53 protein-coding genes and 1 riboswitch (1 of these 54 running past the window's edge) are annotated in these 56,000 nt (G+C 74.9%); of the genes, 22 read left to right on the top strand and 31 right to left on the bottom strand.

Going from position 1 to position 56,000, the window contains the following annotated elements; translation table 11 throughout:
* The 3 genes in view from APR03_RS24895 to APR03_RS13625 are tightly spaced (at most 36 nt apart) and all read left to right on the top strand, a layout consistent with a single transcriptional unit that may run on beyond the window.
* Nucleotides 1-939, top strand: the 3' portion of a protein-coding gene (locus APR03_RS24895; protein ID WP_275977520.1) for a DUF58 domain-containing protein. It extends 444 nt beyond the left edge of the window; 939 of the gene's 1,383 nt are visible here — the last part of the coding sequence; its start codon lies off the left edge, out of view; its stop codon occupies nucleotides 937-939.
* Nucleotides 936-1,556, top strand: a complete 621-nt coding sequence (locus APR03_RS13630) for a hypothetical protein (RefSeq protein ID WP_253836442.1) — start codon at nucleotides 936-938, stop codon at nucleotides 1,554-1,556. The genes APR03_RS24895 and APR03_RS13630 overlap by 4 nt, the downstream gene beginning before the upstream one ends.
* Nucleotides 1,557-1,592: 36 nt before the next feature.
* Nucleotides 1,593-2,105, top strand: coding sequence for a Dps family protein (locus APR03_RS13625; protein ID WP_253836441.1), 513 nt, complete (start codon nucleotides 1,593-1,595; stop codon nucleotides 2,103-2,105).
* Nucleotides 2,106-2,201: 96 nt separating this feature from the next.
* Here the strand turns inward: APR03_RS13625 and thpD are convergent, their stop codons facing one another.
* The 4 genes from thpD to ectA all read right to left on the bottom strand — a co-directional run bounded on the left by thpD (nucleotide 2,202) and on the right by ectA (nucleotide 5,480).
* Nucleotides 2,202-3,092, bottom strand: coding sequence for an ectoine hydroxylase (thpD, locus tag APR03_RS13620; RefSeq protein ID WP_253836439.1), 891 nt, complete (start codon nucleotides 3,090-3,092; stop codon nucleotides 2,202-2,204).
* A complete protein-coding gene (locus APR03_RS13615) occupies nucleotides 3,089-3,511 on the bottom strand; it encodes an ectoine synthase (protein ID WP_253836437.1) in 423 nt (140 codons plus the stop codon). Before APR03_RS13615 ends, thpD begins: the two co-directional genes overlap by 4 nt.
* Nucleotides 3,508-4,875, bottom strand: a complete 1,368-nt coding sequence (gene ectB, locus APR03_RS13610; protein ID WP_253836436.1) for a diaminobutyrate--2-oxoglutarate transaminase — start codon at nucleotides 4,873-4,875, stop codon at nucleotides 3,508-3,510. The genes APR03_RS13615 and ectB overlap by 4 nt, the downstream gene beginning before the upstream one ends.
* Nucleotides 4,876-4,961: 86 nt before the next feature.
* Complete coding sequence (ectA, locus tag APR03_RS13605) at nucleotides 4,962-5,480, bottom strand: diaminobutyrate acetyltransferase (protein ID WP_253836435.1); 519 nt, start codon at nucleotides 5,478-5,480, stop codon at nucleotides 4,962-4,964.
* A 114-nt stretch (nucleotides 5,481-5,594) separates the two neighbouring features.
* Here ectA and APR03_RS13600 point away from each other — a divergent pair, with 114 nt between their 5' ends.
* Nucleotides 5,595-6,227 (top strand): GNAT family N-acetyltransferase, encoded by a 633-nt coding sequence (locus tag APR03_RS13600; protein WP_308216497.1) that lies wholly within the window; start codon nucleotides 5,595-5,597, stop codon nucleotides 6,225-6,227.
* A gap of 51 nt (nucleotides 6,228-6,278) precedes the next feature.
* On the opposite strand, the gene APR03_RS13595 is transcribed toward APR03_RS13600, so the two are convergent.
* Complete coding sequence (locus tag APR03_RS13595; protein ID WP_253836434.1) at nucleotides 6,279-6,878, bottom strand: tyrosine-type recombinase/integrase; 600 nt, start codon at nucleotides 6,876-6,878, stop codon at nucleotides 6,279-6,281.
* 59 nt (nucleotides 6,879-6,937) lie between these two features.
* Here APR03_RS13595 and APR03_RS13590 point away from each other — a divergent pair, with 59 nt between their 5' ends.
* The 6 genes from APR03_RS13590 (at nucleotide 6,938) to APR03_RS13565 (ending at nucleotide 14,405) form a co-directional block, all read left to right on the top strand.
* A complete protein-coding gene (locus tag APR03_RS13590; protein WP_253836433.1) occupies nucleotides 6,938-7,591 on the top strand; it encodes an IMPACT family protein in 654 nt (217 codons plus the stop codon).
* A gap of 89 nt (nucleotides 7,592-7,680) precedes the next feature.
* Nucleotides 7,681-9,084 carry an ABC transporter substrate-binding protein gene (locus APR03_RS13585; protein WP_253836432.1) on the top strand — a complete coding sequence of 468 codons (1,404 nt, stop codon included), beginning with the start codon at nucleotides 7,681-7,683 and terminating at the stop codon, nucleotides 9,082-9,084.
* A complete protein-coding gene (locus APR03_RS13580) occupies nucleotides 9,081-10,001 on the top strand; it encodes a carbohydrate ABC transporter permease (RefSeq protein WP_253836431.1) in 921 nt (306 codons plus the stop codon). Before APR03_RS13585 ends, APR03_RS13580 begins: the two co-directional genes overlap by 4 nt.
* Nucleotides 9,998-10,846: a carbohydrate ABC transporter permease gene (locus APR03_RS13575; RefSeq protein WP_253836429.1), complete on the top strand. Its 849-nt coding sequence runs from the start codon at nucleotides 9,998-10,000 to the stop codon at nucleotides 10,844-10,846. Before APR03_RS13580 ends, APR03_RS13575 begins: the two co-directional genes overlap by 4 nt.
* Nucleotides 10,843-12,207, top strand: coding sequence for a Gfo/Idh/MocA family protein (locus tag APR03_RS13570; RefSeq protein ID WP_253836428.1), 1,365 nt, complete (start codon nucleotides 10,843-10,845; stop codon nucleotides 12,205-12,207). The genes APR03_RS13575 and APR03_RS13570 overlap by 4 nt, the downstream gene beginning before the upstream one ends.
* Nucleotides 12,177-14,405 carry an alpha-N-acetylglucosaminidase gene (locus APR03_RS13565; protein WP_253836426.1) on the top strand — a complete coding sequence of 743 codons (2,229 nt, stop codon included), beginning with the start codon at nucleotides 12,177-12,179 and terminating at the stop codon, nucleotides 14,403-14,405. Before APR03_RS13570 ends, APR03_RS13565 begins: the two co-directional genes overlap by 31 nt.
* A 4-nt stretch (nucleotides 14,406-14,409) precedes the next feature.
* Here the strand turns inward: APR03_RS13565 and APR03_RS13560 are convergent, their stop codons facing one another.
* From APR03_RS13560 to APR03_RS13550, 3 genes are read right to left on the bottom strand one after another with little or no spacing between them, the layout of a single operon-like run.
* Nucleotides 14,410-15,825, bottom strand: coding sequence for a UTP--glucose-1-phosphate uridylyltransferase (locus tag APR03_RS13560; RefSeq protein WP_253836425.1), 1,416 nt, complete (start codon nucleotides 15,823-15,825; stop codon nucleotides 14,410-14,412).
* Nucleotides 15,826-15,834: 9 nt separating this feature from the next.
* Nucleotides 15,835-16,455 (bottom strand): L-threonylcarbamoyladenylate synthase, encoded by a 621-nt coding sequence (locus APR03_RS13555; protein WP_253836424.1) that lies wholly within the window; start codon nucleotides 16,453-16,455, stop codon nucleotides 15,835-15,837.
* Nucleotides 16,456-16,510: 55 nt separating this feature from the next.
* A complete protein-coding gene (locus APR03_RS13550; RefSeq protein WP_253836423.1) occupies nucleotides 16,511-17,497 on the bottom strand; it encodes a threonine ammonia-lyase in 987 nt (328 codons plus the stop codon).
* A 95-nt stretch (nucleotides 17,498-17,592) separates the two neighbouring features.
* Between APR03_RS13550 and APR03_RS13545 the strand changes: the two genes are divergently transcribed.
* Both APR03_RS13545 and APR03_RS13540 read left to right on the top strand, forming a co-directional pair.
* On the top strand, nucleotides 17,593-18,513 hold the full coding sequence (locus APR03_RS13545; protein WP_253836422.1) for a LysR family transcriptional regulator: 921 nt from the start codon (nucleotides 17,593-17,595) through the stop codon (nucleotides 18,511-18,513).
* Nucleotides 18,514-18,522: 9 nt separating this feature from the next.
* Entirely contained in the window at nucleotides 18,523-18,981 is a 459-nt protein-coding gene (locus tag APR03_RS13540; protein ID WP_253836421.1) for a VTT domain-containing protein, read from the top strand.
* Nucleotides 18,982-18,990: 9 nt separating this feature from the next.
* On the opposite strand, the gene APR03_RS13535 is transcribed toward APR03_RS13540, so the two are convergent.
* Entirely contained in the window at nucleotides 18,991-19,551 is a 561-nt protein-coding gene (locus APR03_RS13535) for a DinB family protein (protein ID WP_253836419.1), read from the bottom strand.
* Entirely contained in the window at nucleotides 19,548-20,420 is an 873-nt protein-coding gene (locus tag APR03_RS13530) for a class I SAM-dependent methyltransferase (protein ID WP_253836417.1), read from the bottom strand. Before APR03_RS13530 ends, APR03_RS13535 begins: the two co-directional genes overlap by 4 nt.
* A gap of 182 nt (nucleotides 20,421-20,602) precedes the next feature.
* Between APR03_RS13530 and APR03_RS13525 the strand changes: the two genes are divergently transcribed.
* Nucleotides 20,603-21,427 (top strand): DUF1851 domain-containing protein, encoded by an 825-nt coding sequence (locus tag APR03_RS13525; protein ID WP_253836415.1) that lies wholly within the window; start codon nucleotides 20,603-20,605, stop codon nucleotides 21,425-21,427.
* Nucleotide 21,428: 1 nt separating this feature from the next.
* Here APR03_RS13525 and APR03_RS13520 read toward each other — a convergent pair whose 3' ends face one another.
* Complete coding sequence (locus APR03_RS13520) at nucleotides 21,429-22,340, bottom strand: DMT family transporter (protein WP_253836413.1); 912 nt, start codon at nucleotides 22,338-22,340, stop codon at nucleotides 21,429-21,431.
* A 306-nt stretch (nucleotides 22,341-22,646) separates the two neighbouring features.
* Between APR03_RS13520 and APR03_RS13515 the strand changes: the two genes are divergently transcribed.
* On the top strand, nucleotides 22,647-24,626 hold the full coding sequence (locus APR03_RS13515) for an HNH endonuclease signature motif containing protein (RefSeq protein WP_253836411.1): 1,980 nt from the start codon (nucleotides 22,647-22,649) through the stop codon (nucleotides 24,624-24,626).
* Nucleotides 24,627-24,817: 191 nt separating this feature from the next.
* On the opposite strand, the gene APR03_RS13510 is transcribed toward APR03_RS13515, so the two are convergent.
* Nucleotides 24,818-25,549 (bottom strand): pyridoxamine 5'-phosphate oxidase family protein, encoded by a 732-nt coding sequence (locus APR03_RS13510; protein ID WP_253836409.1) that lies wholly within the window; start codon nucleotides 25,547-25,549, stop codon nucleotides 24,818-24,820.
* A 102-nt stretch (nucleotides 25,550-25,651) separates the two neighbouring features.
* Between APR03_RS13510 and pdxR the strand changes: the two genes are divergently transcribed.
* A complete protein-coding gene (pdxR, locus tag APR03_RS13505; protein WP_253836407.1) occupies nucleotides 25,652-26,992 on the top strand; it encodes a MocR-like pyridoxine biosynthesis transcription factor PdxR in 1,341 nt (446 codons plus the stop codon).
* 7 nt (nucleotides 26,993-26,999) lie between these two features.
* Here pdxR and APR03_RS13500 read toward each other — a convergent pair whose 3' ends face one another.
* The 10 genes from APR03_RS13500 to thiO form a co-directional block, all read right to left on the bottom strand.
* The gene (locus APR03_RS13500; protein WP_253836405.1) at nucleotides 27,000-28,841 is read right to left on the bottom strand and encodes an ABC transporter ATP-binding protein; all 1,842 of its coding nucleotides are present in this window, start codon (nucleotides 28,839-28,841) and stop codon (nucleotides 27,000-27,002) included.
* Nucleotides 28,838-30,724 (bottom strand): ABC transporter ATP-binding protein, encoded by a 1,887-nt coding sequence (locus tag APR03_RS13495; RefSeq protein ID WP_372494872.1) that lies wholly within the window; start codon nucleotides 30,722-30,724, stop codon nucleotides 28,838-28,840. The genes APR03_RS13500 and APR03_RS13495 overlap by 4 nt, the downstream gene beginning before the upstream one ends.
* A 59-nt stretch (nucleotides 30,725-30,783) precedes the next feature.
* The gene (locus APR03_RS13490; RefSeq protein WP_253836401.1) at nucleotides 30,784-33,390 is read right to left on the bottom strand and encodes a GNAT family N-acetyltransferase; all 2,607 of its coding nucleotides are present in this window, start codon (nucleotides 33,388-33,390) and stop codon (nucleotides 30,784-30,786) included.
* 8 nt (nucleotides 33,391-33,398) lie between these two features.
* Nucleotides 33,399-35,816, bottom strand: a complete 2,418-nt coding sequence (locus APR03_RS13485; RefSeq protein ID WP_253836399.1) for a GNAT family N-acetyltransferase — start codon at nucleotides 35,814-35,816, stop codon at nucleotides 33,399-33,401.
* A complete protein-coding gene (locus APR03_RS13480; RefSeq protein WP_253836397.1) occupies nucleotides 35,813-37,168 on the bottom strand; it encodes a lysine N(6)-hydroxylase/L-ornithine N(5)-oxygenase family protein in 1,356 nt (451 codons plus the stop codon). The genes APR03_RS13485 and APR03_RS13480 overlap by 4 nt, the downstream gene beginning before the upstream one ends.
* Nucleotides 37,168-38,730, bottom strand: a complete 1,563-nt coding sequence (locus APR03_RS13475; RefSeq protein WP_253836395.1) for a pyridoxal phosphate-dependent decarboxylase family protein — start codon at nucleotides 38,728-38,730, stop codon at nucleotides 37,168-37,170. The genes APR03_RS13480 and APR03_RS13475 overlap by 1 nt, the downstream gene beginning before the upstream one ends.
* Nucleotides 38,731-38,856: 126 nt before the next feature.
* On the bottom strand, nucleotides 38,857-40,062 hold the full coding sequence (locus tag APR03_RS13470; protein WP_253836392.1) for a ThiF family adenylyltransferase: 1,206 nt from the start codon (nucleotides 40,060-40,062) through the stop codon (nucleotides 38,857-38,859).
* Nucleotides 40,059-40,925, bottom strand: coding sequence for a thiazole synthase (locus tag APR03_RS13465; protein ID WP_372494871.1), 867 nt, complete (start codon nucleotides 40,923-40,925; stop codon nucleotides 40,059-40,061). The genes APR03_RS13470 and APR03_RS13465 overlap by 4 nt, the downstream gene beginning before the upstream one ends.
* Nucleotides 40,922-41,164, bottom strand: a complete 243-nt coding sequence (gene thiS / locus APR03_RS13460) for a sulfur carrier protein ThiS (RefSeq protein ID WP_253836390.1) — start codon at nucleotides 41,162-41,164, stop codon at nucleotides 40,922-40,924. Before thiS ends, APR03_RS13465 begins: the two co-directional genes overlap by 4 nt.
* Nucleotides 41,161-42,372 (bottom strand): glycine oxidase ThiO, encoded by a 1,212-nt coding sequence (gene thiO / locus APR03_RS13455; protein WP_275977527.1) that lies wholly within the window; start codon nucleotides 42,370-42,372, stop codon nucleotides 41,161-41,163. The genes thiS and thiO overlap by 4 nt, the downstream gene beginning before the upstream one ends.
* Nucleotides 42,334-42,437, bottom strand: a riboswitch (TPP riboswitch). It overlaps the preceding gene by 39 nt.
* Before the next feature lie 27 nt (nucleotides 42,438-42,464).
* Between thiO and thiE the strand changes: the two genes are divergently transcribed.
* Nucleotides 42,465-43,130, top strand: coding sequence for a thiamine phosphate synthase (thiE, locus tag APR03_RS13450; protein ID WP_253836386.1), 666 nt, complete (start codon nucleotides 42,465-42,467; stop codon nucleotides 43,128-43,130).
* Nucleotides 43,131-43,140: 10 nt separating this feature from the next.
* Here thiE and APR03_RS13445 read toward each other — a convergent pair whose 3' ends face one another.
* The gene (locus APR03_RS13445) at nucleotides 43,141-44,247 is read right to left on the bottom strand and encodes an FAD-dependent monooxygenase (protein ID WP_253836384.1); all 1,107 of its coding nucleotides are present in this window, start codon (nucleotides 44,245-44,247) and stop codon (nucleotides 43,141-43,143) included.
* A gap of 80 nt (nucleotides 44,248-44,327) precedes the next feature.
* Here APR03_RS13445 and APR03_RS13440 point away from each other — a divergent pair, with 80 nt between their 5' ends.
* On the top strand, nucleotides 44,328-44,924 hold the full coding sequence (locus APR03_RS13440) for a TetR/AcrR family transcriptional regulator (protein ID WP_253836382.1): 597 nt from the start codon (nucleotides 44,328-44,330) through the stop codon (nucleotides 44,922-44,924).
* 12 nt (nucleotides 44,925-44,936) lie between these two features.
* Here APR03_RS13440 and APR03_RS13435 read toward each other — a convergent pair whose 3' ends face one another.
* From APR03_RS13435 to APR03_RS13415, 5 genes are all read right to left on the bottom strand, one after another.
* Nucleotides 44,937-45,902 (bottom strand): PDR/VanB family oxidoreductase, encoded by a 966-nt coding sequence (locus APR03_RS13435; protein WP_253836380.1) that lies wholly within the window; start codon nucleotides 45,900-45,902, stop codon nucleotides 44,937-44,939.
* Nucleotides 45,886-46,707: an MOSC domain-containing protein gene (locus tag APR03_RS13430; protein WP_253836378.1), complete on the bottom strand. Its 822-nt coding sequence runs from the start codon at nucleotides 46,705-46,707 to the stop codon at nucleotides 45,886-45,888. The genes APR03_RS13435 and APR03_RS13430 overlap by 17 nt, the downstream gene beginning before the upstream one ends.
* A complete protein-coding gene (locus APR03_RS13425; protein WP_253836376.1) occupies nucleotides 46,707-47,330 on the bottom strand; it encodes a DedA family protein in 624 nt (207 codons plus the stop codon). The genes APR03_RS13430 and APR03_RS13425 overlap by 1 nt, the downstream gene beginning before the upstream one ends.
* Nucleotides 47,327-47,965 carry an NAD(P)-dependent oxidoreductase gene (locus APR03_RS13420; RefSeq protein ID WP_253836374.1) on the bottom strand — a complete coding sequence of 213 codons (639 nt, stop codon included), beginning with the start codon at nucleotides 47,963-47,965 and terminating at the stop codon, nucleotides 47,327-47,329. The genes APR03_RS13425 and APR03_RS13420 overlap by 4 nt, the downstream gene beginning before the upstream one ends.
* Before the next feature lie 82 nt (nucleotides 47,966-48,047).
* Complete coding sequence (locus APR03_RS13415) at nucleotides 48,048-48,956, bottom strand: LysR family transcriptional regulator (protein ID WP_253836372.1); 909 nt, start codon at nucleotides 48,954-48,956, stop codon at nucleotides 48,048-48,050.
* 110 nt (nucleotides 48,957-49,066) lie between these two features.
* On the opposite strand from APR03_RS13415, the gene APR03_RS13410 reads away from it, so the two are divergent.
* The 4 genes from APR03_RS13410 to APR03_RS13395 are packed head-to-tail and all read left to right on the top strand — an operon-like array spanning nucleotide 49,067 to nucleotide 52,827.
* Entirely contained in the window at nucleotides 49,067-50,164 is a 1,098-nt protein-coding gene (locus tag APR03_RS13410; protein WP_253836370.1) for an FAD-dependent monooxygenase, read from the top strand.
* Entirely contained in the window at nucleotides 50,161-51,951 is a 1,791-nt protein-coding gene (locus tag APR03_RS13405) for a CocE/NonD family hydrolase (RefSeq protein ID WP_253836368.1), read from the top strand. The genes APR03_RS13410 and APR03_RS13405 overlap by 4 nt, the downstream gene beginning before the upstream one ends.
* Complete coding sequence (locus APR03_RS13400; protein WP_253836367.1) at nucleotides 51,948-52,469, top strand: nuclear transport factor 2 family protein; 522 nt, start codon at nucleotides 51,948-51,950, stop codon at nucleotides 52,467-52,469. The genes APR03_RS13405 and APR03_RS13400 overlap by 4 nt, the downstream gene beginning before the upstream one ends.
* A gap of 43 nt (nucleotides 52,470-52,512) precedes the next feature.
* Nucleotides 52,513-52,827, top strand: coding sequence for a hypothetical protein (locus tag APR03_RS13395; RefSeq protein ID WP_253836366.1), 315 nt, complete (start codon nucleotides 52,513-52,515; stop codon nucleotides 52,825-52,827).
* Here the strand turns inward: APR03_RS13395 and APR03_RS13390 are convergent.
* On the bottom strand, nucleotides 52,722-53,753 hold the full coding sequence (locus tag APR03_RS13390; protein WP_253836365.1) for an AraC family transcriptional regulator: 1,032 nt from the start codon (nucleotides 53,751-53,753) through the stop codon (nucleotides 52,722-52,724). The genes APR03_RS13395 and APR03_RS13390 overlap by 106 nt on opposite strands.
* A gap of 106 nt (nucleotides 53,754-53,859) precedes the next feature.
* On the opposite strand from APR03_RS13390, the gene APR03_RS13385 reads away from it, so the two are divergent.
* Complete coding sequence (locus APR03_RS13385; protein WP_253836364.1) at nucleotides 53,860-54,798, top strand: alpha/beta hydrolase; 939 nt, start codon at nucleotides 53,860-53,862, stop codon at nucleotides 54,796-54,798.
* Here the strand turns inward: APR03_RS13385 and APR03_RS13380 are convergent.
* Both APR03_RS13380 and APR03_RS13375 read right to left on the bottom strand, forming a co-directional pair.
* A complete protein-coding gene (locus APR03_RS13380; protein ID WP_253836363.1) occupies nucleotides 54,774-55,436 on the bottom strand; it encodes a PAS and ANTAR domain-containing protein in 663 nt (220 codons plus the stop codon). The two genes, APR03_RS13385 and APR03_RS13380, sit on opposite strands and share 25 nt — an antisense overlap.
* 123 nt (nucleotides 55,437-55,559) lie before the next feature.
* On the bottom strand, nucleotides 55,560-56,000 hold a 441-nt coding region (locus APR03_RS13375), incomplete at its 5' end, for an MBL fold metallo-hydrolase (protein ID WP_504967659.1).

Here is a 56,000-nt window from a genome sequence, read left to right as displayed (position 1 = left end):
ACCGGACCCCAGGACACGTTCACCGTCGACGTCCGCGGCTCCTCCCGGCACACCTGGGAGGAAGAACCCACCACCGTCGGCGGAGCCCGCCGCCTCGTCGTACCCGGCGCCGCCCCGCTCGGCCGCCTCCCCCTGCCCCGCCGCCTGCGCGGACTGACCGGCCCCCACCCCGCCCGCCGCCTCGGCGACGGCTCCGAGCTGCGCGACATCCACCCCTTCACCCCCGGCGACCGCCTGCGCCGCATCGACTGGCGCACCACCGCCCGCCGCTCCCCCGAGCTCGACACCCTCTACGTGCGCCGCACCTACGCCCAGGCCGAGGCCAGCGCCGTCCTCGTCGTCGACTCCCGCGACGACGTCGGCCCCGACATCCGCACCTGGCGCGGCTACGGCACCCTCCGCGTCGACGAACCCACCTCCCTCGACCTGGCCCGCCACGCCGCCGCCTCCGTCGCCCAGGCCGTCGTCGACACCGGCGACCGCGTCGGCCTCGAGGACCTCGCCCGACGCCGCCGCCCCCTGCCACCCGCCTCCGGGCGCCGCCACCTGCGCCGCGTCATCCACGGCCTCGCCCTCGCCCACCCCACCGACCGCGCCACCGGGCACCGCGTCCGCCCACCCCAGGTACCCGCCGACGCCGTCGTCTACCTCTTCACCACCCTCCTCGACGACGAACCCCTCCGCCTCGTCCGCACCTGGCGCGCCGCCGGCCACCCCGTCGTCGTCGTCGACACCCTGCCCGACCTGCACCCCGTCATCGGCAACCACCTCCGCATCGCCTGGCGCATCACCCGCCTCGAACGCGAGGACCGCCTCGCCGCCCTCGACGGCGAAGGCGTCCCCGTCATCCGCTGGGCCGGCAGCGAACGCCACCGCGCCGCCACCCGCTTCGAGACCCTCGCCCGCACCGCCCAGCGCACCCCCGGACGACACCCATGACCCCCACCCGGCTCAGCCGGCTGGCCCAGCGCACCCGCAACCGCCTCACCGACCCCGCCCACCGGCCACTGCCCCGGATCACCACCCGCACCGGCCCCACCCTGCCCGGCTGGACACTCCGCCTCGCCCTGGCCGCCCTCACCCCCGTCCTGCTCCTGGCCGCCGCCTCCCGCACCCCCGGACTCAGCCCCGGACTCGTGCTCACCGTCACCGCCCTCGCCACCACCCTCCTCGCCCTGCGCCCCACCCCCGCCGCCGCAGGCGCCGTCACCGTCCTCGCCGCCGTGCTCCTGTGGGGCTTCCAGACCGAACCCCTCGACCCCTGGACCCTGCCGATCACCGCCCTCGCCTACCTCCTGACCCGCCTCACCTGGTGGGCCGCCCACCTCCCACCCCGCGGACACGCCGAGATCACCGCCCTCCTGGCCGGCTGGCGCCGCGACCTGGCCGTCCTGACCGCCACCACCGCCCTCGGCGCCCTCGCCCTCCTCACCACCGGCACCACCCACCCCCTCGCCGTCCTGCTCGCGGCGCTCGCCGTGGCGGGCACCGCCGTCCTCGCGCTGGCGACCGGACGCGCTCCGCGTGACGATGGGCCCACCGGACCGGACGCCTGACCGCCGGAAGCCCCACCGGAAAGAGGAGGACCTGACATGGCCCCGAAGCTGCCCCGCTACACCGTCCCGTCGCTCACGCCCGAGCAAGGGGCACAGGTCGCCGAGATCCTGCAGCAGCGGCTGCACGCGCTCAACGACCTGCACCTCACGCTCAAGCACGTGCACTGGAACGTCGTGGGACCGCACTTCATCGGCGTGCACGAGATGCTCGACCCGCAGGTCGACGCGGTACGGGCGATGGTCGACGAGATCGCCGAGCGCATCGCGACCCTCGGCGTCGTACCCGTCGGCACACCCGGCGCGCTCGTCGAGGCCCGCACGTGGGACGACTACAAGCTCGGACGCGCACCCGCGATCGAGCACCTGGGGGCGCTGGACGGCGTGTACGAGGCGGTCATCAAGGACCACCGCACCGCCGCCGAGGAGACCGAGAGCCTGGACGACGTGACCAACGACCTGCTCATCGGGCACCTGCACCAGCTCGAGCAGTTCCACTGGTTCGTGCGAGCCCACCTGGAGTCGGCCTCGGGCTCTATCCCGCAGTCCTGAACCACCGACCCTGAACCACGAACCCTCAGCCGGCACGACGACGCCCGGGTCGCACGATGCGACCCGGGCGCCTTTCTGTCCAGACCCTGTGTCCGGTCAGCCCACCGGGGAGAAGTCCCGCGCCCCGAGGAACTCCGGCCGCGGCCTCGGCGCCGCGAACGGCTCCACCGCCGTGTTCTCCACGCTGTTGTACACGAGGAAGATGTTCGACCGCGCGTACGGCGAGATGTTGCCGTTCGAGCCGTGCATGCAGTTGCAGTCGAACATCACGGCGCTCCCGGCCGTGCCCGCCAGGACGTCGATGCCGTGCTCGTCGGCCATCCGGGTCAGGATGTCCTCGTCGGGCGTGCCGGCGTTCTGCATCACGAGCGAGGACCGGTAGTTGTCGTTCGGGGTGCGGCCGGTGCACGACACGTACGTCTTGTGGGTGCCGGGCATGATCATGAGCGGCCCGTTGAACGAGTAGTTGTCCGTCAGCGAGATGGAGATGCTGACGGTCCGCATCCGCGGCAGCCCGTCCTCGGCGTGCCAGGTCTCGAAGTCGGAGTGCCACGCGAAGTCGCCGCCGCCGAAACCGGGCTTGAGGTTGACCCGGCTCTGGTGGAGGTAGACGTCCGAGCCGAGCACCTGCCGCGCCCGCCCCACGACCCGCGGGTCACGGGCGATCCGCGCGAAGACCTCGCTGGTGCGGTGCACCTCGAAGATGGTGCGCACCTGCTGCGACGAGGACTCCACGACGGTGCGCTCGTCGGCGCGCACCGCGGGGTCGGCGGACAGGCGGCGCAGCTCGGCGCGGAACTCCTCGACCTCCTCCGGGGTCACCAGGTCCTCCAGCAGGAGGTACCCGTCGCGGTCGAAGCCGTCCAGGAGGCCCTGGTCGAGCGGGCCGTCGGCGGCGGTGCCCCAGACGACGGGGTCCTGCCGCGCGATCTCGGACGCGTCGCCCTCGACACGGGTGGGATACAGATCGTCCAGCGGGTCCGTCATACGGCAGCCTCCTCGGTGCTCTTCGCGGTGCTCTCCTCGATGATCAGCGGGTACACCCCGTCCGCGTCGTGCGTCTCCCGCCCGGTCACGGGCGGGTTGAACGTGCAGATCAGCCGCAGGTCGGTGGTGGGGCGCACCGTGTGCTTCTCGTTGCCGTCCAGCAGATACATGGTGCCGTCCGAGATCTGGTGCACCTCGCCGGTCTCCCGGTTCTCGAGCTCGCCCATACCACCCACGCAGTAGACCGCCTCGATGTGGTTCGCGTACCACATCTCGGTCTCGGTACCCGCGTACATGACGGTCTCGTGGAACGAGAACCCCACGCCCTCCTTGGCGAGCACGAAGCGGCGGCTGCGCCACGTCTCGGACCGCACGTCACGGTCGGTGCCTTCCAGGTCGCTCAGTCGCGTCACGATCACGTGTCGTCGTCCTCTCCTCGGGGCTCGGTTCGCTGGGGTCCGGGTGTGTCGGCGGGTGCGCTGGGCACGCCGAGCACCTCCTGCGTCGCGGCGGCGATGATCTCGATGCCGGACCGCAGCTCGTCGGGACTGATGGTCAGGGCGGGCATGGTCTTGAGCACCTCGTCCTCGGGCCCGGAGGTCTCGACCAGCAGACCGCGCCGGTAGGCGGCCGCGGCGACCTTCGTGGCGGCCGAGTCGTCGGGGAACTTGATGCCGGTGAGCAGCCCCCGGCCCTTCACGACCGCGCCGTCGTACCCCGCCGCGATCGCCGCGAGGCCGTCGTGCAGCTCGGCGGAGCGCTGCTTGACCCGGGTCGAGAACGCGTCGTCGGACCAGAAGCGCTCCAGGGCGACCGTGCCGGTCACGAACGCGGGGTTGTGCCCGCGGAAGGTGCCGTTGTGCTCGCCGGGTTCCCACTGGTCCAGCTCGGGACGGATCAGGGTCAGCGCGAGCGGCAGGCCGTAACCGGAGAGCGACTTCGACAGGCAGATGATGTCGGGGACGATCCCGGCCTCCTCGAAGCTGAAGAAGTCGCCGGTGCGCCCGCACCCCGCCTGCACGTCGTCGACGATGAGCAGGATCCCGTGCGCGCGGCACAACTCGGACAGGGCGCGTAGCCACTCCGGCCGGGCCGCGCTCAGGCCGCCCTCGCCCTGCACGGACTCCACGATGATCGCGGCCGGCTTGTCGACGCCGGACCCGCTGTCGCCCAGCACCCGCTCGAGCCACAGGAAGTCCTCGATCGCGCCCGAGAAGTAGTCGTCGTACGGGATCTTGGAGCTGTTCGTCAGCGGCAGGCCCGCGCCGTTGCGCTTCATCGAGTTGCCGGTCACCGACAGCGAGCCCAGCGTCATGCCGTGGAACGCGTTCGTGAACGACAGGATGTGCTGCCGGCCGGTCACCTTGCGGGCCAGCTTGAGGGCGCTCTCCACGGAGTTGGTCCCCGTGGGCCCCGGGAACATGACCTTGTGGTCCAGGTTGCGCGGCGCCAGGATGCGCTCGCGGAACGCCGTCAGGAAGTCGCGCTTGGCGGTGGTGTGCATGTCGAGGGAGTGCACGATGCCGCCGCTGCGCAGGTAGTCGACCAGCGCCTCCAGGAGCGCCGGGTGGTTGTGCCCGTAGTTCAGGGCGCCGGCACCGGAGAAGAAGTCGAGGTAGCTCCTGCCGTCCTCGGCCTGCAGGGTGCTCCCCTGCGCGGTGGTGAACACGGCCGGCCAGTTGCGGCAGTAGCTGCGGACCTGGGACTCGAGCTCGTCGAAGATGCTGTTCGTGCTGGTGCTGCTGGTCGTCGGGACGGTGGGCATGGTTGTGCTCGGGCGCATGGCTCCTTCCACGGTCCGGCCCCTGTGACCGGACGCGCGTGTTCCTTGTGTGTTCGGGTGGGTGTGTTCGGGTGGGGTGGGTGGCCTCAGGACAGCGGGCCGATGCGGAACACCAGCTCCGCGTCGTGACCGTCCGGGAACGCCTCGGCCGGGAACACCGTCCGCACGTCGACGGGCGCACCCTGGGCCGACGCGAAGGACATGAACAGGGCGATCGACGCCGTGTTGTCCGAGGTGATGGTGGTCTCCACGTGCGTGCACCCGGGATGCTGCCCCGCGAGGTGCGCGAGCATCCGGGACGCCAGCCGCTGCCCGCGGTAGGCGTGGTCGACGGCGACCTGCCAGATCATCAACGTGGTCGGCTCGTCGGGCCGCACGTACCCCGTGACGAAGCCGGCAGGCTCGCCGTCGACGGTGACGATCACGGACGTCCGGGCGAAGTCACGGGCCCAGAGGAGATACGCGTAGGACGAGTTGAGGTCCAGCGTCTTGCTGTCGCGCGCGAGGCGCCACATCGCTGCTCCGTCATCGACGGTGGGCTCCCTCAACGCCACCGTGGTCTCGGTCGGATGGATGTGCTTGAGTTCCTCTTCGAGGTTCTGCATGACATAACGACCGTAACGAAAATGGGCGACAAAGTCACATGACGATTCCGTGACCTTGGCGTTACCCGCACGAGCATGCGGCAAACTCGGGGTCTCGCCGCTACCCTGACCCGGGTGACCGAGCCCTTCATCCGCCCGTACCGCACCACCGACCGCGACGACGTCGCCGACATCTGCGTCCGCACCGCCGCGGCCGGCGGCGACGCGACAGGCATCTACTCCGACGACCTCCTCATGCCCGAGGTCTACGCCCTGCCCTACCTCGAGCACTCCCCCGACCTCGCCTGGGTCGTCGAGCACGAGGGCCGCGCCACCGGATACATCCTCGGCGTCGCCGACACCGCCGCCTTCGCCGACTGGTGGGCCCGCGAGTGGACCCCCGGCTTCGTCACCCGCCACCCCGCACCCGGACCCTCCACCGGCGCCGACCCCGGCTACACCGAGGCCCAGCTCCTGCGCGACGGCGCCGACCCCCAGCGCATGGTCCGCGGCCTGCGCCACGGCGAGCTCACCACCCACCCCGCCCACCTGCACATCGACCTGCTCCCCGTGCTGCAGCGCCGCGGCCTCGGCTCCCGCCTCATCGACACGCTCCGCACGGCGCTCGCCGACCGCGGTGTGCCGGGCGTGCACCTCGGCTACGCCGCCGAGAACACCGCCGCGCGGGCGTTCTACGACCGCTACGGCTTCGAGGAGCTCCCCTCCTCGACCCCGACGTCCCCCCTCCTGGGCATCACGACGCGCTGAGTGCTGGGCCTTCGCCCTTCTGGCACACCAAGAAGGGCGAAGGCCCAGCACTCACGGGGTCTCCTCGAGCCAGGCGCGACGGACCTGCTCGAACCGCGTGGGCAGCGGCGGGCGCAGGGCCCCGTACCGGGCGTTGGTGCGGTGCACGAACCGGCGCCAGGACAGCACCAGGCCCTGCCGCGTGATCGGCAGACCCGACGCGACGGTGGTCCCGTTGTCGTGCGTGTGGTGCACGGTGAGCAGCAGCGCACGCGGCACGGAACCCTCCAGCTCCACCGCGAGCTCCTCCCGCACCACCATCCAGTGCCGCAGCAGCACCACGAGCTCCGCCGGCAGCAGGTGGCGGTGCGGCGCCCGGTGCTTGCCGTGCCGCACCAGCACGCTGCCCTCCGTGGTCCGGGCCCGCGCCGGGCCGAGGTCGAGGTCCTCGACCCGCACCCGCAGCAGGTCGCCGTACCGGGCGCCGGTCGCACGGACCAGACCCGTGATCACCGCGAGCCGTACCGTCTCCGGCTTGGCACCCGACCGCATCGCCTCGGTCGACAGCTCGCGCCACACCCACTCGGCCTCCTCCAGGCTCACGGGCGGCCGCGGGTACCGGCCGGGCTCCGCGGCCCCTGCTCGTGGTGACGTCGCACCGGTGCTGGTCATGGTGAGAGAATACGCTTGGCACACTATTTATGGAAGGAGGCACACCGTAGGCTCGTGCGGTGGACCTCCCCAGCACCATCGCCCGGCCCGTCGACCACGAGACGGTCGTCAAGAAGTCCCGCTTCCTGACCCACCTCGCCCCGGTCGGCAGCACGGCGGAGGCCGACGCCGTCATCGCGCGCCTGCGCAAGGAGCTGTGGGACGCGCGCCACCACTGCGTCGCGATGGTGCTCGGCACCCACGCGGACCAGGCCCGCTCCTCCGACGACGGCGAGCCCGGCGGCACCGCGGGCGTCCCCATGCTGGAGGTGCTCCGGCACCGCCGCGTCACCGACGTGGTCGCCGTCGTGACGCGCTACTTCGGGGGCGTGAAGCTCGGCGCGGGCGGCCTGGTCCGGGCCTACTCGGGCGCGGTGTCCGGCGCTCTGGACGTCGCCGCCGCCTCCGGCGCCGTGCTGCGCCGCGAGCTGTTGCACGAGGTCACCGTCGACGTGCCGCACGCCGACGCCGGCCGCCTCGACAACCTGCTGCGCGACTGGGCCACGGCGCACGGCGCCGTCACCGAGCCGCCCGTGTACGACGCCGTCGCGCACCTGCGCCTGCTCGTCCCCGCCGCCGCGCTGGACGCGCTGGCCGCCGACGTCGCAGCCGCCTCCTCGGGGGCCCTCTCCCCCGTCACCGGCGACGCCCGGGTGGTCGACGTCCCCGCCTGAGCCGGGCCCGTCAGCGCGTCGTCCTTGACTGTGCCGGCCGGCGGGTGAATTCTCTGGGGCACCCCGAGGCCGCACACCGAGGAGAGCCCATGCACCGCCGCACCCGCTCGTCCGCCGTCGTCGTCGCCCTGCTCGCCGCCCTGCCGACCGCCCTCCTGGCCGCGTGCGGGGCGCCGTCGCAGGAGGAGGAGACCGGCACCCTCACGTTCTGGACGCCGCAGACCACGCCCGAGCGGGTGGCCGCGCAGGAGGCGGTGGCCGCACGGTTCACCGAGCAGACCGGCATCGACGTCGACGTCGTGCCCCTGGCCGCCGCCGACCAGGACCAGGCGCTGGTCACCGGGGCCGCCTCGGGCGAGGTGCCCGACGTCATCCTCGCGGGCGCCTCCCAGGTGACGTCCTGGCAGGCGCAGGGCCTGCTCGACACCGACACCGCGCAGGCCGCCGTCGACACGCTGGACCCCGCGACGTTCAACGAGAACGCGCTCGGCGCCGTCACGGCGCAGGACCCCGACACCGGGGAGAGCACGCTCGCCGCGGTGCCGAGCGACGGGTGGGTGCACCTCATCGCCTACCGCACCGACCTGCTCGACGAGGCAGGCGTGGAGGTGCCCACCACCGTCGAGGAGCTGGCCGACGCCGCGACGACGGTCAAGGACGAGCTCGGCGTCACCGGCATCGCCCTGGGCACCCAGCCCGGCACGGCGTCCGGCACGGAGGGCATCGAGTCGGTCTTCCAGTCCGCGGGGTGCCGGCTCGTGTCCGACGGCGCGGTCACGCTCGACTCGCCCGAGTGCGCCGAGGCGGCCGGGTACTTCAAGGAGCTGCGCGACTCGTCCGTCGCGGGCGACTACGACGTCGAGTCCGCACGCGCCGCCTACCTCGCCGGGGACGCCGCGATGCTCCTGTTCTCGACCCACATCCTCGACGAGCTCGCGAACCTCGACGAGGCCGTGCCGCCCACGTGCGCGCAGTGCGCCGACGACCCGGAGTTCCTCGCCAAGAGCTCCGGCTTCATCACGGTCCTGGAACCGGCCGACGGCGGCGAGCCCGCCCAGTTCGGCGCGACGCTCGCCTACGCCGTCCCCGCGCACGCGCACGCGCAGGAGGCGCGGCAGTACATCGAGTTCGTGCTGAGCGAGGGCTACGCGGACACGCTGGCGGTCGCCACGGAGGGCCGCCTGCCCCTGCGCACCGGCACCCCGGAGAACCCGACCGAGTTCCTCGACGCGTGGGGCGGCCTGGGCTTCGGGCCGAAGGTCCAGTCGTCGGTGGCCGAGGTGTACGGCGACGACCTCGTGACCGCCATGGGCGAGGGCATGACCGCCGTGGCCCGCTGGGGCCAGGGCACGCCCGACGCGACGCTCGCCGGGCTCGTGGCCACGCAGGGCACGCTCGCCCAGCAGCTCGAGCCGTTGTACCGGGGCACCGACCCGGCCGAGGTGACCCGGCAGATGGCGGCCGAGGTGACGGCTCTGCAGCAGGACCAGTGACGAGCGCCCGCACGCGGGAGAACCGGTCCGGGTGGCTGCTCGTCTCGCCGTCGCTGACGGTGGTCGCCCTGGTGGTGCTGCTCCCGTTCGCCCTCGTCGTGGTGTTCGGCTTCTCCGAGGTGCGCCTGGTCGACATCCCGTTCCTCGGCACGGAGCCGATCGAGTGGTCGCTCGACAACTTCCGGCGGGCCGCGGCGTCGCGCGCGTTCTGGGGCGCGCTGTGGACCACGGTGCTGTACGCGGGGCTCACCTCGGCCGGGTCGCTCGCCGTCGGCCTCGTGCTGGCACTGGCGCTCCGCCGCCCCTTCCGGGGGCGCGGCCTGGTGCGCGCGCTGCTGCTGGTGCCCTACGTGCTGCCCGTGGTGGCCGCCGCGACCATCTGGAAGACGCTGCTCAACCCCCAGTACGGCCTCGTCAACGCCTTCGGGCGGGCATACCTGGGCTGGGACACCCCGGTGGGCTTCCTCAGCACCACGTCGGCCGACGTCTGGGGTGTCCCCGTGCCCGTGGCCCTGCTGGTGGTGGTGCTGTTCGACGTCTGGAAGTCGGCGCCGCTCGCGTTCCTGTTCCTCACCGCTCGCCTGCAGTCCGTGCCCGGCGAGATCGAGGAGGCCGCGGCGCTCGACGGCGCGAACCGCCGGCAGATCCTGCGCTTCGTGCTGCTGCCCCAGCTCCGGGCGGTGGCGCTGCTGCTCCTGCTGCTGCGGTTCATCTGGTCGTTCCAGACCTTCGACGACGTCTACCTGCTGACCGAGGGCGCCGGCAGCACGCAGGTCATGGCCATCCAGGTGTACACCGAGCTCGTCACCAAGGCCGACATCGGCAGCGCCGCCGCGTTCGGCCTGCTGATGAGCCTGATCCTGGGCGTGCTCCTGGTGGGGTACGTGCTGTTGTCCCGGAGGGCGGGAGAGTCATGAGCGGTGTCCGACCCACCCGTGCCGCGCGCGCCGGCCGCGCCGTCGTCGTCGCCGTCGCGCTCCTGTGGTCCCTGGGGCCCGTGGCGTACGGCGTGGTCCTGGCCGTACGGCCGTTCGGGGAGGTGACGCGCGACCCGCTCGGCCTCCCGTCGACCCTCGACCTGTCCGCGTTCGCCACGGCCATGCGGGACGAGGCCGACGGCGGGTTCGGGCTCGGCCGGTTCGTGCTCAACTCGCTGGGCGTGGCCCTGGGGACCGTGGTGCTGAGCGTCGCCGTGTGCGTGCTGGGCGCCTACGCCGCCGCCCGCCTCCGCTACCGGGGCAGGGCGCTGACGAACGGCATCATCCTCGCGGTCTACCTGTTTCCCGGGATCGTGCTCGCGGTGCCGAAGTTCGTGATCCTGTCCCGGCTGGGCCTGACCGGCTCGCTGGCGGGGCTGCTCGTCGTGTACGTCGCGGCCACCGTGCCCGTGGCGCTCTACATGATGCGCAACTTCTTCCTGGCGCTGCCGGCCAGCGTGGAGGAGGCCGCGCTCATGGACGGGTGCACCCTCGGGCAGCTGCTGGTGCGGGTGGTGCTGCCGATCGCCGTGCCGGGCGTGGTCGCCACCGCGATCTACGTGTTCATGATCGCCTGGAACGAGTACTTCTACGCCCTGCTGTTCCTGGTGCAGCACCGCGACCTGTGGACCGCCCCGCTCGGCATCGCGCAGCTCGGCGACTTCCAGGTGCCGGTCACGGTGCTGCTGGCGGGCTCGATCGCCGTGACCGTGCCCGTCGTGATCATCTTCTTCCTCGCCCAGCGGTACATCGTGTCGGGCCTGGTGCAGGGAGCCGAACGATGACCTCACCCCTGCGTCTCGCCGTGCTCGGCGCGGGCGGCCGCGGCGCGGACGCCTACGGCCGCTGGGTGCGGGCGCACCCGGACCGGGCCCGCGTCGTCGCCGTCGCCGACCCGCTGCCCGCCCGCCTGGACGCCCTCGCGGGCACGACGGCGGCCCGCTACGCCGACTGGCGGGGTCTGGTGGCCGACGCGCCCCGGCTGCGGCCCGACGCCGTGCTCGTCGCCCTGCCGGACGCCCTGCACGTCGAGGCGGCCACGGCCGTCGCGGAGGCGGGCCTGCCGATGCTGCTGGAGAAGCCCGCCGCGCCGACGCTGCCCGCCCTCACGGGGCTCGCCGCCGTGGTGCGCCGCACCGGCGCCCGGGTCGCCGTCGGCCACGTGCTGCGGTTCGCGCCGTTCTGGCGTGCCGTGCGCGCGGTCGTCGCGTCGGGCGCCCTGGGCGACCTCGCCACCATCGAGGTGCGGGAGAACATCGGGTTCTGGCACTTTGCGCACTCGTACGTGCGGGGCAGCTGGCGCAGCACCGCCGAGTCGAGCCCGATGGTGCTCGCCAAGACGTGCCACGACCTCGACCTGGTCCGGTGGCTCGCCGGTGCGCCACCGGACCAGGTCTCCAGCCAGGGCTCGCTGCTGCACTTCCGCGCCGAGAACGCGCCCGAGGGTGCTCCGGGCCGCTGCACCGACGGCTGCCCCGCCGCGGACCGCTGCCCCTTCTACGCGCCGCGGTACTACGTGGACGCCCTGCGGGACGTCACCGGCCACCCCGTGACGATGCTGGGCGACGATCTCTCCCCCGCCGGCCGCCTCGCCGCCCTGCGCCGGGGCCCGTACGGACGGTGCGTGTACCGGTGCGACAACGACGTGGCGGACCACCAGCAGACCCTGATGACGTTCGCCTCCGGCCTCACCGCGACGCTCACGGCGAGCGCGTTCACCGCGGAGAACACCCGGCACGTCGCGATCACCGGCACGCGCGGGCAGCTGCACGGGCACATGGGGTCGGGCGAGATCGGGGTGGACCTGTACTCGCCCGCGGCGCGGCTGCCCGGCGAGCTCGCGCGGGTGCCGGGTGTCGAGCTCACGGGCTCGGGCGTGGACGGACCCCTGCGGCACCCCTCGTACACGCTCGTCGCCCGGGGCGACACGGTCGCCGCGGACCACCGCGGGCACGCCGGGGGCGACGACGCGCTCATGGACGCGTTCTGCCGCGCCGTGGCCGAGGGCACGGTCGGCACCGGAGAGCTGTCGTTCGCGACGGCGCTGGACAGCCACCTCATGGCGTTCGCCGCCGAGGAGTCACGCACCGGGGCGGGCGTGGTGGACTTCGCCGCGTGGGCGCGCACGGCGCTGGGGGCGGTGTGACGGCGTCCGCACCCGCCGAGGCGCCGTGGGCCGACGCCGTCCGCGGCGTGGCCGCCCGGGCGGGCCTGGACGCCACACGTCTCACGCTCGAGGAGGTCCCGGCCGGCCCCGCTGACCGGGCCCGTGCCGAACTCTGTGCCGGGCACGGCCGCCTCACCGTCCGGGCCACCGACCCGGTCGCGGCGTCCGTCGCGCTCGGCCGGTACACGCGGTCGGCCCTGGGCACCCGGCTGACGTGGCTGCGGCCGCGGGTGGACGCACGGCCCGGACCGCTGCCCGACGCGCCCCGCACGGTCGTCTCCTCGCCGCACGCCGTTCGGTACCACCTCAACGTCGTGACCTTCGGCTACACGACGCCGTTCTGGGACTGGGACCGCTGGGAGCGGGAGATCGACTGGATGGCGCTGCACGGCGTCACGCACCCCCTCGTGCTCGTGGCGCACGAGGCCGTGCTCGCCGAGACCTTCCGGCGGGCGGGCCTGCCCGCCGCCGAGGCGGCCGTCTGGATCGGCGGCGCGGCCCACTTCCCGTGGACCTTCATGGGCGGCATGCACTCCTTCGGCGGCCCGCTGCCCGCGCGCTGGGCACAGCGGCGTACCGCGCTCGCGCGGCGGATCCTGGCGCGGCTGCGGGAGCTCGGCATGACCGCCGTGCTGCCGGGGTTCGGCGGGCACGTGCCGCCGTCCCTCGCGGGTCCCGGGCCCGTCGACGAGATCGAGTGGCAGGGCTGGCGCATCCCCCTGCTGCGCCCCGGGTCCGGGCGTGCGCGCGAGCTGCAGTCGATCTTCGGGCGGGTGCAGCGCGAGCTGCTGGGGCCGGGCACGGGGTACTACGCCGTGGACCCGTACATCGAGTCGGTGCCGCCGTCGGGCGACCCGGCGTACCTGCGGGACGCGGGCCGGGGCACCTACGAGGCGCTGGCCGCCGCGGCCCGGGCGGCGGACGAGCCCGACCCCGTGTGGGTGCTGCAGGGCTGGCCCTTCCACTACCAGGGCGCCTTCTGGACGCCGGACCGGGTCGCCGCCTACCTCGCGGACGTGCCCGCCGACCGCACGCTCGTGCTGGACCTCTGGGGCGAGCACGTACCGCTGCACGCGGCGCTGCTCGCCGACGGCGCCCCGCTCGCCGGCCGCCCCTGGGTCTGGTGCGCGCTGCACAACTTCGGCGGGCGCCCGGCCCTGTTCGGCGACCTGGCGGGTCTCGTCCGGGACGTGCGCGCGCTGCCCGACGGCGTGCCGCACCTGCGCGGCGTCGGCCTGGCCCCCGAGGCCGTCGAGAACAACGAGGTCTTCTACGAGCTCGCCACGGACCTCGCGTGGGACGACGGTCCGCACTCCCCCGCCGACCTCGACGCCTGGCTCCGGGACTTCGTGCTCACCCGCTACGGGCTGTCCGGTGACGCGTCCTCGGGACCGGCGCAGGTGGCGCTGTGCGCTTGGCACACTATTTCTTCGACGCTCTACGGTGCCGGACGCACCCGTTCCGTGCCCACGCCCGTCATCGCCCGGCCGTGGGCGGCGGGCCTGCCCTTCCCGGCCCAGCGCAGCGCCGGCGAGGCCGTAGGACCCCAGCCGCCCACGCCGTCGTCGAACGTGGACGCCGAGAACGACCCCGCCGTCGCCGCGGCCCTCCCCCGCCTCGCGGAGGCGGCGCGCGCGCTCGGGTCGCTCCGGGACCACGTGGCCGGGGGCGCCGCCGACGTCCTGGACGCCGACCTCGCCGAGCTCACGGGGCACGTGCTGGCGCAGGGCACCCGCACGCACGTGCGCGGCATCCTGGCGGCGGCCCGCGCGGGCGACCCGGACGGCGTCCGCGCGCACATGACCCGGCTGCGCACCGACCTGCTCACGCTCGACACGCTGGCCGCCGAGCGGCCCGCGACCCGGGTGGAGACGTGGATCGACGCCGCCCGGTCCTGGGGCGGGACGCCGGACGAGCGGGACGCCCTGGAACGCGAGGCGCGCAGCCTGGTCAGCGTGTGGGGCGGCCAGCACAACGGCCTGCACGACTACGCCGGACGCCACTGGCACGGCCTGGTGCGCGACCTCTACCTGCCGCGCTGGCAGGCGTGGGCCGACTGGCTGGCCGACGCCGCGGCCGCCGGGCCGGTGCCGCCCGACACCGACCCGACGGCGCTGCGCGAGCGGATCGTCGCGATCGAGGAGGCGTGGCGGGGCGCCACGCGGGTCGAGCCCTGACCCGTCAGAAGCCCTCGGCGCCGATCGTCGCGCCGTCCGGCACCGTGCCGCCCTCGCCGCTCAGCGTTGCCTTGCCCTCGGCACGCACGCCCGACCCGAACGTCCAGTCGCCCCGGACGGTGAGCGAGTCGGCGTCCCGCAGGGAGGGCGCACCGGCCGCGAAGCGGCGCGTGAAGCCGTCGATCAGCTTGTAGTGGTCCTTGTCGAGGTCGACGAGCGGCGCGGGCGCCTGCGCCTCGAGCCGGTAGTCGGCCGTGAGGTCGTAGACGTCGGAGCGCAGCACGAGCAGGTCGTTCGTGGTCTTGACCGGCAGGAACCGGGACCGCTCCACCTCGATCGCGGTGGCACCCTCGAAGACGGCGACGGCGGCGCCCATCGCGGACTCGATCTGGACCACGGCGGGCGAGGCCGGGTCGGCGGGGTCGACCGTCTTGTCGTTGCGGATCAGCGGCAGCTCCAGCACGCCGCCGGTGCGCTCGAGCTCGGCCGCGAGCGCCTCGAGGTCGAACCAGAGGTTGTTGGTGTGGAAGAAGGGGTGGCGGGTGGCGTCGAGGGACGCGGCGACGTCGTCGGGGTGGGTCTGGGCGGTCTCGCGCTGCACGATGCGGCCGTCGGCCTTGCGGACCACGAGCTGGCCGCCCTTGACGTCCGCGGGGGTCTTGCGGCAGAGCTCGGCGGCGTAGGGGGCGCCGGACGCGGCGAACCAGCCGGCGATGGTCGCGTCCGGGGTGGCGCCGAGGTTGTCGGAGTTGGAGACGCACATGTAGCGGAAGCCTGCCTCCAGGAGGGCCACGACGACGCCGGACGAGTGCAGCGCCGGGTAGAGGTCGCCGTGCCCGGGCGGGCACCACTCGAGGTCCGGGTCCTGCTCCCAGGTGACGGGGGTGAGGTCGTCGGCCAGGAGCTTGGGCTCGCGGTTCTGGAGGAAGTCGACCGGCAGGCCGTCCACGGCGATGTCGGGGTAGCGCTCCAGCGCCGCGAGCGAGTCGTCACGGGTGCGGAAGGAGTTCATGAACAGCAGCGGGAGGCGGGCGCCGGTGGCCTGCCGCGCGGCGCGCACCTGGCCCACGATGATGTCGAGGAAGGTGAGCACCTCGGTGCCGTCGGGCGCCTCGCGCACCGGGAGGAGGGACTTGGCCTGGTCCATGCCCATGGAGGTGCCGAGACCGCCGTTGAGCTTGAGCATCGCGGTGCGGCCCAGGGCGTCGGCCGCGTCGGCGTCGCTGATCCTCAGGTCAGCCCGGTTCGGGATGTCGACGAGGGGGTCGACGTCGTCCTCGCGGATCAGGCCGGTCTCGCCCGCCTGGAGCAGGTGGTAGAACCGCGTGAACGTCTCGACGGCGGCGGGTGCCACGCCTGCCTCGGTCATCTTGGTGCGGGCCTGCTCGAGCCCGGTGGGGTCGGTCGTGGGTGAGGGCATGCGGCTAGGTTATTCGAAGCGGGCCGGGTCGCCCGCCCCGACGCGGACCACCTGTGGATAACCGTCCGACCAGTCGACGACGGTCGTGGCCTCGGTGCCGGCGTCGCCGCCGTCGACCACGGCGTCGAGCACGTGGTCGAGCTCCTCCTTGATGGTCCACCCGTCCGTCATGGGCTCGGTCGCGCCGGGCAAGATGAGCGTGGAGGACAGGAGCGGCTCGCCGAGCTCGCGCAGCAGCGCCTGGGCCACGGCGGAGTCCGGGATGCGCACGCCGACCGTCTTCTTCTTGGGGTGCGCGAGGCGGCGGGGCACCTCGGAGGTGGCCGGGAGGATGAACGTGTAGGCGCCCGGCGTGGCCGCCTTGATGGCCCGGAACGCGGAGTTGTCCAGCTTCACGAGCTGGCCGAGCTGCGCGAAGTCGGAGCAGACCAGCGTGAAGTGGTGCTTGTCGTCGAGCCGCCGGATGCCGCGGATGCGGTCGGCGCCGTCGTGGTACTCCATGCGGCAGCCGAGCGCGTACGAGGAGTCCGTCGGGTAGGCGATGAGCGCGTCGTCGCGCAGCATGGCGACCACCTGGCCGACCGTGCGGGGCTGGGGGTCCACGGGATGGACGTCGAAGTAGCGGGCCATGCGGACGAGCCTAGCCGGGGGTCCCGGCCGGCGCGTGCCGGTCAGCGGGTGCTGGTCAGGTGCCGGTCAGGGCGTCGCGCAGCTCCGCGGCGCCCGCGTTGCCGCCGGTGCAGACGACGCCGACGCGCCGCCCCGCGAACCGGTCGGGGTCGGCGAGGACGGCGGCGAGGGCGGCCGCGCCCGCGCCCTCGGCGACCGTGCGGGCGCCGGTGAGGTAGAGGCGCTGGGCGGCGGCGATCTGCTCGTCGGTGACGAGCACGAAGTCGGCGAGGTGGGCGCGCATGATCTCCTGCGTGACCTCGAACCCGGTGCCGACGGCGAGGCCCTCGGCCCGGGTCCGGTTCGGTCGTTCGACGAGGTGGCCGGTGTGCCACGAGTCGTGGGCGGCCGGCGAGCCGGCGGACTGCACCCCGATCACCTCGGTGCCGGGCGCGACGGCCGCGGCCACGAGGCCGGCCGCCGCGGCGCCGGACCCGCCGCCGACCGGGACGACGAGCACGTCGAGGCCCGGTGCCTGCTGGAACAGCTCGAGGTACAGGGTGCCGACGCCCGCGATGATGTCGGGCTCGTTCGCGGCGCCCACGAGGCGCGCCCCCGACTCCCCCGCGAGCGCCGTCGCGCGGGTGCGGGCGTCGTCGAACGTGGCGCCGTGGAGCATGACGTCGGCGCCCAGGTCGAGCACGGCGCGCAGCTTGAGCGGGTTGGGGTCGTCGGGCATCACGATGGTGCAGGCGGTGCCGGTGAGGCGGGCGGCGTAGGCGATGCCCTGGGCGTGGTTGCCGGTGGAGTAGGCGACGACGCCGCGGGCGCGCTCGGCGGGGGTCATCGACAGCAGGAGGTTGGTGGCGCCGCGGGCCTTGAACGCGCCGGTGCGCTGCTGGTTCTCGTGCTTGACGACGACGGTGGTTCCGGTGGCGCGCGCGAGCTCGGCGTACTCCCCCACGGGCGTGCGGACGACCGTGCCGTCGAGGCGGGCCTGTGCGGCGAGGACGTCGGCGATGGTGGGGAGGGCGGGGGCGAACGCCGGAGCAGTCGGGTTCATGGTTCCAGCGTGACCCGCACATGACCCATAGGTCCAATACGCGTTACGAAGACTTTCTATCGATGCTGCCTATCTTTCTGGGCTAGCCTGGGTCCATGACCGCAGAGCTCGACCTCACCCGGCTGCGGGTCCTGGCGGCGGTGGCCCGCACCGGTTCCGTCACGGCCGCGGCGAAGGAGCTGCACTACGCGCAGCCGTCGGTGAGCCATCACCTGTCCCGCCTGGAGGCCGACGCCGGGATCCCGCTGCTCCAGCGGCACGGCCGCGGCGTCCGCCTCACGGAGGCCGGACGGCTGCTGGCGAACCGCGCCGAGGAGATCCTGGGCCGCGTGGAGGGTGCGCGGCGCGAGCTGGACGCGCTCGCGGGGCTGCGCGCGGGCCGGGCGCGGCTCGCGGCCTTCCCGTCCGCGCTGGCCACGCTCGTGCCGGACGCCGTGGCCCGCCTGGTGCAGGAGCACCCCGGGCTGTCGGTGGGGCTCGTGGAGCACGAGCCGCCGGACGCCGTGGCCGCGCTGCAGTCGGGCGCGGTCGACGTGGCGCTCGTGTTCGAGCACATGGACGTGCGCCACGCGCGCACCATGGACGACCTGTCGCGGTTCGAGTCGACCACGATCCTCGACGACCCCGTGAACCTGGTGACGGCGGCCGACCTGGACGCCGCCCCGGGCCCCGGGTTCGTGCCGGACCTGCGGGCGCTCGACGACGAGGAGTGGATCGCGGGCTGCGAGCGCTGCCGGGCCGATCTCGTCGCACGCTGCGCCGCAGTCGGCTTCGCCCCGCGCATCGCGTTCGAGACGGACGACTACGTGGCGGTCCAGGCGCTGGTCGCCGCCGGTGCGGGCGTGAGCCTGCTGCCCGGCCTGACGCTGCGCGCGCACCGGCACCCGGGTATCGCGACCGCGCCCCTGCCCGGTGCGCTGCGCCGGGTCATGGCGCTCACGGTGGGGCCCCCGGCGCCGCCGGCCGAGGCGCTGATCCGGCAGCTGGTCGCCGCGGGCGCCGACGTGGCCGCCTGACGCCGTCTCGTGCTCCTGGTCTCGACGTTCCTCTACTCCGCTGCCGCGGCGGTCGCGGCGTTCCTCGCGCTCGAGGGGTACCTGGCGATCGCCGCGGCGGACGGGACGTATCCCAGCGCGGTCCTGGCCGCCGTGGCCGCCGTCGGCCAGGTGCTGGGCAAGCTGGTCTGGTACTGGGCCGGCGCGGGGACCACGCGCCTGCCCTGGCTGCGCCGCAAGCTCGACTCGCCCCGCGTCGACGCCGCGATGGCCCGCTGGCGCGACCGCACCGACGGCCGCCCGGTCTACACGGGCGCGGTGCTGCTGGCGAGCGCGTTCGCGGGCGTGCCGCCGTTCATGGTGATGTCGGTGGTGGCCGGCGTGCTGCGGGTGCGGATGTGGCTGTTCCTGGGCACGGGCCTCGTGGGGCGGTTCCTGCGGTTCTGGCTGGTGCTGGAGGCCGCCGGGTACGCGTGGTTCCTGCTCTGAGGCCGGTGCCTACAGGTCGGTCGCGCCGTCGAGCGCCTCGCGCAGCAGGTCGGCGTGGCCCGCGTGGCGCGAGTACTCCTCGACCATGTGCACCAGGATCCAGCGCAGGGAGATCGGCCCCTGACGGCCGGGACGGGCCGTGAGCCGGTCCAGGGCGTCCTCCTGCCGGTCCGCGGACTGGGCCAGCACCTCGTCGAGGATGCGCTCGGAGGCGGCCACCGCGGCGTCGAACCGGGCCGTCAGCTCCTGCGGCGTCTCGGTGAGCGCGCTGTTCCAGTCCCAGTCCACGTCGGCGTCCCAGTCCACCGTGTCCCACGGCGGTGCGGGCTCGTTGCCGAGCAGGCGCACCGAGAACCAGACGTCCTCGACGTACGCGAGGTGCTTGAGCAGGCCGGCGAGCGTCATGGTCGAGGGCGGGTGCGGCGTGCGCAGCTGGTGCGCCGTCAGCCCCTCGCACTGGCGCAGGATCGTGGCCCGGTAGTGGTTGACGAAGGTGCGCAGCATCGTCACCTCGTCGGCGACGAGCGGCGGGTCGGCCCGGGGGACGCGGCTGGTCTCGGGTGTGGTCATGGCGTGACCGTACCGTCGGTGTCCTCCGGGACCGCGCTGTCGCGGACCGTCCCCAGGGCCAGGACGTGCTGGCTCATGTCGGTCACACCCGGGGTGGTCGACAGGGCCCGGGCGATCGTCAGCGCGGCCTCGGCGAGCTCGGGCGCGCGCGGGTCGTCGCCCGGCACGCGCTCCAGCGCGCCACCCGCCGGACCCTCGACGCCGTGCACGACGACGTCGGCCAGGCCCGCGTCGGTTGCCTCCTGGGCGAGCTCGGACGCGTCGTGGAAGTGCCCGCTCGGGAACCGCATCTCCGGCGGCACCCCCTGGGTGAGCATCGCGTACCACGCCGACGGCGGGAACAGCTCGTAACCACGCCCGACCAGACCGCCCAGCCGCGTGATCGCCGCCGCGGCGACCGTGCCGCCGGGACGGGTCACGCGCACCGCCTCACGCAGCGCGCGCAGCCGGTCCTCCCGCCGGGCGAGGTGGTACAGCGGCCCGAGCAGGAGCACCGCGTCGAACGAGTCGTCGGCCAGGCCCAGTGCCGCCAGGTCGCGGGCGTCCCCGACCCGGGCCTCGAACGTGCCGTGCTCGGCCGCGCGCGCCACCTGGCTCGGCACGGGGTCGACCAGCAGCACGTCGTAGCCGTCCTCGGCCAGCGGCGCGGCGTGCACGCCGGTGGCGCCGCCGACGTCGAGCACCCGGGCCCCCGGCGCGAGCCGCGCACGCACGAGCTCCTGCGTGCGGGTGTGCTCGACGCGGCCCTGCGCCCAGAGCGTCGTCAGCCGGGCGTGCTCGTCCCAGCCGGTGCGGCCCGAGTAGTACTCCTGGACGCGCTCGTCCAGCCGCTCCTGGTCCGGCTCCGCGACGCGTTCGTGCTGATCCATGGCGCGACCGTAACGACGCCGCCGGGCGGGCGGCCACCTGTTTCCGGAGCGCCCGCTCGCGTCCGGCATGCTGCCCGTCGTGTTACAGGGAGGAAAACCTTTCCCTTTTTCACCCGAGCCGAATCGTTACGTGCCCGGTACGCCTCTTTTGCTCCGAGTGTGACCATGGCAACATTCGCAGGGTGCACCTGATCCGAGAATTCACGCCCGACGCCTACGAGTTCGCGCTGTCGTCCTGGTCGTGGATAGGGATCGGGGACAAGACCCCGCGCTTCGCCTCCTGCTTCGGCGACATGTTCCTCGAGTCGATCGACGGCTGGTGGTTCCTCGACACCGTCGAGGGCACGCTCGAACGCCGCTGGAACACGCTCGACGCCATGTTCTCCGAGCTCGAGGAGCCGGACGGGCGCGCCGAGTACCTGCTCGAGGAGACGCTGAGCACCGCCCTGGCCCAGGGCCTGCGGCTCGGCGACGACGAGGTCTTCGCCTTCCTCCCGCCACCCGCCGTGACGGGCACCATGTCCGTGGACTCCCTGGCGCCGCTGCGGTTCGCCATCGCGGCCAACCTGGCCGGCCGGATCCACGGGGAGCTCAACGGTGTGCAGCCGGACGCGGGCGCCTCGGCGCTCTTCGCGGCCCAGAACGCCGCCGTGCACGCCGCCGCGTCGTTCGACACGCCCAACCCGCCCACCGACCGGTGGCAGCCGGCCGCGCAGCACGTGAGCACCGGGGCGTACCCGGCCTACCGGCCGGAGCCCGGATACGCGGCGGCGCACGCGGCGGCTCACCACGCGGCGCCCGCGGCCGACGGGTACGCGCAGACCGGGTACGGATCGGCCGGGTACGCGGCGGGTCACGACTACGTGGACAGCTCCCACCTCGACTCCGGCCAGTTCAGCCAGTACATCGCCGACCAGTACAACACCGGCCAGGTGGCCGCCGTCGACCGGGCGCCCGCCCCGCTGCCGCAGCAGCCGCAGCAGGGCGGGCGCTGGTCGTTCGCCTGAGCTACGCGCCGGGCTCGTCGAGCCCGGCCACCGCGGTGAGGATCAGCACCGAGCCGATCACGCCCGCGAGACCCAGCCGCTCCCCGAGCACCACGGCGGCCGCGACCGCAGCGGTGACCGGTTCCAGCAGCGTCGCCACCACCGCCGCGCCGCTGCGCGTGGTACGCAGGCCCGTGTAGAACAGCCCGTAGGCCAGGGCCATCGTGAACAGGCCGAGGTAGCCGAGCGTCCCGAGCGCGACGGGGTCGCTCGTCACGAACGGTCCGCCGCCCACGAGCGCGACGGGCACCAGGCCGACGGCGCCGGCCGTGGTGGCCACGGTGGTCAGGGCCAGCGGGTCGGCGTCGGCCGACGTGAGCACGGTGCTGCCGAGCGCCGTCGTCGCCGCGTAGACGCAGCCGCAGGCGACGGCGAGCAGCAGGCCGACGACGGGTCGCGTGCCGACGGCTGCGCCGGAGCCCGAGGCCGCGCTCACGAGCACGAGGCCGGACAGCGCCGCACCGAGCACCAGCGCCAGGCGGAGCGTGCCGCGGGTGACCGTCCGGTGCCGTGCGCGGACCAGGTCGACGACAGCGAGCAGCACGGGGGCCAGGCCCAGGCTGACGACGGTCGCGACGGTGACCCCCGCCGTCGTGACCGATCCGAAGTAGAGCGCCTGGTAGGCGGCCGTGCCGAGCCCGACGGCGACCGAGCGCCCCGGGTACGCGCGCACCAGCGCGAGGAGCCGCGGACCTCGGCGCAGCACCACGGACGCCACCAGCAGGGCGAGGGCCGCGACGAGCATGCGGTAGGCGCTGACCATGAGGACGGACAGCGGCGAGTGGTCGCGCAAGATCTCCAGCGCGAGGCCGCCGGTGCCCCACAGGACTCCGGCGAGGCAGACGAGCAGCAGCCCGGTTCGGGTGGATGACATGTGTGCTCCTGGCCAGGCCGTGGCCTGGCGTGTTCCGAGTTCTCCCGGGTTCTCCGGGACGGTCGTGGTCACGGAGCACGCCTGGACGCCGGCCCACCGGGGCCGGTCGTGGTACCGCTCCGGTCAGGCGGCCGGAGGGGGAAGGACGGAACGGTGCGGAGTCACGGACGGGATGCTAGCAGCGGGCTCCGACAGACCCGGCGGGGTTGTCCACAGATTCGGATTCCGGGCTGCAGAGGTGACTGATCGAACGTATATTCGAGGGTGTCAGGGTTGTTGAGCGACATGGGTGCAAGGAGGGGTCGGATGGGTGCGAGTATGGAGATCGGCAGGATGTGCAGCCTCGTCGAGGACACCCTCGGGGACGGAACCCGGGCGACCGGGGGCGCGTCGCTGACGACGCTGCTGAGCTGGGGCATCTGCCGCGACCGGCGCGAGGGTGCTCTGCCGACCGCGGTGTTGACCTGGACCGGCGGTCACACCCGACCCGAGGCGACTGGCACCGCCGGGCCGGAAGCCGACACGCCGGACGCCGACGGCTCGGACGCCGGGCCGGGTCTGGACGCCGCGGCGGGCTTGGACGGGCACCCGGTCGGGGCGGGTCTGGTGCGCCTTCTCGAGGCCTTGCCGATCGCCGACCTGGACGACGCGGTCCTGCTGGACGCCGCCGCCCGCTGGCAGGAAGTGATCTCCTGGGCCACCGCGATGCAGTCAGCCGCGACCGCACAGATCGCCCGACGCCGGTCCTGGACCCGCGAGCACAACGCCGCCACCAGCGAGATCAGCGCCCGCCTCCGCATCCCCCAGACCGAGGCCACCAAGCTTCTGGCCCGCGGCACCGCCCTGACCACCCACCCGCAGGTCCTGCACGCACTGCACCACGCCCACATCGACACCGCCAAGGCCGACATCCTCCTGCACGCCGGCAACCCCCCCACCGTCTCCGAACGCGACCAGGCCATCACCCGCTACCTGCCCCAGGCCCCCGACCACACCCGCCGCTGGCTACGCGAGAAGATGAACGCCCACGCCACCGCCCTGCACGGCACCACCGCCGTGGTCAAGCACGCCCACACCCGCCGCGCGGTCTACCACGACCCCGCCGCCAACCACATGACCTGGATCAGCGCCCACCTTCCCGCCACCGACGCCGCCGCCCTGTGGGACACCATCGACCAGGCCGCCCACACCCTGACCCGCACCCCCGGCACCACCCGCACCCTGGCCCAGGCCCGCGCCGACGCCCTGGTCGCCATCACCACCGGCCGCCTCATCGTCCCGCCCCACCCCCAGTGCACCCCCGACAACGCAGACACCCCAGGCAGCACGGGCAGCACCAGCAGCACGGGCGCCAGCGTGGGTGAGCGACTTCCGCGCACGACCGTGCCGGCGACCGGGTGCACCTGCGGCGGCTGCACCTGCGGAGCCACCACCGTCCACGTCATCCCCGCCCGGCCCCAGATCCGCATCACCCTGCCCGCCACCACCCTGCTCGGCCTGGACGACACCCCGGCCCACCTGGACCACCACGGACCCATCCCCGCCGACACAGCCACCCGCATCGCCACCGACGCCACCTGGCAACGCCTGCTCACCGACCCCACCACCGGCATCCTGACCGACTACTCGACCCACACCTACCAACCCGGTACCACCCTGCGCCGAGCCGTCACCGCCCGCGACGCCACTTGCACCTTTCCCCAGTGCGAGCGCCCCGCCCGCTGGGCCGACCTGGACCACATCGACCCCTACGACCACCACCACGACCCCGACGCCACACCCGCGGCGCCCGGGCAGACCCGCGCCACCAACCTGCAAGCCCTGTGTCGAACGCACCACCTGGCCAAGACGCACGGCGGCTGGGACGTCCACCGCGACTCCGACACCGGGATCACCACCTGGACCGCACCCACCGGCCACACCTACACCCGGCCACCCCACCGACCCGACCACACCGACACCGTCCCCGACACCGTCCCCGACACCGACGAGCACGGCACCGACGACACCAGCGCCGGCATCGCCATGGGCGCTGGCAGCGGCATGGGCGCCGGCAGCGGCATGGGCGCCGGCAGCGGCAGCATCCCGACGCACGACCCCGCCGCACGCCGTGCGACCAGCCCCGCGCCACACCCCAGCGACGACATCACCAGCCTCGCCGACGACATCCGGCACCAGCTCGGCCGGACCGGCCCCCGCCAAGCCCGGCCCCGCGACCCCGCACGCCGGCCCGCCCCCTCACCCATCCCCGGCATGCCCCGCGCCTCCGACGAACCACCCTTCTGATCACGAAGCCCTTGCCCCCCACGCCGGACGCACAGCTCTCGGCCACGCCATCACCGCACCGCAGCAGTCCCGGCCGGGAGTCGTGAGACGGGGATCCCGTACGGGCCGACGCCGAGAACCTGCACGCCGCGCTCGACGCCTCCCTCGCCACCTGGCTCGACCTGCTGCGGGCCCGCGCCCGAGGCCGGCGCCTAACCCGCCTCAGGGGTGGACGTGGACATGGACGCCGGCAGACCGAGCTGCGCCGCGCGCCGCAGCACCGCCGGGGACACCGGTTCGGCCACGTAGTCCTCCGTCAGGGGCGCGGACGCGACCCGGCGCAGCGGGATGACGCCGGCCCAGCCGGCCAGCTCGAGGTCGCCCGGCTCGAGGGTCGCTCCCCCGGTGCGCTGCTTCATCGACGCCTCGGCGAGCGGCAGCGCCACCACGACCGTGGCCGCGAGCTCCTTGCGCGTCGCGGCCGGGAGGTCCGCGGACCGGCCCGGCACCATGTGGTCGACGATCAGGTCCAGCGCCCGGCGTCGCTCCTCGGGCTCCGTGACGCGGCGCGGCCGACCGATCACCACCGCGGAACGGTAGTTCATCGAGTGGTGGAAGCCCGTGCGCGCCAGCACGAGGCCGTCGAGCTCGGTGACGGTCACGCAGACGTCCTGCTCCAGGGCCGGGGCGAGCCAGCCCGCCGCCACCGACCCGTGCAGGTACAGGGTGCCGCCGGCGTCCGGGCCGTCGGGGTCCACGCCGAAGGCCGTCGGCAGCACCACGGGATGGGCACCGGCGACGACGCCCAGGTGCGCCACGAGGGCGTCCGACAGCAGCGCCATGAGGCGCGCCCGGTCGTCGACCTGGCGCGTCCTGCCACGCGTCGGGGTGGTACGGGCAGTGGGCGAGAGCGGTGCGGTGCGCGACAGCGGTGCAGTGGTCATGAACGCTAGCCTGGCCCCGATGTGGCCCCCCGGCACGGGCCATTTCCGGCCCGTCCGAACAGGCCACTCGCGACACGCACCAGCACACAGCACGGAGACCGCATGCTCCCCGTCCGCCTCGACCGGACCCGCCCCGAACCCCTCCCGGCCCAGCTCGCCGCCGCCGTGCGCGGCCTGGTCACCGACGGCACGCTCTCCACCGGCGACCGCCTGCCCTCCAGCCGCGCCCTGGCGGCCGACCTGCACGTGGCGCGCGCCGTCGTCGAGCAGGCGTACGACCAGCTCCTGGCCGAGGCCTGGGTGGAGACGCGGCGCGGCTCGGGCACGTTCGTCGCCTCGGGCGAGGTGCTGCCCGTGGCGCCCGCCGCGCCTCGGCCCGCGACACGCACGCAGCGCTACGTGCGGCTCGACGCCGGCACCCCGTGGATCGACCCGCGCCACCTGCCGGGCTGGCGGCGGGCGTGGCGCGAGGTGTCCGTGGCGCGGGCGCCGCGCGGCTACCCGGACGCGCTCGGCCTGCCCGAGCTGCGCGAGGCGCTGGCCGAGCGCCTCGCCCGCACCCGGGGCCTGTCCGTCGAGCCCGACGAGATCCTGGTGACGGCGGGCACCACGGACGGGCTGCGTCAGCTCCTGGGCGTGCTCGGCACCGGTGACGTGCTGGTCGAGGACCCGGGGTACCGCGCAGCCGTCGAGACGGTCCGGGCGGTGGGCCGCGGCGTCGTCGACCACCCCGCCGTCGCGCCGGTCACGGACCTGACCGGGTGCGTGGCCGCGTACGTCACGCCCGCCCACCAGCACCCGCTGGGCCGGGTCATGCCGGCGGCCGACCGGCTGTCGCTGCTGGGCGCGGCGCGCGCGGCGGACGCCGTCGTGCTGGAGGACGACTACGACTCGGAGTTCCGCTACGACGTGGCCCCCGTGCCCGCGCTGGCGGCCCTCGACCGGTCCCGCGTGGCCTACCTCGGCACGGCGGCCAAGTCGGTGGGCCCGGGCCTGCGCCTCGGCTGGCTGGTCGCACCGCCGGAGCTCCACGACCGCCTCCTGCGGCGGCGCGTCGTCACGCACGACACGCCGCCGTGGCCCACGCAGCGCGCGCTGCTCACGCTGCTGCGGGACGGCTGGGTCGACAGGGTGGTCCGCACGGCCCGCCGGGTCTACGCGTCCCGGGCGCCGCGCGTCGCCGCCGCGCTCGGACCGCACGCGGAGCTCGCCGGCCCTCTGGCCGGGATGTACTCGACCTGGCTCACGCGGCCGGACGCCGCCCGCGCGGCGCGGGACGCCGCTCGCGCCGCGGGGTTCGACCTGCCCGTCCTGGCCGACTACTGCCGGACGGCGCGGCTGTCCGGCCTGGTCGTGGGGTTCGGCGGCGTGACCGACGCCGAGCTCGACCACGCGCTGAGCGTGCTCGCGGGCTCGCTCGGAAGGCACCTCGGCGGGCGCTGAGCGCGGCTCACACCAGCGAGTCCCGCCACGCCGCGTGCAGCCGCGCGTACCGCCCCTCGCCCGCGACGAGCTCCTCGGGCGTGCCGTCCTCGACGACGCGCCCGTGCTCCATGACGAGCACCCGGTCGGCGATCGCCACGGTCGAGAGCCGGTGCGCGATGATGATCGCGGTCCGGTCGGCGAGCAGGGTCTGCAGGCCGCGCTGCACGAGCCGCTCCCCCGGCATGTCGAGCGACGACGTGGCCTCGTCGAGCACGAGCACCGCCGGGTCGGCGAGGAACGCGCGCGCGAACGACAGCAGCTGCCGCTGCCCCGCGGACACGCGCCCGCCGCGCTTGTTCACATCGGTGTCGTACCCGTCGGGCATCTCCAGGACGAACTCGTGCGCGCCCACGGCACGCGCGGCCGCCTCGATCTCGGCCTGCGTCGCGTCCGGGCGGCCGAGCGCGATGTTCTCGCGCACCGACCCGCTGAACAGGTAGGCCTCCTGCGTGACCATGACGACGGCGCGGCGCAGGTCCGCCGACGCCAGGTCGCGCACGTCGACGCCGTCCAGCCGCACCGCGCCGGCCGACGCGTCGTAGAACCGCGTGACCAGCTTGGCCACCGTCGACTTGCCCGCGCCCGTGGTGCCGACCACGGCGACGGTCTGGCCCGCGGGGATCGTGAGGTCCAGGTCGGGCAGCACCACCGGGCCGTCGCCGTACTGGAACCGCACGTGGTCGAGCCGCAGCTCGCCCCGGGCCCGGCCGCCCGGCAGCGGCAGCGGCCGGGCGGGTTCGACGACGGTGGGCTCCTCCGCGAGCAGGCCGGAGACCTTCTCCAGCGCGGCGGTGGCCGACTGGAACGCGTTGTAGAACATGCCGAGCTGCTGCACGGGCTGGAAGAACCGCTTGCAGTACAGCAGCACGGCCGCGAGCACGCCCACCTCGAGCGCGCCGTCGAGCACCCGCCAGCCGCCGACGGCGAGCGCCGCGACGACCGTGAGGTTGCCGATGAGGATGAGGCCGGGCTGGAAGCGGCCGTTGACGCCGAAGATCTGCAGGTTGGCGTCGCGGTAGTCCTCGCCGAGCCGCCCGTACTCGGCCTCGGTGGTGGGCTGGCGGCGGAACGCCTGGACGGCGCGCATGCCGGTCATGGTCTCGACGAACTTGACGATGAGCCGGGCCGACGCGGTGCGCTGCTCGCGGTAGTACCGCTGGGACATGCGCTGGAACCAGCGGGTGAGCAGCCAGGCGGGGACGAAGGCGACGGCGAGCACGACGCCGGAGCGCCAGTCGAGCAGGGCGAGGCCGGCGAAGGTGAACACCATGAGCAGCAGCGAGGAGACGACGCCGGTGAGGCCGCCGTCGAGCAGCTCGCGCAGGGCCTCCAGGTCGGAGGTCTGCCGGGAGATGATGCGGCCCGAGGTGTAGGACTCGTGGAACTCGAGGGAGAGCCGCTGGGTCTGGCGGAAGACGCGGCGGCGCAGGTCGAGCAGCACGGCCTGGGCGATGCGGGCGGCGGCGCGCACGTAGGCGCCCGCGGCGACGCCCCCGAGCACGGCGGCGGCGAGGTAGCCGGCGCCGGTGAGCGCGAGCGGGGTGCCGGACCCGTCGGCCAGGGCCGGGACCGCGCGGTCGATGGCGACGGCGACGAGCCACGGCCCGGCGACCTGGCCGAGCGTGGAGGCGACCACGAGCAGCGCGGCCCAGGCCAGGGCCTTCGTGTGGGGGCGCAGGAGGTCGCCGAGCAGGCGCATCGAGCGGCGACGGACGGCGCGGGAGGCCTCCTTGCCGAGCAGGGTGGCGTCGTCCGTGGCCGCGTCGGTGGGCCGGTGGCGGGTGGGCTGGTCGGTGGTGGCCGTCATGACAGCGCCTCCTGTGAGGTGGGGCTGGGGGTGGGCTCGGAGGTGAGGCTGGAGATGATGTGGCGGTAGTGCGGGTCGCTCGCGAGGAGCTCCTGGTGCGTGCCGACGGCGGTGACGCGGCCGTCCTGGAGCACGGCGACGCGGTCGGCCAGAGCCACGGTGGAGGGCCGGTGGGCGATGACCAGGGTGGTGGTGGCCGCCAGGACGTCGCGCAGGCGTGCGGTGACGGCCTCCTCGGTGGTGACGTCGAGCGCGGACAGGGGGTCGTCGAGCACCAGCACGCGGGGGCGGGCGGCGATGGCGCGGGCGAGGGCGAGGCGCTGCCGCTGCCCGCCGGACAGCGACATGCCCTCCTCGCCGATGCGGGTGTCGGCGCCGTCCGGGAGGTCGGCGACGAAGTGCGCCTGGGCGATCTCGAGGGACTCGGCGAGCAGGGTCTCGCGCTCGGCGTCCGGCAGGTCGTCGGACACCCCGAGCAGCACGTTGTCCCGCACGGAGGCGGAGAACAGCGTGGGGTCCTCGAAGGCGACGGCGACGCGTTCGCGCACCTGCGTGCGGGTCAGGTCGCGCACGTCGACGCCGTCGACCTCGACGCGCCCCACGGTGACGTCGAACAGGCGGGGCGCGAGCATCGCGAGGGTCGACTTGCCGGAGCCGGTGAGGCCGACGAGGGCCGTGGTGGTACCGGGCGGGAGCTCGAGGTCGACGTGCCGGAGCACGGGGCGCGCGGCGTCGTCGTACCGGAAGGTGACGTCGCGGAAGGCGACGTGCCCGCCCGTGGCGCCGCCCCGGCCGGGGGTCACGGGTTCGGGGCGGGCGGGCCGCTCCGGGTCGGTGAGGGGGTTGACGGTGTCCATGACCTCGAAGAACCGGTCGACGGCGGTGCGCGCGTTGAGCGTCATCGACAGGGTCATGCCGAGGTCCACCACGGGGCCGTTGATGACGGCGGTGGTGGTGAAGAAGGCCACCAGGGCGCCGAGCGTCATGTCGCCCTGGGCGACGAGGTAGGCGCCCACGACGAGCGCGACGGCCTGGGTGACCTCGGGGATGACGCGCAGCGCGGTGGTGAGGCCCGCGTCGGTGGTGGCCTTGCGGATCTCGGTCTCGCGCAGCTCGGCGGCCTGCTCGGTGAACTGGTCGAGCGCGTCGGGGCCGCGGCCGAAGGCCTTGAGCACGCGGATGCCGTGCACGGACTCCTCGACGGTGGTGGCGAGGTCGCCGGACTGGTCCTGGGACAGGCGCGAGATCTTGCGGTACCGGCGGGAGAACCGGAAGGCCAGCACGGTCACCGGGATCGCGCCGCACAGGAAGATGATCCCGAGCCAGCCGCCGGTGGCCACGAGCAGGCCGACGCCGACGACGATGGTCACGATGCTGACCACGAGCTGGATGATGCCGAAGACGAGCCAGCGGCGCAGCAGGCCGAGGTCGCCCATGATGCGGGACAGGAGCTGCCCGCCGGGCCAGCGGTCGTGGAAGGAGACCGGCAGGTCCTGCAGGTGGCGGAACAGGGACATGCGCATCGCGGCCTCGACGCGCGTTCCCGGGAACATCACGAGGGTGCGGCGCAGCAGGATCAGGCCGGCCTCCCCCGCGCCGAGCACGGCGACGAGGGCGACCGACCAGGCCAGGCCGGACCAGTCGTGGTCCCGCGCCCCTGCGGTGAGGGGGCCGTCGGTGACCCACTGCAGCACGCGCGGGATGGCGAGCGCCATGAGGCTGGCGCCCAGCGAGGCCGCCAGCCCGGCCGCGAGCCGCGGCAGCGCGGTGCGGACGTAGGGATGCAGGCGGCGGACGGAGGCGAAGGTGGAGAGTTCGCTCCGGGGCTCAGAGGAAGGTTCGGATCGATTCGAGCGTTCGTCTGTGGGAGGCATCACTCCCATTATCCGCGTGGGCGCAAGATGTTAGTTTCGGTAAGCACCTACCGGTGCGGTGACCTGCGTCACACGCCCGCGCCGTAGGCCTCCTCGCGCGTGAGGTACGCCAGGCGCGCCACCTTGGGTCCCTGCGCCGACTCGAACGAGACCTCCCCGCCCACCGTGAAGCCGAGCGCGGCCATGCGGCGCACCGCCCGCTCGTTGCGGGCGTCGGGCTCCGCGACGAGCCGCCGCGTGCCCGGCCCGGCGAACAGGAAGTCGCGCAGGGCCGGCCCGAGCACCGTCCACGCGTCCCGCGGCGCGCCGTGCCGCGCCGTCGGGCCGCGCCCGCCGAGGAAGAGGTGCATGCCCAGGTCGCCGGGCGCCACGTCGTAGGCGGCGGCCACGGGGTCGTGCTCGGGGTGGTAGGCCTGCACGAGCAGCACGGGCTCGTCGTCCCAGCGCAGCAGGTAGGCGTGGTGCGTGGGCAGCGACTCGACGTAGGCGTACGTGTCGCGCACCTCGTCGCGCGTGTGCTCGCCCATGCCCCAGAAGGCCGCCCGCGGCTGCGTGAACCACCCGTGCAGCAGGCCGGCGTCGGCGTCCGGGTCGAGCACGTGGGCGGTCACGGCACCGTGCGCGCCGAAGTCGCCGCGCCACACCTGGGCACCCCGGATCCCGTTGAGCAGGCGCCGGGTCGTGTCCTGCGGGTACAGGCGCGCCGGATCGTCCAGGTCGGTCACCACGGGCACCGTGCCGGCGGCGGCCCACGTGGCGTGCTGGTCGTCGAAGTGGGGGCCGCCGGGGCGTCCGCCGGACCCGAACGGCACACCCCACCGGCTGCGCGACCGGTCGGACAGGTCCCACACGTACCGGGCCACCGACCCGCGGTAGACCGTGGTCGCCAGGCCGGGCGAGCCGCCCGTGCAGCGCACCGACTCGTTGTTGCCCGAGACCGGGGCCGGACGCACCGCCGCGGCGTACGGGGCCGCGAGCGCGGGCACCGGGGCCGTCGGCGCGACGACGTGGAGGTCGCCCCAGACCGGCCGGTCGTCCGGCACACCGGCCAGCGCCCCGGCAGCCTCGGTCGCGCCGTCGATCCCGAGCCAGTCGGCGGCGAGGAGGCCGGCCAGGCCCGCGCCGACCGCCGTCGGCACGTCGAACACGCTGCCGAGCAGGGGCTCCAGCGCCGGGTCCAGCCCGTGCGGGGCGTGCAGCGGCGCGAGGGCCGGGTGGGCGGCGAGCCGCTGCGTCAGGGCGTGCCGCCAGCGCATGTACAGGGCGGCGTCGGCGGAGGCCGCGTCGACGTGCGCGCCCGCCGCCACCCAGGCGCGCAGGCGGACGGCGGCCGCGGACGGGTCGCCCCCCAGGTGCGCGACGAGGCCGGCCGCGCCGAGGTCGCGCGTGTCGCCGTGGATGCGGGCCTGCGTGGCGGGCGACTCCGGTGCGGTGGCGGCGGCCAGGAGCTGCCGGATCCGCTCGGCCCGGTGCGGCACGTAGGACCAGCCGAGGTCGTGCGCCTCCCGGTCCGGCCGCAGGTCGCGCGGACCGGCGCCGGGCCGCCCGTCCTGCCCGGCGGGCGCCTGGGTCGTGGGCCGCTCGTTCGCGTCGACGGCGGCCTGCGTCACCCGCACGGGGTCCGGGAGGCGGACCCAGCCGTCGGCGGGCCGGGCCGCGGGCAGCGCGCGGTCGGCCGCGGCGGGCACCCGGCCCGCGGTCAGGCTGAGCACCTCCCCCGTGTCGTCCGCGGTCAGCACCCGGTTGACCGGGTCGACCCAGCCGGCGAAGGCGTCGGCCACGTCGCGCGCGGTGCGGGCGTGCAGCAGGGTGCGCCAGGCGGCCACGCCGACGTCGGACAGCTCGCGCGCCGGCCAGCTCAGACGCCAGGCGCCCGGGTCGGCGGCGTCCGCGCCGTCCGCGACCACCTCCACGTGGTGCGCGGCGGCGTTGGTGATACCCCAGGCGACCGACCCGGCCGGCGAGACGGCGTGCGCGAAGTGCGGCACGCCGGGCACGCCAGGGAAGGCCAGGCCGGCCACGTCGAACGACCCGGCCGGGTCGGTGCACACGAGCCGCACCTGCTGGTACGGCCCCGGCAGCTCCAGCGTGCGGTGCGGGTCGCCCGCCACGAGCGGGCTGCCCGAGACCGTGCGGTCGCCGTGCACGGCCCACGCGTTGGAGCCGGACCCGGCCTCGGCGTCGAACAGGTGCAGCACCCGCTCCGGCGGCACGCCGGGCACACGCAGGTGCCGGGCCACGTGCGCCCGCCACAGCACCTGGGGGAACCCGTTGAACAGCACGTGCACGGCCAGGAACACGCCGACCGGCGTCCAGGGCTCCCACGGCCGGTGGGGCACGTCCGCCAGCTCGGGCACGTCCCGGCCGCCGGCGAGCAGGCCGGCGTTCACGCCGTCGGCGTAGGCGGCCAGCCAGGCACGCTCGGCCGGGCCGGCGGCGTCGTGGATCGCGCGGGCCGTCGCGGCGAGGCGCTCGCGCGCCGCGAACCGGTCCCAGGCGGCCCCGGTCTCGCCGGCCAGCTCCGCGAACCGCTCCTCGGACCGCATCCGGTCGGCCTCGACCTGCAGCCCCCGGTCCTGCGCGGTCACCCAGCCCTGGCCGTAGGCCACCGCGGCCTCCGACGCCGCCCGCACGTGCGGGATGCCGAGCTCGTCACGGAACAGGTCGAAGTCCACGGGCGACATCATCCCCTGATCGAGACCCTGCGCACGGGGTTGTCCATCTCCCCGGCGTAGATCAGCGACTCCGACTGGTTGGTCAGGTCCACCATCTGCAGCGTGTTGCGCAGCTGGAGCCGGTTCAGGCACGAGTGCGCGAAGCGCTCCGCCCGCAGGTCGATCCGGGTGCGCAGGTCCGGGTGCTCGGCCGCGTGCCGGTCGATCGTGCCGGCCACCAGCGCCCAGAACCGGTCCTCGGCCAGCACGCCGTCGGCCGCCAGGATGCCCGACAGGTGGCGCAGCACGCCGTCGAACACGTCGGTGAAGATCGCGAGCGCCTTCTCGTCGTCGTCCACGACCGCGCGGATGCGCTCGACCGTCTGCGGCAGGGTGCGGTGGCCGAGCACGGCCACCTCCTCGCCGATGTCCTTCATGAGGGCGCGCACCACGACGCCGTCGCGCAGCACGAGGATGAGGTTCTCGCCGTGCGGCATGAAGGCGAGCTCGTGGCTGAGCAGGCAGTGGACCAGGGGGTAGAGGTAGGCGTCGAGGTAGGCCGTCAGCCACTGCTCGGGCGGGAGGCCCGAGGCGCGGACGAGGGCGGTGGCGAAGGCCGCGCCGCCCGCGTCGCGGTGCAGCAGGCTCGCCATCGTGACGAGCCGCTCGCCGGGCGCCAGCCGGGGCAGGGGCGACTCGCGCCACAGGGCCGCGAGCATCTTGCGGTGGGGGTTGGGCCGGGGCGTGCGGTGGTAGACGTCGCCGGTGTAGCCCACGGAGGCGACCTCGCGCAGCACGCCGAAGCCGGCGCGGCGCAGCGTGTCGTCGCCCGCGACGAGGTCGGCCACCCAGTCGTTGATCGCGGGGGTGGCGCGCATGTAGGCGGGCGAGAGCCCGCGCAGGAAGCCCATGTTCTGGATGGCGAGCGCCGTCTTGACGTAGTGCCGCTCGGGCCGGGTGCGGTTGAACATGGTGCGGATGGACTGCTGCGGCTGGTACTCGTCGGCCCCGGGCCCGACCGGCACGAGGTCGCCGCGCGCGACGTCGGCGGCGAAGGTGACGGCCACGCGGTGGTCCCACTGCCACGGGTGCACGGGCAGGTAGAGGTAGTCGGCGGGGTCGTGGCCGCGGGCGGCCAGGCGGTCGGCGAAGGCGGTGCGCTCGGCGTCGGACAGCTCGGTGCCGTAGTGGGTGGCCTCGGTGCCGTCGGCGGCCAGGGCCAGGTGGGTGTGCTCGCGGCGGGCCGCGAGCCAGTGCAGGCGCAGGCGCTGCCCGCGCTCGGGGGCGTAGGCACGGTAGTCGCTCAGGGAGAAGCCGATGCGGCCGTTGTTGGCCACGAAGCTCGGGTGGCCCTCGGACATGGCGGCCTCGACCTGCTGGAACGAGGCGGCGACCGACCCGGCGTCGGACGCGGTGCGCATCGCGTCCAGCAGACCCCGGACGGAGGCGGTGGTGCCGTCGAGCTCGCGCTCACGCTTGGCGGCGGCGCTGGCCAGGGTCGAGGAGAGCTCCTCGAGGTAGACGGCCAGCAGGTCGTCGGGCACCTGCAGGAGGGGCCCCAGCTCGGCGACGAGCTCGAGCGCGTCGACGGGCAGCTCGACCTGCCGCCCGACGCCGCCGCGCGCGCCGGCGCTCGCGGTGCGGCGCACGGAGGCCGGGTCGACCACCCAGTGCTCCAGGGCGTGGCGCGTGGCGGTGAACCGGTAGGTGACGCCGTCCAGGTCGAGCCGGTGGGCGCCGTCGGGGCCGTCGGGCACCGGGGCGAAGAGCCGCTCGTGGGTGAGCTCGGCGAGCGTCTTGGCGACCAGGTGCCGGTGCGCGTGCTCCATGAGTCCGGGTGCGAGGTGCGGGGCGGGGTCGACGCCGGCACCGAGCGGGGAGGCCGTGAAGTCGGCGCGGGTGGCCACGCTGAGGGCCGCGCGCTTGGCGTGGGCGCCGCGGCCGAGGTCGACCTCGCGCAGCACCCGGAACCCCGCGGCGGCGTTCTTGGCGGCGATCCTGCGGTTGCCGACGTCGGGTTCGACGACGACGCGGGCGGCGCCCCGACCGCCGTCGCCCTCGGTGAGGCAGAACCGCATGACAGCGGTCATGACGGCGTCGGTGAGCCCGTGCCGCGGCGTGTCGGGCGGGGCGACGAGCAGGTGCATGCCGAGGTCGCCGGGCTGCGCGTCGTGCACCGGGGTGAGCAGCACGTGCGCCGGGTCGTAGGTCTCGGTGAGGAAGACCGGTTCGCCGTCGAGGCGCCCGAGCCAGGCGTCCTGGTGCGGGTGGTCCTGCACGGCGGCCAGGTACTCGCGCACCTCCTCGACCGTCAGCCCGCCCATCTGCCAGTAGGACGCCGACGGGTGGGCGAGCCAGGCCTGGACCAGGCCGGCGTCGCGCGCCGGGACGACGGGCTCGACGGTGACCTCCCCGAGGCGCGTGGTGGTGCGGTACGTCGCGCTCATCGGGCCGCCTCCGTCGCGACGCGGGCCCCGGGCAGGCCGAACTGCTGGAACGCGATGCGCCGCTCGACCGGGTACGGCTCGCGGCCGGTGACCGCCGCGAGGATCACCGAGCTGCGCCAGGCGCCGAAGCCGAGGTCGGGCGCCGTGACGCCGTGCGTGTGCTCCTCGCCGTTCATGACGTGCACGCGCCGGTCGGCGTCCACGGTGTAGTCGCGGGCCACGACGTAGCGGCCCCGCTCGTCGAGGTCCACGAGCCCGGGGGCGAGGAACTCGGGCACGGACGCCGCGTAGCCGGTGGCGGCGACGACCGCGCGGGTGCGGTGCTCCGCGGTGGTGCCGAGCTGGCCGTGCCGCAGGGTCAGCACGTACTCCCCTGTGCCGTCGGTGCCGTCGGCGTCGTACCGGGCGGCGACCACCTCGGTGTCGGACAGGAGCGTGGTGGGCAGCTCCCGCCCGAGGGCGGAGCGGCGGTACAGCGTGTCGTAGATGTCGTCGACCAGGTCGCCGCTGATGCCCTTGTAGAGGTTGCGCTGCTCGCGGCCGAGCGTGTCGCGCAGCGCGGCGGGCAGGGACACGTAGTGGTCGGTGTACTCCGGGGAGGTCATCTCGAGGGTCAGCTTGGTGTACTCCATCGGGAAGAACCGGGGCGAGCGCGTGACCCAGTCCAGGCGGTGCTCCCCCGGCCCGGTGCCGCAGCCGTCCAGCAGGTCGCGGTACACCTCGGCCGCGCTCTGCCCGCTGCCCACGACCGTCACGGAGCCCGACGCCGCGAGCGCCTCCCGGTGCGTCAGGTAGTCGCCGGTGTGCACGACGGGACCCGCGCCCCGCAGTCCCCGCAGAACCGCGGGCAGGCGCGGCTGGGTGCCGGTGCCGAGCACGAGGTGCTTGGCACAGTATTTCTCCGACCCGTGCGGGGTCTCGGCGGTGACCTCGAACAGGTACCCGTCCGGCGTGGCGACGCGGACGACCGAGGTGACCCGCCGCCCCCAGCGCAGCGTGGTGAGCTGCCCGGCCACCCAGCGGCAGTACTCGTCGTACTCGGCGCGCAGCGGGTAGAAGGACTCGCGGATGTAGAAGGGGTACAGCCGCCCGGTCGCCTTGAGCCAGGCGAGGAACGAGTAGGGCGAGGTGGGGTCGGCCATCGTCACCAGGTCGGCCAGGAACGGCACCTGGAGCGTGGTGCCCTCGATGAGCATGCCGGGGTGCCAGGAGAAGCCGTCGCGCTGGTCCAGGAACACGGCGTCGACGTCGTCGAGCGGGTCGGCCAGCGCGGCCAGGCCCAGGCCGAAGGGGCCGAGGCCGACGCAGACCAGATCGTGGACGGGCAGGTCGTGGACGTGCGTGCCGGCCATCAGCCCTCCCCCTCGGTCCGGGCCAGGCGAGGGTGCACCGTCCGGCACGGCGGCTCGTCGGTGTCGGTGAGGGCCTCCCCCGCGAGCAGCCCGTGGGCGGCGGAGCGGACCAGCTCGAGCACGCCGCGTACGTCGGCGAGGGTGGCGTCGGGGTTGAGCAGGGTGAGCTTGAGGCAGGGCCGGCCGTCGACGACGGTCTTGGCGACCAGGGCGCGGCCGGAGTCGAACAGCACGCGGCGCACCTGGGGCACGAGGGCGTCGGCGCGCTCGGGGTCGAGGCCGTCGGGCTCGTAGCGGAACAGCACGGTGGACAGGTCGGTGGTGCCGACGACGCGGAGGTCGCGGTCGGTGGCGAGGTCGGCGTGGACGGCGGCGGCCAGGTCGCAGACGGCGTCGACGAGCGCACCGACGCCGTCCGGGCCGAGGGCCCGCAGCGTGACCCAGAGCTTGAGGGCGTCGAACCGGCGGGTGGTCTGCAGGGACTTGTCGACCTGGTTGAGGTCGGGGTTGGGCTCGCCGTCCTCCTCCCGCGGGTTGAGGTAGTCGGCGTGCCAGGCGACGGGCGCCAGGTCGGCACGCTCGCGCACGATCAGCGCGCTGGAGGACACGGGCTGGAAGAACGCCTTGTGGAAGTCGACGGTGACGCTGCGGGCTCGCTCGATGCCGGCCAGCAGGTGGCGGCGCGTGGGGCTGACCAGGAGGCCGCAGCCGTAGGCGGCGTCGACGTGCAGCCACGTGCCGACGGCGTCGCACAGGTCGGCCACGGGGCCGAGCGGGTCGATGCAGCCGCGGTCGGTGGTGCCGGCGGTCGCGACGACGGCGATCACGACGTCGCCGGTGCGCTCGACGTCGACCAGGGTGCGGGCCAGGGCGTCGGGGCTCATGCGGCCGTCGGCGTCGGTGCCGACGGTGACCACGGCGTCGTCGGGCAGGCCGAGCAGCAGGGCGGACTTGGCGATGCTGAAGTGGCTCACGCCGGTGGTCAGGATCCGCATGGACTCCAGGCGCGTGCCCGCCCGGCGGGCCTTCTCGCGCGCCAGGAACAGGGCCTGGAAGTTCGACTGGGTGCCGCCCGAGGTGAAGACGCCGTCGGCGCCACCGGCGGGGAAGCCGATCCGGCCCGCCGTCCACTCCACGAGGCGCCGTTCCATGAGCGTGGCGACCGTGGACTGGTCGTAGGTGTCGACCGAGGTGTTGATGGCGGCGAGCATCGTCTCGGCGCCCACCGCGGGCAGCGCCACGGGGCAGTTCAGGTGCGCGGCGTAGGCGGGCACGTGGAACCAGATCGCGTGCTGCGCGTACAGCTCGCCTGCCTCGCGCAGCGCCTCGGCCGTGCCGGACGCCGGCCCGTCGAGGTCGACGGCGTCGACAAGGTCCTGCAGCTCGGCGCGGCCGGCGCCCGAGAAGGGCTGGGTGACGGCCGAGAGCCGGGCCGCGACGTCGCGCGCGACGTCGCGGACCGTGTCCGCGTAGGCGTCGGCCGTGGCCCCGCGCAGCAGCGCGGTCGTGTCGTGGTGCACGGCGCTGGGCACGGGCGGCGCTGCGGGCAGGCGTGAGGGCATGCGAAAGTCTCCTCGGGAGGGATCGCGGGGAAGGGGGGCGAAACCGGAACTTAGGTTTGCCTGACCTAACTTAATGCCTCCCGAGGGCCCGTCAAGCCGTGCGACCGACCGAAAAAGTGGCGCCCGTCACTCTCCGGGGACCGGCCCAGCCGCGTGCACCGCCCACGCCGCCATGCCGCCCGCGACCGACCGCGCGTCGATCCCCGCCTCCCGCAGCAAGCCCGCCACGCGCGCCGACCGGGCGCCCGCCTGGCACAGCACGTGCACCGGCCGGCCGGCGGCCCATGCCGCGACGTCCTCCGCCGCCCGCTCGGACGTGCCCGCGCCGGTGAACCGGCCCGAGGGCACCACGCGCGCGCCCGGGAACGGGGCGGCCTCGACCTCCCACGGCTCGCGGACGTCGAGCACGAGCGGGGCGGACCCGTCGGCGCGGAGGGCGGCGAGCTCACCGACGGCGGTCTCCGCCGCCCCGGCCGGCACCGGACCGAGGCCGCAGAACACCGCGTACGGGTCGGCGCCGCCCGATCCCGTCAGGAGCGCCGTGACGGGATCGCGCGCGGGGTCCGGCGCCACGGCGAGCTGGCGCCACGTCAGCGCCAGCGCGTCGTAGACCGCCAGCCGCCCCAGCAGCGACTCCCCCGCCCCGGTGACCAGCTTGATCGCCTCGGTCGCCATCACCGACCCGACCGTGCCGCACATCGCGCCCAGCACCCCGCCGGTGGCGCAGTCGGGCGAGGCTCCCGGGGGCGGCGGCACGGGGAACACGTCCCGGTACGTCACGCCCGGCACGCCCGCCGGGGGTGCGCCCCAGAAGGTGGACACCTGGCCCGTGAACCGGTAGATCGCACCCCAGACGCACGGGATACCGAGGATCTCCGCGGCGTCCGAGACGAGGTAGCGGGTCGCGAAGGAGTCGGTCCCGTCCAGCACCAGGTCGTACCCGGACAGCACGTCGAGCACGGTCGACGGCGTCAGCCGCTCCGGGTGCTCCACCACTGTCACGTGCGGGTTCACCTCGGCGACGGCGTCCCGCGCCGAGGCCGTCTTGCGGCGCCCGACGTCGGAGACGCCGTGCACCACCTGGCGCTGCAGGTTCGACACCTCGACCACGTCGTCGTCCACCACGCCCAGCGTGCCCACGCCCGCCGCCGCGAGGTAGAGCAGGGCCGGGCTGCCCAGCCCGCCCGCCCCGACCACGAGCACGCGCGCGTTCGCCAGCCGGCGCTGCCCCAGCGGCCCCACGCCGGGCAGCGCCAGGTGGCGCGCGTACCGGGCGAGCTCCGCGGTGCCGAGCTCGGCGCCGGGCGCCACCAGGGGCGCGAGCGCCGTCACAGCGCGAGGTCCAGGTTGCCGGGCAGGGTGCCGGGCAGGTCGTCGGGCCCCGCCCCGACGGCCACCCGGCCGTCCACCGGGGACGACGCCAGGGCGCGCTCGCGCCGGGGCGGGCGGCCGGCCCGCGCGGCGTCGTACCCCGCCTCGACGGCCAGCCGCATGGCGCGGGCCATGCGCACCGGGTCCGCGGCCCGGGTCACGGCGGTGGCGAGCAGCACGCCGTCGCAGCCCAGCTCCATGGCCAGCGCGGCGTCCGACGCCGTGCCGATGCCCGCGTCCAGGATCACCGGCACGGAGGCCGCCGCGGCGATCGCCTCGATGTTGCGCGGGTTCGCGATGCCGAGCCCCGAGCCGATCGGCGAACCCAGCGGCATGACGGCCGCGCAGCCCACGTCCTGCAGCCGGCGCGCGGTCACGGGGTCGTCGTTGGTGTAGGGCAGCACGGTGAACCCGTCGTCGACCAGGGTCTTGGCCGCCTCGACCAGGCCGACCGGGTCGGGCAGCAGCGTCACGTCGTCGGCGATCACCTCGAGCTTGACCCAGTCGGTCTGGCACGCCTCGCGCGCGAGCCGCGCGGTCAGCACCGCCTCGCGCACCGAGAAGCAGCCCGCCGTGTTGGGCAGGGCCCGGATGCCGAGGCGGGCGAGCAGCCCCCAGACCGACGGGTCGCCCGCGCGGGCCGGGTCGTCCGCCGCGCGCGGGCGGGTCACGCGCCGCATCGCCACGGTGGTCAGCTCGGTGCCCGACGCGACCAGCGCGTCCTCCAGCGCGAGCAGGCTCGCCGCGCCGCCCGTGCCCATCACCAGGCGGGAGGACAGCGCGGTGCCCGCGATCGTCAGCGGCGTGTCCGTCACGGCGCTCACCCGCCCTGCACCGCGGTGACGACCTCGACCCGGTCCCCCGGGCGCACGGTCGTGGTGGCCCACGCGCCGCGCGGCACGACGGCGTCGTCCAGCGCCACCGCGACCCCCTGCGGGGCGCCGTCCACGACGAGGCCGGGCAGCAGGCGGGCGACGAGGTCGGTCACCGGCACCGGCCCGTCGAGCGGGTACGGCTCGCCGTTGACGAGGGCGGTGCCCGTTCCGGGCGGGGCTGGGGTCATGCTGTGCCTCCTTGATCGAGCTGGGCGAAGCGGTGCGGGTCGGCGTACCGGGCGGCGGCCGCGACGGCGGCCGCGGCGTCCGGGCCCGGTGGCGCGACGCCGAGGGCGTGGTCGACGGCGGCCGCCGTGAGCGGCGTGAGCAGGATGCCGTTGCGGTGGTGGCCCGCGGCCAGGTACAGGCCGTCTGCGGCCCAGCCCAGGTACGGCGCGTTGTCGGGGGTGCCCGGCCGGGCGCGCGTCGTGGTCTCCAGCAGCACCGCGTCGTCCAGCCCGGGCAGCAGGGCGCGCGCGTCCCGCAGCAGGGCGAAGACGTCGCCCGCGCGGGTCAGCCGGTCGTCGTCCCGCTCGTCGGACGTCGCCCCGACCACCACCTCGCGCGACCCGTCGACGCGCGGCGCACGCGGCACCGCGTAGACCGGGCGCCCCTGCACCGTGCCGCGCACCACCACACCGGGGGCGTGGTCCGCGTCGGCCCGGAGGCGCAGCGTCGTGCCGGGCACCGGACGGGTCGCGGCGCCCGGGAAGAGGTCGCCGCCCGCGTGCCCGGTGGCCAGCACCACCGTCCCGGCCCGGTACGCGGTGCCCGCGTCGTCCACCACGCCCACGACCGCGCCGCCCGACCACGTGAGAGCGGCGGCCCTGCGGCCCACGAGCGTGCCGCGCACCGCGACCACGGTGGTCAGCGCGGCGTGCACGGCCCGCGGGTCGGCCTGGTGGTCGCCCGGCACCCAGGCCGCCCCGGTCACCCGCGGGCCGACGCCGGGCTCGCGGCGCCGCGCCTCGTCGGCCGGGATCTCCGCGGAGCCGAGGCCGAGCTGCCGGTGCAGCACCAGCAGGCGGCGCAGACCGGCGAGGTCGTCGCCGTCGTAGGCGACCGCGAGCGTGCCCGTGGTGTCCAGGCCGACGGCGCCGGGCGGGAGCCCGGCGGCCCGCTCGACGCGGGCTGCGAAGCCGGGCCACAGGGCGAGCGAGGCGGTGCCCAGCCGGGCCTGCCCCGCCTCACCGAACCCGGCCTCCAGGACGGGGGCGAGCATGCCCGCGGCGGCACGCGTGGCGCCGTCGCCGGGCGCCGGGTCCAGGACGGTGACGCTCGCGCCGGCCTCCAGCGCCCGCCAGGCCGCGGTCAGCCCGATGATGCCCGCGCCGACGACGACCACGTCGCAGACGTGCCCGCTCATGATGCTGCTCCCTTCGCTGGCATGACCCAGATCAGGTTCGACGGTCGGCGCCCTGCGCCCTCTCAGCCCCGTCCGGGGCTCCCGTGCACGCGACCACCCTAACCCCCGCCTACACTCGCGGCGTGAACCCCGGCACCGAGACCAGCACAGATCCCCGCGCCCGCCTCGCCGACGCCCGCCTGTACCTGTGCACCGACGCCCGGCAGGACACGGGCGACCTGGAGCCGTTCCTGCACGCGGTGCTGGAGGGCGGGGTCGACGTGGTCCAGCTCCGGGACAAGTCGCTGGACGTGGCCCGGGAGCTCGAGCTGCAGGCGCTGGTCGCGCGCGTCGCTCAGGAGCACGGCGCGCTGTGGGCGGTCAACGACCGGGCCGACGTCGCGCGGCTGACCGGTGCGCCGGCCGTGCACATGGGTCAGGGCGACCTGCCGCCCGACGCGGTGCGCACCCTGCTGGGCGACGGCCCGGTGCTGGGCCGGTCCACGCACGACCTCGGCCAGGCGCTGGCCGCCGACGCCGACCCGCGTGTCGACTACTTCTGCGTGGGCCCCCTGTGGGCCACCCCGACCAAGCCCGGCCGGGCGGCCGTGGGCCTCGGGCTGCTGCGCGCCGTCGCGGACCGCGCGCCCGCCACGCCGTACTTCGCGATCGGCGGGATCGACGCCGGCAACCTCGACCAGGTGCTCGACGCCGGGGCGCGGCGCATCGTCGTCGTCCGGGCGATCACGCGCGCCGCGGACCCCCGGGCCGCGGCCGCCGCGCTGCGCCGGCGGGTCGAGGGCGCCTGACCCCGACCCGTCAGCCCGCGAGCGCGTTGAGCTGCTCGTCGCGCTCCCGGATCGCCTCCGCCGTGGGCGGCATGAGCAGCGCCCCGCCCGGGGCGGCGGTCGCCTGGGCGTGCGTGACGTAGGGCCGCTGCCGCCGCTCGTAGGCGGCGAACGCGGCGGGCAGGTCGCCCGGGTGGGCGGCCAGCGCCCCGGCGAGGAAGTCGGCGCCGGTCAGCGCGAGGGACGTGCCGCGGCCGGACAGCCCCGAGGCGCACGACGCGGCGTCGCCGACCAGCACCACCCGGCCCCGGTGCCAGGCGTCCATGTGCACCTGGGCGACGATGTCGAAGTACAGGTCCTGGTCGTCGAGCAGGGCGGCGAGGATCTCGGGCACGCGCCACTCGTCGTGCCCGGCGAACGCGCGCGCGAGGGCGCGGCGCCCCGAGCCGGGGTCACGGTGGTCGTGCTCGGCGCCGTCGGACCGGTAGCTCGCCACGGCGACGACCTTGTCGTGGTACTGCGCCACGCCGATCAGGTGCCCCGGGAAGTTGTAGAACGAGTTCACGCGGGTCGTGGGGTCGGCCCTGCCGGGCATGGCGCCGAACGCGACGTGGTAGCCGAGCGGCCGGACGACGTCCTCCTCGGGCCCGAAGACGAGCCGCCGGGTGCGGGAGTGGATGCCGTCGGCGCCGACGACGAGGTCGAACCGTGCTGCGGCCCCGTGCGCGAAGGTGACGTCGACGCCGTCCGCGTCCTGGGCCAGGGCCGTGACGTGGTCGCCGAGGACGAGCCGCACGTGCGCGGGCAGCGCGTCGCGCAGGATGCGGATCAGGTCCTCGCGAGCGATCTCGACGTCGTCGGGCGAGTCGCCGACGGCGTCCTGGGACAGCGTGGCCCGCACCTGCCCGGCCGCGTCGACGAAGGTGACGGTCTCGGTCATCGTGACGCGCGCGTCGCGCACGGCGCCGAGGATGCCGAGGCGGTCGGCGACGGCGAGGGCGTCGCCGCGCAGGTCGATGGGTGACCCGCCGGTGCGCAGCCGGTCGGCGCGCTCGACGATCGTGACGTCGTGGTCCGCCGACAGGGTGAGGCCCGCCGACAGCCCCGCGAGGCCGGCGCCGGTGACAAGGATCCGCATGGTGTGCTCCGTTTGTGGGAAGGTTTAGATACACAGTGACTCTTACCGACGCTGGTACCGTAGCACGCGGAGGAGACACCGTGACTCTTGCGACAGAACGACGGCGCCGCGGGCCCGAGCTGGAGAACGCGCTGCTGGACGCGGCATGGACCGAGCTCGCCGAGCGCGGGTACGACGACCTGACCTACGACGCCGTCGCGCGCCGCGCGCGCACCGGCCGCGCCGTGCTGTACCGGCGCTGGCCCGCCAAGGCCGAGCTCGTGCGCGCGGCGGTGCTGCACGCGTTCGGGGACAGCCCGGAGGCGCCCGACACCGGCAGCCTGCGGGGCGACCTGATCGCGGCGCTCCGGCAGGCCAACAGCACCCGGGCCGTCATGGCGGTGCAGCTGCTGACCCGCGTGGGCGACTACTACCGCGCCACCGGTGTCTCCCTCGGCGACCTCGTCGACCAGGCCACCGGCGGTCGCAACCCGGTGCTGCAGACCATCTACGAGCGCGCGGCCGCGCGCGGTGAGCTCGACCCGGGCGCCGTGCCCGCGCGGGTGCTGCAGGTGCCGGTCGACCTGTTCCGGCTGGAGTTCCTGCTCACCTACGAGCCGGTGCCCGACGAGACGATCCGGCAGATCGTCGACGACGTGTTCCTGCCCCTGGTGGCCGCCCGGACGGGCCGTGCCTGACGCCGGGCGCGCTCACGCCGCGCGCGGCGGCCCGACGACGATCTCCGAGGTGCGGGCCCGGGACACGCAGGCCATGACGTGCCCGACGCGCTCCGGACCGGTCAGCACCGCGTCCCGGTGGTCGGCCACGCCGTCGAGCAGCGTCAGGCGGCACGTGCCGCAGACGCCCGCCTCGCACGAGGCGTCGACCCGCACCCCGTCGCGGCGCAGGGCCGTGAGCAGCGAGACGTCCGCGGGTACCTGGACGCGTCGCCCGTCGGGCGCCCAGACCGCGGTGAACGGCACGGACGCGCCCTCCGTCCCGCCCGCGAACCGTTCGGTGTGCACGCGGCTGGGCCGCCAGTGCGCCGTCGCCGCCCGCACGGCCCGCAGCAGCGCCGGCGGTCCGCAGCAGTAGAGGCGCAGGTCGTCGGCGGGTTCGGCGAGGTAGGGCCACAGGTCGAGCCGCCCTCCCCCGGCGCTGTGGTGCACGGTGTCGCCCGGCCCGCCGAGCTCGTCCCGGAAGGGCGTCTCGGCGGGCGAGCGCGTGAGGTACACCAGCCGCACGTCGGCGCCCGGCCGGGCCCGCAGCCACCGCACCATCGCCCGCACCGGGGTGATGCCGATGCCGCCGGCGACGAACAGGTAGCGGGCCGCGGGCCGGAGCGCGAACGTGTTGGCCGGTGCGGTGACGACGAGGTCGGTGCCGACCGTGACGTCGTCGTGCATGCTCCGCGAGCCGCCGCGGCCGCGGTCGTCGCGGCGCACGCACACGACGTACTCCCGGGGCGCAGGCCCCCCGGGATCGACGAGGCTGTAGCCCCGCAGGTGCCCGGCAGGTGTGGTGACCACGACGTGCGCGCCCGGCTCGTAGCCCGGCAGGGGACGCCCGGCCGGGTCCCGCAGGACGAACCGGCGCACCGTCGGGGTGAGGTCGCTCGTCGCGGCCACGCGCAGCACGAGGTGGCGCGTTCCGGGGCGCTCAGGCGGCGAGCTCATCGTCCTGCTCCACGGTCCCGGCCGCGAGAACCTCGAGGTAGACGCCCATGAGCTGGTGCCCGTACGCCTGGTCGAGCAGGCGCACGACGGGCAGGTCGCGGACGCCGGTGGCCGGGTCCACCTCGGTCGCGGCGCAGCGCCGCGTGCGGCGCACGACCCGCACCCGCGCCCCGCCGAGCCGCAGCCCCTGGCCCGTCTCGCTGTCCACGAGGTCCAGCTCGGACCACGGAGGCAGGCCGTCGACGAGCACGTTGGCGCGGAACCGGCCCGGGTCGACCGTCGTGCCGGTGCGGGCGCCGAGGTCACGGACCGAGGCCAGGTTGACCAGCGAGAGCCAGCCCATCGGGCCGTCGCCGGCCGCGGCGGCGTCGGTGAACCGCCGGCCGGGCTCGTGCGCGATCTCCGGTCCGGCCCCCTCGGGCAGGTCCAGCACGCGCGCGAAGAAGCGTCGCGCGTCGCGCCGGCCGCCCTCGGTGCGCAGGTCGGCCCGCAGCACCTCGTGCCTGGTGGTGTCCATGGCGACCCGGACGGTGAGCACGTCGGCCGCGTCGAGGTGGGTGTCGAGACCGGCCAGCCGGTGGTCGGAGACCAGGGCGTGGAACTCCTGCTTGGGCAGCCCCTCGCGCAGGCCGGGCCGGTACCGGCCGTCCGCCCGGGCGAGGGCGTACCGGCGGTCCCCCGGCACACCCTCGCCCGGGCGGAGCACGACGCGCTCCAGCGGCTGGGCGCTCAGGCCCTTGACCGGATAGACGTGCAGCGCGCGCACGCGGCCGAGCGGCGGCACGCCCGCCGTCGCGCCCGGCATCAGTCCGCCACCGGGTCCGGCACGGCGGCGCCCCGGCGCCGGCGCAGGGCCCGCACCCCCTCGATGCCGCCGGTCACCACGAGCGCGAGGCCGATGCCGACCGTGATCGCCAGCAGCGTGTTGTCCTGGAACATCACCCCGCCGAGGTAGCCGGTCAGCGCCGTGTACGCGCTCCAGGCCGCCGTGGCGAACCCGACGAACAACGCGTACCGGCCCAGGGGGTAGCGCACCAGACCAGTGGCGAACGTGGCCACGTACCGGCCGAAGGGGATGAAGCGGGTGGTCACGAGGACGAAGCCGCCGCGAACGTCGAGCTCGCGGACGAACCAGTCGTGCGCGGCGCGCCGCTTGGTGCCCGGAGCGGGCCGCCCGGCGGACCGCGACCCGACGAACCGGCCGACGGCGTACGGCACGAGGTCGCCCAGGAAGGCGCCGAGCGCCGTGGCGGCGACGACGAGCCCGATGTGGGTGTCCCCCGTGGCCGCGTAGACGCCCGCGACGATGACGACCGGCTCGCTCGGGATCAGCGGCAGGAAGGAGTCCAGGCAGGAGACCGCGATCAGCACCGCGTACAGCCACGGCGAGGTGATCATCGACTCGGCCAGCGCGAGCCAGTCGATCATGACGCCACCTCCGCGGGGTGCGGCACGGGCACGGCCAGCGGGAGGGCCACGGCCCCCGGGAACCGCGGCGACTCCGCCTCGTCGAGCATGGCGGCGGCGACGGTCTCGCGGCTGACCCGCGCACCGAGGTCGAACGGTGGCCCCGCCTCGAGCCCGACCGTGGCGCGGTCCGGGCTCACGGGCCCGTCGGACAGCACCCCGGCGTGGAACACGGTGCCCCCGGCCGTCAGGACGGCGGCGTCGGCCGCGACCTTGTCCGCCAGGCGGTCGCCCAGCACGGACTCGAGGACGGCCGCGCCGGGCCCCGCGACGCCGGCGGAGACGCCGGTCCCGTAGGCGCCGAGCCAGATGATCCGCCGGGGTCCGGCCGCCACCACCACCTCGGCACCGGTGGTCAGGACGCCGGCGCGCTCGGTGCCCAGGGCCGACAGGACGACCGAGTCGGCGTCGACCACCGCGGCGATGCTCGCCGGGTCCTCCACGTCGCCCGCCACGACACGCAGGCGGCCCCGGTCGGGCAGGACGACCCGCCCGGGGTCCCGGGCGATGGCGATGACGGTGTGCCCGCGCTCGAGCGCCTGCCGGGTGAGCGCGAGTCCGGTCCGGCCCGAGGCCGCGAGGATGGTGAGGTTCATGCCGAGGACGCTAGCCAGCGCGGACAGTTGCCGACAATGCCAGGTTCAGCAACCGATCATGACGCTCAGCGCAATCGGCAAATCACCCCTGCTCGACCGAGGCCGTCATGATGCGGCGCGTGCGCTCACGCAGCAGGCGGTGGGTGCGGTCCTGGTGGTTGCGCGGGTGCCAGGCCATGCCGATCGTCAGCGGTGGCAGCGGCACCGGGATGGGGAACGTGCGCAGGCCGAGCGTCTCGAGCATCCGCCGCGCCAGCCCCGCCGGGGCGATGCTCACGACGTCGGTCTCCCGGGCCAGGTGCAGCGCCGCGGACAGCGTCGGGACCACGGCGGCCACCCGGCGGTTGAGGCCGAGGTCGGCCAGCCGGTCGTCGATCGGGCCGTGCACCCGCCCGCGCCGCGACATGACGATGTGGTCGGCCGCGGCGAACCGGCGCGGGGTGACCGTCTGGTCGGCGAGCGGGTGCCCGGCGCGCACCACGCCCACGAGCGTCTCGGTCACCAGCGTCTCGGAGCGGATCTCGGGCTCACCGGTGCGGACGATCCCGATCTCCAGGTCCACCAGCCCCTCGCGCAGCGCGGGCATCTCCTCGACGCTGTCCGGCCGCAGGCGCAGCGAGACGCCGGGGGCCTGGACGCGCAGGTCGTCGATGAGGGACGGGATGAACGTGGTGGCCAGCATGTCGGCCACGTGGAGGTCGAACATGCGCACCGCGGTGCTCGGGTCGGCGCTGCCCGACGGCGCGAAGAGCGCCCGCGCCCGGGTGGCCAGGGCGTGCGCCTCGCCGCGCAGCTCCAGGGCGCGGGGCGTGGGCACGAGGTCCCGGCCCGCACGCACCAGCAGCGGGTCCCCGAGGGCGCGGCGCAGCCGGGCCAGGGTGCGGCTCATGGCCGGCGCCGAGGTGTTCAGCCGCTCCGCGGCCTTGGTCACGCTGTTCTCGGTGAGCAGCGCGTCGAGCGCCTCGATCAGGTTCAGGTCGACATGCTCCATCCCTGGATTATCACACACGCAACTATCGCCTATCAACGTTGCACTGGTGCTAATCCGCTTTCGCTCCCTACGGTCGTCCCGATCAGTTCATCCACCGAAGGAGCAGGAACATGAGGGCAGTGGTGACGGGCGGCGGCATCGTCGGTCTGACGACCGGGATCGCGCTGCGCAGGGCCGGGTTCGACGTCGTGGTCCACGAGCGGGCACCGGAGATCCGCGCCGCGGGAGCGGGGCTGGGGCTGTGGGCCAACGCCCTGGCGGTGCTGGACGACCTCGGCGTGGGCGACCAGGTGCGCGCCATCGGCAAGCCCAGCGAGATGCGGTTCCACGACCCGTCGGGGACGCTGCTGGAGACCCCCGGGTACGACGACCGCGACCACCGGTACCTGCTGGTGCACCGCGCGCGCCTGCTGGACGTCCTCGCGGACGCCGTCGGGCGGGACAGCATCCGCCTGGACAGCGGCTTCGAGGCGTACGAGGAGCACGACGACCACGTGACCGCGCGGTTCACCGGCGGCACGACCGAGCGGGCGGACGTGCTCGTGGGCGCGGACGGCGCCTACTCCTCGGTGCGCGCCCAGCTCGTGCCGGGTGCCGACGTCCGCGAGCACGACGGCCACCACGCGTGGCGCGCCGTCATCCCGGCGACCGGCCTCACCGTGCCGGAGGACCGGCTCGTCGTGGGCGACCGCCGCTCCCGCGGCGGTTACGTGCGCACCTACGACGGGCACGTGTACTGGCTGCTCAACCAGTTCGGTTCCGCCCCGCCCACCGGCTCCCGCAAGCAGGAGGCCCTGGACCGCGTCGTCCACCTGCAGGGAGACGGTCCCGGCTCGCTCCTGGCCGACCTCATCTCGGCGACGCCCGAGGAGCAGATCCTGCACAACCAGATCATGCTCGTGCCGCCGCTGCCGTACTGGGTGTCGTCGCGGGTGGCGCTGGCCGGCGACTCGGCCCACGCCATGTCGCCGCACATCACCGCCGGCGCCACGCTGGGCATCGAGGACGCCGCGCTGCTCGGCGACCTGCTGACGCCCGGCGGCGACGTCCCCGCCGCGCTGGCCGCGTACGAGGCGGACCGGATGCCGCGCTACGCCCAGGTCGCGCGGCTGTCCGCCGAGGTCGAGCACGCGCCGACGCCGCAGGAGTTCGCCCGGGCCTATGTCGCGTTCAGCCACTGGATGATGGCCGAGCGGGTGACGGCATGACGTTCGTCGTGGAGGTGGACGTCCCCGTGCCCATGCGGGACGGCGTCACGCTCGCCACCAACGTGTGGCGGCCGCAGAGCCCCGGCCCGTTCCCCGCGCTGCTGGTGCGCACGCCGTACGGCAAGGACGACGCCGGGACGTTCGGCAACCCCAAGCTGCCGGACGTGTTCGCCCTGGTGGCGGCCGGTTACGCCGTCGTGGCCCAGGACGTGCGCGGCACCTCGCGCTCCCCCGGGGTGTTCGTGCCCGGCGTCCACGAGGGTGACGACGGCGTCGACACCCTCGCCTGGCTGGCCGACCAGCCGTGGTGCGACGGCGCGGTCGGCATGTGGGGCGGCTCCTACATGGGGTTCGCCCAGTGGGAGGCCGCCGCGCACACGCCCGCGGCGCTGCGGGCGATCGCGCCCGTCATGACGTCGGCCGACCAGTACGGGGCGCCCTGGTACTCCGGCGGCGGCGCGCTGTCGCAGGACGCCGTGCTGACCTGGGCCACGCTCGCCGCGCTGCGCAACCTGCGGCGTGACCTCACCGCCGGCCAGGGCGACCCGGCGGACGCCGAGCTGCTGCTGGCCGGGCTGGCCGACCCGCGGCTGCTGCACGAGCCGTTCCCGATCGCGGAGCAGGGCGCGGCGTCCCGGTACCTGCCCTGGGTGAGCGACGTGCTCGCCCACCCGGAGCGGGACGCCTTCTGGCAGCGGACGGCGGCGATCGACCACGCGGCCCGCATCACCACGCCCGCACTGCACGTGGGCGGCTGGTACGACGTGTTCGCGGGCGAGACCCTGCGCTCCTACACCACGATGCGCCGGCACGGCGGCAGCGCCGCGGCCCGCGACGGGCAGCGGCTGGTCATGGGTCCCTGGAGCCACGCCGACGGCACCGACCTGGGCACCTACCCGGACCGGTCGTTCGGGCCGGCGGGCAGCATCAAGGCCGCCGGGGTCACCGAGGCGCACCTGCGGTTCTTCGACCGCTGGGTGCGCGGCCGGGACGAGGACGCGGCGTCCGACCCGCGGGACGAGGCGCACCGGGTCCGGATCTTCGTGATGGGGATCGACGAGTGGCGCGACGAGGTGGACTGGCCGCTGCCCGGCACGCGGTACACCGACTACTTCCTCGGCGGCGCCGGGCGGGCCAACACCCGCACCGGCGACGGCACGCTGACCCGCGCGGTCTCCGGCACCGAGGCCACGGACACGTACCTGTACGACCCGCGCCGCCCGGTCCCGACCGTCGGCGGGGCCGTGCTCGCGGCGGTGCCCGGCACCTACCCCGGCCCCGCCGACCAGGCGGAGGTCGAGACCCGCGACGACGTGCTGTGCTACACCGGCGCGCCGCTGGACCGGCCCGTCGAGGTGACCGGCCACGTCACGCTGGTGCTGCACGTCTCCTCGTCGGCCACGGACACCGACTTCACGGGCAAGCTCGTGGACGTGCACCCGGACGGCCGCGCCATCCTGCTGTGCGAGGGTGTGCGGCGCGCCCGCTACCGTGCCTCGCTCACCGAGCCCGCGCTCCTGACACCGGGCGACGTCTACGCGCTGACGATCGACCTGGGCGCGACGTCGAACGTCTTCCTGCCCGGGCACCGCATCCGGCTGGAGGTGTCCAGCAGCAACTTCCCGCGCTACGACCGCAACACCAACACCGGCGGGGTGATCGCGTCCGACGGGGAGGACGACGTCGTCGTCGCGGTGAACCGGGTGCACCACGGCCCGTCCCGGCTGAGCCGGCTGGTGCTGCCGGTCGTGGACCGGCCGGCGGAGCAGTCGGCGGTGGCGGCATGACCGGGCCGCAGGAGGCACCGCTGGGCGTCGCCGACCGGCTCGCGGTCGCCGACGTCGTCGCGGCGCTCGCCCACGCGCAGGACGACCAGGACTGGGCCGCCCTGCGCCGGCTGCTGGACGACGAGGTGGTGCTGGACCTGTCGACGCACCAGGCCGGCAGCCCGCCGACGCCGATGGCGGCCGACGACCTGGTCGCGCTCGCCCGCCGCACCCTGGCGGGCTTCGACGTGACCCACCACAGCACCTCGAACGTCAGCACGTCCGGCCTCGTGGTGCGCGAGCAGGTCGGCGAGGTCCGCTGCCGCGCGCACGTCGTGGCGTATCACCACGTGCCCGCCGATCTCCCCAGTGACCGGGGACTCGTCGACCACTGCACGATGCGCGGCTACTGGGAGCTGGTGCTCCGCCGCCGGGACGACCGCTGGGTCATCGCCCGGTGGACCGTGCTGCGCACCGCGCCGTGGGAGGGGTCGCCCGACGTGTACACCCGCGCCGCCGCCCGCGCGGCGCGGTCCTGACCCACCCGGGACCCGACCGGACCCGACCGACCCGAGGAGACAGATGTTCTACGAGATCCGCACCGAGCACCCCCGCACCGGCCGAGGAGCGGACCTGGTCCACTACATGGACGAGATCGTGGTGCCGCTGCACCGCGCGATGGGCATGGACGTGCTCGGCACGTTCACCGCGGCCGGCGACGACGAGGCGTTCGTCTGGATCAGACGCTTCGAGGACGACACGGAGCGCACGCGCGTCCTGGACGCCGTGCATCAGCACCCGCGGTTCGCGGGCGTCGCGGCGACCGTCAGCACGCTCGTGGCCCGGTCGGGCTCCACGGTGCGGCTGGACCCGGCGCCGGGCTCGCGGCTGCGCTGAGCGGCCGCGCGGCGGTACCGGCTCGGGGGCGTCCCGGTCACGCGGGTGAACGCGTGGCTGAAGGAGCTCTCGGACGCATAGCCGAGCCGGGCCCCCAGCGCGGCGACCGTCACGTCGGTGTCGCGCAGGGCCCGCTCGGCCAGCAGCACCCGCCAGTGCGACAGGTAGGTGAGCGGCGGAACGCCGGACACCTCTCGGAAACGCTGGGCGAAGTGGCTGCGTGACATGCCCGCCGCGGAGGCGAGCCCGGCCAGGGACCAGGCCCGGGCCGGGTCGCCGTGCAGCAGGCGCACCGCCGGCCGCAGCCGCGGGTCGGCGAGCAGGCGGAGCCACCCCGGCCGCCGCAGGGCCGCCCGCCCCAGCTCCTCCTGCCCGAGGCCCACGCGCAGGGCCTCGAGCAGGAGGAGCTGCGCGTGCTGGTCGGTGGCGAAGGCGGCGCCCGGCCGGTCGGCCCCCGCCTCCCGCGTGATCCGGTCCAGCGACCGCCTCATCTCCGCCGCCTCGGCGGTCCCCGCCCCGGCCCGCAGCACCGGGGGCAGAGCCGTCGTGAACAGGCTGCCGGCCACGGGGTCGAGGTCGACGTGGCCGCCGACGACCACCACGTCCTCGCCGTCGCCGTACCGCGTCGTCTCGCCGGCTGCCTCGGGGGCCCGCCCGGTCGCGTCGACGGGCCGCAGCGCCGGGTCGCTGCACAGCACCATGGTGCGCGCGCCGTTGAGCACCACCGCGTCGCCGGCGGTCAGACGCAGCGGCTCGCCGTCGTCGGCGATCAGCCAGCAGGCGCCGCGCGCGACGGCGTCCAGCTTGACCACGGCGTCCGTCCGGAACCGGACGGACCACCGGCCGCCCGCGCGCAGCTCGCCGCTGATCACGCAGCGCGCGCCCGCCAGCGTCAGGATCTCGGACAGCGGGTCGACGGCGCTCATCGGACGTCGGGACAAGAAGGGGCGACGCTCACGCATTCAGAGTACGCCCGCGTGGCGCAAGACTGATGCTCTCAGCCACGAGAGAGACGAAGTGATGACCAACCAGATGACAGATCAGACGACAGAACGAGTCACGTTCGGCAACGGCGCGACCGAGCTGGTGGGCGACCTCCACCTGCCGGCGGGTTTCGACGAGAGCCGGCGGTACGCCGCGATCGTGACCGTGCACCCCGGCAGCAGCGTCAAGGAGCAGACGTCGGGACTCTACGCGCGGCGGATGGCCGAGCTGGGCTACGTCGCCCTCGCGTTCGACGCCTCGTACCAGGGCGAGAGCGCGGGTGAGCCGCGGCACCTGGAGGATCCGGCCGCGCGCGTCTCGGACGTGTGGTCGGCGGTCGACCTCCTGACCACGCTCGGCTACGTCGACGAGGAGCGCATCGGCGTCCTGGGGGTGTGCGCGGGCGGCGGCTACGCCGTCAACGCCGCGCTGACCGACCACCGGATCTCGGCGGTCGGGGTGGTCTCCGTGATCAACATCGGCCGGGCGTACCGGGAGACCGGCGGACCGGAGGGCGACGTCCTGCGGACCCTGGCCACCGCGGCCCGGCAGCGGACCGCCGAGGCCCGCGGGGCGGAGCCCACGATCGTGCCGTGGACGCCGGAGAGCCGCGAGGCCGCCGTGAGGGCCGGGCTCACCGACGCCGACCTGCTGGAGGCCGTCGACTACTACCGCACCCTGCGCGGGGCGCATCCCCGGTCGGCCAACCGGCTCCTGGCCCGCAGCGCGGCACCCCTGCTCGGGTTCGACGCCTTCCACCTCGTGGAGGAGCTGCTCACGCAGCCCCTCCAGGTCGTGGTCGGCGACCGGGTGGGTTCGTTCGGCTCGTACCGGGACGGGCACGAGCTGTTCCGCCGCGCGCGGGGGCCGAAGGACCTGCTGGTCGTGGACGGGGCCGGACACTACGACCTGTACGACCGGCCCGAGCACGTGGACCAGGCGGTCGCACGGCTCGGGGCCTTCTACGCGGAGGCGCTCAGGTCCTGAGCCCGGTCCCGGCCCGAGGACACCAGGGCGATCACGTCGGCGGCCGTGCTGCCCGCGGTGCAGGCGGTCGCGACCACCCGCTGCGCGAGCTCCCGCACGGCGACGTTCGTGTCGTTGGACGTGGCCCGCAGACGAGCGAACGCGGCGTCCGGGTCGACGTCCAGCACGAACGCCAGCACGCCCTTGGCCTGCTCGATGACCGCCCGTGAGGCGGCCGCCGCGCGGATCGAGGCGGTGGCGGCCTCGCTGGCCTGCACCTCGATGCCCGCGGTGATGTCGACGAAGAAGCCCACGAGCTCGGACACGCGCTGCGTGGCCGGGTCCCGGCGCCCCTCGCCGACGACGGTGAGCGTCCGCTCGCGCCCGCGGGCGTCCATGATGCGGTGCACGCTGCTGAACGGGTCGCCGGTGAGGGCGGCGTGCGCCAGCACCCGCGAGACGCGGGCCCGGTCGCCGGGGTGCTTGTGCGCGAGCACGAGCGAGGTGGTGGGGACGATGTCACCGGGTTCGAAGCCGTGGATGCGGTAGGTCTCGTCCGACCACCACCAGACCTGCCTGGCGATGTCGTACCGGTACCGTCCGACGACGTGGTTGGTGCCGAGCGTGAGTGCGCGCTCGATCTCCATGGGTTCGGTCATGTCTGCAGCCTCCGTGCGCATGTGCGCCATCGAGCCGCGTTTTGACTCCCGGCTGACTGTACCGCATGGGGTGCCGGTGGTGGAAAGCTTGACGATGCCAGTTTCAGGCGGCCGGGCGGCTGGTCAGGTGAGGTGGTCGAAGTCCCCGCGGGCCCAGGCCGCGTGCCGCTCGGCGGAGCGCCGCACCGCGGCGCGCGCGCCGACCGCGACGGTGCCCCGGAAGTTGTTGTAGAGGCGGTCGAACTCGAACCGGGAGACGTGGTCGGCGATGCGCTGGACCACTGTTCCGGACAGGGGGATGCGGTTGGGGTAGGAGCGCATGAAGGAGACCGAGGTGCGGTCGGGGTTGGCGAAGATGGTGTCGCCCGAGAGCAGGACGCCGCGGCCTTGGGCGCCGGCGGCCCAGTGGGCCACGGTGGAGCCGGGGAAGTGTCCGCCGGGCTGGGTCAGGGTGATGCCGGGCAGGATCTGGAGGTCGGTCTTCCAGGTCTGGACGGCGGGGTCGGTGCGGGCCAGCCAGTCGGCGTCGTCCTGGGCGACCAGGATCGGCACGCCGCCCAGGCG

Source organism: Promicromonospora thailandica, from assembly GCF_024171955.1.
Classification (GTDB): domain Bacteria; phylum Actinomycetota; class Actinomycetes; order Actinomycetales; family Cellulomonadaceae; genus Promicromonospora; species Promicromonospora thailandica.
This window is presented reverse-complemented; position numbering and strand designations above follow the sequence as displayed.

Coding starts and splice junctions, on each gene's coding strand:
- APR03_RS13630 (WP_253836442.1), top strand. CDS start 936: ATGACCCCCACCCGGCTCAGCCGGCTGGCCCAGCGCACCCGCAACCGC.
- APR03_RS13625 (WP_253836441.1), top strand. CDS start 1,593: ATGGCCCCGAAGCTGCCCCGCTACACCGTCCCGTCGCTCACGCCCGAG.
- thpD (WP_253836439.1), bottom strand. CDS start 3,092: ATGACGGACCCGCTGGACGATCTGTATCCCACCCGTGTCGAGGGCGAC.
- ectB (WP_253836436.1), bottom strand. CDS start 4,875: ATGCGCCCGAGCACAACCATGCCCACCGTCCCGACGACCAGCAGCACC.
- ectA (WP_253836435.1), bottom strand. CDS start 5,480: ATGCAGAACCTCGAAGAGGAACTCAAGCACATCCATCCGACCGAGACC.
- APR03_RS13595 (WP_253836434.1), bottom strand. CDS start 6,878: ATGACCAGCACCGGTGCGACGTCACCACGAGCAGGGGCCGCGGAGCCC.
- APR03_RS13585 (WP_253836432.1), top strand. CDS start 7,681: ATGCACCGCCGCACCCGCTCGTCCGCCGTCGTCGTCGCCCTGCTCGCC.
- APR03_RS13575 (WP_253836429.1), top strand. CDS start 9,998: ATGAGCGGTGTCCGACCCACCCGTGCCGCGCGCGCCGGCCGCGCCGTC.
- APR03_RS13570 (WP_253836428.1), top strand. CDS start 10,843: ATGACCTCACCCCTGCGTCTCGCCGTGCTCGGCGCGGGCGGCCGCGGC.
- APR03_RS13560 (WP_253836425.1), bottom strand. CDS start 15,825: ATGCCCTCACCCACGACCGACCCCACCGGGCTCGAGCAGGCCCGCACC.
- APR03_RS13555 (WP_253836424.1), bottom strand. CDS start 16,455: ATGGCCCGCTACTTCGACGTCCATCCCGTGGACCCCCAGCCCCGCACG.
- APR03_RS13550 (WP_253836423.1), bottom strand. CDS start 17,497: ATGAACCCGACTGCTCCGGCGTTCGCCCCCGCCCTCCCCACCATCGCC.
- APR03_RS13545 (WP_253836422.1), top strand. CDS start 17,593: ATGACCGCAGAGCTCGACCTCACCCGGCTGCGGGTCCTGGCGGCGGTG.
- APR03_RS13535 (WP_253836419.1), bottom strand. CDS start 19,551: ATGACCACACCCGAGACCAGCCGCGTCCCCCGGGCCGACCCGCCGCTC.
- APR03_RS13530 (WP_253836417.1), bottom strand. CDS start 20,420: ATGGATCAGCACGAACGCGTCGCGGAGCCGGACCAGGAGCGGCTGGAC.
- APR03_RS13520 (WP_253836413.1), bottom strand. CDS start 22,340: ATGTCATCCACCCGAACCGGGCTGCTGCTCGTCTGCCTCGCCGGAGTC.
- APR03_RS13515 (WP_253836411.1), top strand. CDS start 22,647: ATGGGTGCGAGTATGGAGATCGGCAGGATGTGCAGCCTCGTCGAGGAC.
- APR03_RS13510 (WP_253836409.1), bottom strand. CDS start 25,549: ATGACCACTGCACCGCTGTCGCGCACCGCACCGCTCTCGCCCACTGCC.
- pdxR (WP_253836407.1), top strand. CDS start 25,652: ATGCTCCCCGTCCGCCTCGACCGGACCCGCCCCGAACCCCTCCCGGCC.
- APR03_RS13500 (WP_253836405.1), bottom strand. CDS start 28,841: ATGACGGCCACCACCGACCAGCCCACCCGCCACCGGCCCACCGACGCG.
- APR03_RS13495 (WP_372494872.1), bottom strand. CDS start 30,724: ATGGGAGTGATGCCTCCCACAGACGAACGCTCGAATCGATCCGAACCT.
- APR03_RS13485 (WP_253836399.1), bottom strand. CDS start 35,816: ATGAGCGCGACGTACCGCACCACCACGCGCCTCGGGGAGGTCACCGTC.
- APR03_RS13480 (WP_253836397.1), bottom strand. CDS start 37,168: ATGGCCGGCACGCACGTCCACGACCTGCCCGTCCACGATCTGGTCTGC.
- APR03_RS13475 (WP_253836395.1), bottom strand. CDS start 38,730: ATGCCCTCACGCCTGCCCGCAGCGCCGCCCGTGCCCAGCGCCGTGCAC.
- thiS (WP_253836390.1), bottom strand. CDS start 41,164: ATGACCCCAGCCCCGCCCGGAACGGGCACCGCCCTCGTCAACGGCGAG.
- APR03_RS13445 (WP_253836384.1), bottom strand. CDS start 44,247: ATGCGGATCCTTGTCACCGGCGCCGGCCTCGCGGGGCTGTCGGCGGGC.
- APR03_RS13435 (WP_253836380.1), bottom strand. CDS start 45,902: ATGAGCTCGCCGCCTGAGCGCCCCGGAACGCGCCACCTCGTGCTGCGC.
- APR03_RS13430 (WP_253836378.1), bottom strand. CDS start 46,707: ATGCCGGGCGCGACGGCGGGCGTGCCGCCGCTCGGCCGCGTGCGCGCG.
- APR03_RS13425 (WP_253836376.1), bottom strand. CDS start 47,330: ATGATCGACTGGCTCGCGCTGGCCGAGTCGATGATCACCTCGCCGTGG.
- APR03_RS13420 (WP_253836374.1), bottom strand. CDS start 47,965: ATGAACCTCACCATCCTCGCGGCCTCGGGCCGGACCGGACTCGCGCTC.
- APR03_RS13415 (WP_253836372.1), bottom strand. CDS start 48,956: ATGGAGCATGTCGACCTGAACCTGATCGAGGCGCTCGACGCGCTGCTC.
- APR03_RS13410 (WP_253836370.1), top strand. CDS start 49,067: ATGAGGGCAGTGGTGACGGGCGGCGGCATCGTCGGTCTGACGACCGGG.
- APR03_RS13405 (WP_253836368.1), top strand. CDS start 50,161: ATGACGTTCGTCGTGGAGGTGGACGTCCCCGTGCCCATGCGGGACGGC.
- APR03_RS13400 (WP_253836367.1), top strand. CDS start 51,948: ATGACCGGGCCGCAGGAGGCACCGCTGGGCGTCGCCGACCGGCTCGCG.
- APR03_RS13395 (WP_253836366.1), top strand. CDS start 52,513: ATGTTCTACGAGATCCGCACCGAGCACCCCCGCACCGGCCGAGGAGCG.
- APR03_RS13390 (WP_253836365.1), bottom strand. CDS start 53,753: ATGAGCGCCGTCGACCCGCTGTCCGAGATCCTGACGCTGGCGGGCGCG.
- APR03_RS13385 (WP_253836364.1), top strand. CDS start 53,860: ATGACAGATCAGACGACAGAACGAGTCACGTTCGGCAACGGCGCGACC.
- APR03_RS13380 (WP_253836363.1), bottom strand. CDS start 55,436: ATGACCGAACCCATGGAGATCGAGCGCGCACTCACGCTCGGCACCAAC.